Source organism: Gemmatimonas groenlandica (genome assembly GCF_013004105.1).
Lineage (GTDB): Bacteria > Gemmatimonadota > Gemmatimonadetes > Gemmatimonadales > Gemmatimonadaceae > Gemmatimonas > Gemmatimonas groenlandica.
This window is the reverse complement of record NZ_CP053085.1, coordinates 980415-1038085: the sequence shown is the minus strand read 5'-3', so window position 1 is coordinate 1038085 and position 57671 is coordinate 980415. Positions and strand designations below refer to the sequence as shown.

Sequence of the window (57671 nt, the reverse complement as noted above, 5' to 3'; positions counted from 1 at the left end):
CTGCTCTTCGTCGATCTCGACGGCTTCAAGGCCATTAACGACACGATGGGTCATGCCAAGGGCGACGCGCTGCTGAAAGCCGTGTCGGCCCGCCTCCTGGCCTGTGTCCGCCGATCCGATGCCGTGGCACGATTGGGCGGCGACGAGTTCGTCATTCTCTTGCCGGACGTGACAAGCCGTCGTGACGTCTCGCACGTGAAGGACACGATCCTCGAATCGTTGCAGGCCGCCGTCAATCTCAGCGGCGCCGAGCCCATGATCATCGAGGCCAGCATCGGGAGCGCCATGTCCCCCCTCGACGGTGTCACGGCCAAGGACCTTCTGGACGCGGCGGACTCGGACATGTACCGCGAGAAATACGAGCGTCGCCGCGGTCGCATGATGACGCCGATGGCCGGCATGGCCGCGGTTGGAAGCGATGACGAGGACGGGTTGGAGAAGGCGGACTCCGTGTCGCACCGCCGGGAGTCCCGCCTCCGCGCCGCGTTGGCGCAAGGCGAGTTCGAAGTGTTTTACCAACCGATTCTGGACGTCGTCGCCGACCGCATCGTCGCGGCAGAAGCGTTGCTTCGTTGGCGCGACCCCGATCGTGGTCTGCTGTCTCCGTCGGGGTTCATGGCTCTGGCCGAGGACACTGGACTGATCGTGCCGATTGGCGAGCAGGTGTTACGCGATGCGTGCACCGCCATCGTGGCCTGGCGGCGGGATCATGATGTCGGCGCGCTGCGCGTATCGGTGAATCTTTCGGCGGTGCAGCTTCGCGAGCACGGCTTTGAGCAGCGCGTCGCCGCCATTCTCGAAGAAACGGGTTGCCCTCCTGAGGCCCTGACGCTCGAGGTCACCGAGAACAGCACAATGGTCGACGGCGAGATGATCATGGAGACGCTACGCGCGCTCAAAGGGCTTGGGCTGCGCCTCGTAGTCGACGACTTCGGCGTCGGGCACGCGTCGCTCACCTTCCTGCGGGAGGCGCCCGTGGACGGCATCAAGATCGACCGACGGTTCGTGTCGCAGTTGCTGGTGGATCAGCGTGATCAGGCGATCGTGTCCTCGATGGTGCGACTGGCGCGTGGTCTCGGACTCGATGTCGTCGCCGAAGGCGTCGAGAATGCTGAGCAATCGCAGCGACTCGCGCGTCTCCAATGCTTCGAGCAGCAAGGACGACACTTCGGCGAAGCGCTTCCGGCGTTCGAGCTCGAGTCTTTACTCGCTTCGCGCTCACGCGCCACGCTGAACAGCCTGCGCGCCTGGCGGGTGCGCCGTCCGGAGGCATTGGGAGCGTAGCGGAAACGGCGCGACCGTCTGAGAGATCCAGCGGCGGTCGCGCGGCGTAGCGGAAGAACTCCGATCTCCGACGTCGCTCGTGCGCGTGCGGACCGATCGTCCCGTTCACCCGAGCCGAATTCGGCGAGGAACTCCCGCGATGCCGCGTATCACTCTGCAGTCTTTCTTCGTTCGCCCGCTCCTGGCGTTGGGCGTGGCTGCCCTCTCCGCCTGTCAGGGCGATGTGGGTCCGACCGGACCCGCCGGGGCGCAAGGTCCGAACGGCCCTGCGGGTCCGACTGGCCCAACCGGTCCGACGGGCCCCACGGGTCCGACCGGTCCCACCGGCTCGGCGAACGGGCGAACCATCTACGCGGTGGACGGCAACAACTCCTTGATCACGTTCGGCGCCATTCGTCCGGACGTCGTGCTGCGGCGTGTGACCGTGTCGGGGCTGCAGGCTGGTGAGACACTGCAGGGTATCGATTTCGGGCCGGTGGACGGACGCCTCTATGCACTCGGATCGACCAGCCGTTTGTACACCCTCGACACGCTCACGGGCGCGGCGACGTTGGTCGGCACGACCGCCTTCACGCCCTTGTTGGCCGGGACGAACTTCGGTTTCGACTTCAATCCGGTGCCCAATCGCATTCGTGTGCACGGCAACACCAATCAGAACCTGCGCCTGGTTCCTCAGCTGAATGGTGCCACCGACGGAACGGTAGCCGCGGTAGACGGCGCGCTGACGTACGCGATCGGTGATGCTGGCATGCTGCAGATTCCGTCGATCGGCGGCACGGCGTATACGAACAGCGTGAGCGGCGCGACCTCGACGGTGTTGTATGCGATTGACTTCGCGCGCGATGTGCTGGTGACGCTGGCCAACCCGAATGACGGTATCATGACGACGGTCGGCACACTCGGCGTGAACACGACCGGTGACGTGGGCTTCGACATCGCCGGCAACAATGGCACTGCCTACGTCACGCTGACGGTCGGTGGCGGATTCAGCGGTTCTACGCTGTACTCGATAAACCTCGCCAACGGCGCGCTGTTCCCCGTGGGCGGCATAGCCAATGCGGCACCGCTGCGCGGTATCGCGATCGCACCGTAAGACCGCCCGGAGATCCTGTCCGGAGGTACGAGTATGCCCCCGCGTCGCACGAGCATCGTGCGGCGCGGGGATTCTCGTATATTGGCGAGAGCACGGCGACCCCGCCGCCAGTTTGAATGCCTCTCCTGCCACCACGATCATGACCACTCGAGCGCGCTCTGCCCTGCTACTCGCTCTCGCGCTGGCCGCGTGCAGTAGCCACACCAACTCACCGACCGCGCCGTCGGGGCTCGATGGCATCACGGCGACGCAAGGCAAAGCCAAGGTCGATCCAGGCTACACGGCGTATGTCTCGGGAAGCACGACCGACGTGCAGACCACACCAGCTGGTGGCGCGCTGCTCGCGGGCGGTGGCACGGACAGCGACGCTGGCATGCAGTGGCTGCTGGCGCAGGGCGGCGCGCGGAGCGCTGGGAAATACGGCGACGTCGTGGTACTGCGGACGAGCGGTACGAATGGGTATAACCGGTACCTGGTGAACTTCGGGGCGAACTCGGTCACGAGTATTGTGATCTCCACCGTGGCCGGCGCGAACAGTGACTACGTCAGAGACGCGATCGCGAAGGCCGAAGTCGTGTTCATCGCCGGCGGCGATCAATCCACGTACGTCAATCTGTGGACGGGAACCGCACTGCAGTCGGCGGTGAACGCACGGGTAGCAGCGGGCTATCCGATTGGCGGCACCAGTGCGGGACTCGCTGTACTGAGTCCCTTCGTGTATGCGGCGTTCAACGTGTCGTCGACCTCGGCCATTGTGCTCGCGAATCCGTACGACGCCTCGGTGACGATTACGAATGCGTTATTCAACGTGCCGGTGCTGCAGAACCTCATTACGGACTCGCATTTTGTCACGCGTGATCGCATGGGCCGTCTCGTGACATTCCTCGCGCGCCTGCAGCAGGACGGTCGTTCCTCGGCGCCGCGCGGCATCGGCGTTGACGAGCAGTCGGCGATCGGCGTATCGGCGACTGGCGCGGCGACCGCCTTCGGGGCGGGCAATGGCGCATACCTCCTGAGCGTTCCGAGCAATACGACGCGCGTGTGCTCCGCCAACACGCCACTCACCTTCACGCCGGTGACGACCGTTCGCGTGCCGGTCGGTGCCCAGTTCAATCTGACGGCGTGGACGACGTCGTCGGTGTCGTACGTGCTGAGTGCAAACGCCGGCGTCCTGTCATCGAGTGTCGGCACGATTTATTGAGCGGATTGTTCTCGAGTATTCACGACAAAGCGGGGGCGACCATTCCTGGTCGCCCCCGCTTTGTTTACCACGCAAGTTGCTTCAGAGTGGAGCGTATCGGGATCGAACCGATGACCTCACGCTTGCAAAGCGCGCGCTCTCCCAGCTGAGCTAACGCCCCGAAGCCACACCAACACCACAAGGATAATCGATTGACCGCCCGGAGCAAATCTCTTCGGAGCGAAAAACGAAAGCGGGCGCTCACCAGTGGGTGCGCGCCCGCTTCTTTCCTGCGTGATCCCAAGCAACCTCGCGACGACTACTCGTGCGCGGGGAGCGGCTCCATGGTGCGGGCATCGACCGGGACCTGCACTTCGTCCTTGGCCGGCGTCGTCATCATGAACACACGCATGACGGGGAACGCGTCCATGAATGAGAAGTAGCAGAACGCCCACAGACCGAGGAATCCGACCGTGGTGCCGATTTCCTGGAGTCCAAACGGCAGGCTCGTGGCCTCACCGTAGATCGACGGATAGATCTCGATGTAGCGATGGAGATAGATGCCGAGGAGGCTGCACACCGCGAAGAGCACGAACGTGGGCAGGTACACCTTGGCGGCCTTCGAGATGAGGCCGAAGAACGGCAGCACGAAGACCAGCACCGGCACCATCAAGGTGACCGTCTTCCACACGCCCGACAAACGCAGGCGATAGAAGTGCGTTTCTTCGGGCATGTTGCCGTACCAGATCACCAGGTACTGGCTGAAGCTGATGTAGCCGAAGAACGCGGTGAACGCGAAGCCGAGCTTACCAAGGTCCCAGAAGTGATCGATGGTCACGAGGTCGTCCGCCTGCAGGTGCTTCCGCCACCACATGGCGAGGAGCGACAGCGACATGATCATGTTGAGCCACGCGCCCATGAACACGATCCAAGCGTACATCGTCTGCTGGAAGTGCAGCGAGATGCTCATGGAGTAGTCCCACGCCATGAAACACCAGCCGACCACGAACGAGATGCACACCGCGACGCCGAGCTTGCCCTGCAGCGAGTGCTGCGTGTGCAGCTCACGGCGTTCATCGCCGAATCCGGCGCGCATCTTGGCGCGCAGACCGGCCGCCCACTTGGCGCCGTACTCCGGTAGGACGGCGACGTCCATCCGAATGGAGTGGTACACGAACAGCAACTGCAGCACCATCATGGCGCCGAAGAAGAAGATGCCACGCAGCACGAACCAACCCGGCTGCAGGTAGCGCGCCTTCTCTGCGACCGAAATCGTTTCGCGACCAGCCCACGTGAAGATGTGCTCGCGTCCCGGGAAGAGAATGAGCAGCAGGATCACGAACGCCACCGGCAGGAACGCCACGTAGCCTTCCGCGAAGCGCACGACCGGACGTGACCAACGCGCCGTCACGATACGCTGCACAGCAGCGAATGCCGCACCGGCCGATGAGATCGTGGCGAAGAACAGCCAGTTGAAATGCAGCGCCTGCCACGCGCGATCCGCGTTGCTGAACAGGCCGAAGACGAACACCGCGATGCCGACCACGGCCGCGCCCAGCGCGGCCGTCTTGATTCCGCCCGGTACCGGCTTGGCGGCCAGACGCTTCGCGAATTCTGCGCGCGCCGGGTAGTGGTAATGCTGGCTCACTAGTGCTTCTCCTGGCTCGCGGCCGGCGTACCGGCCTTGGACGTCTCACCCGCAGGAGCTTTTTCCGAGTGCGGAGCGCCATGCAGCTTGCGCATGGTGTCGTTATCGTTGTTGCCCTTGTAAGTGGCCGAGTTGATGCCGGACGAACCGGGCGTCGGCTGCTGCGTGGGGTGTAGGTACCGCGAGGGGACGTTCGGCGCCGTGAGCGACGGTCCTGGCACGGTGGTGCCGTTCTGACCAGGGTAGCCGACCAGCGTGGTATCCGCTTTGATCGTCGTTTTTCCCTGGAGCGCCCGCACGTAATTGATCACGTCCCAACGATCCGGCTCTTCGATACGGTTGTAGCTGCCCATCAGGCCACGGCCGTTGCGAAGCATGCCATAGATGTAGCCGTCGGTACGCCCAAGGGCCGACTCTGTGAGCAGGCTCGGCGCAAATCCATATGCCGGATTGACCTTCTTGAGACCGCCGTTCGCGTTGCCCGCCAATCCGTGGCACACCGAGCAGTTGATTTGATAGTTCTTCCGTCCATTCTCCAACGACGCTTCCGTGACGGGATGCGGATTGGGAATAGCCGAGAACGAGTCGATCACCGGCGGCAGCGGCGCGTACGAGATCTGATAACCGGCGACGGCAGTTCCCTGCACGGGCACGCTGAACTGCGGGTTGCCGCGCGGCGGCACGAGCGAGTCGGCGTCGTTCTGCGACAGCGGCTCCCACGGCTCGATGCGGGGCTGATTCTTGAAGTCGGTGAACCACGTGCACGCCCCGAACGCAAAGGGGAGCACGACGGCGACCGCGAGGCGCGACGAACGCGCGACGACAGAAGTCATGAAGGACGTAGGCTCAGGCTTCACGCCGCACCTCCACTGCACCGTGCTGGCGCAGCAGTTCTTCCGCTTGTCCCGCCTTATTGGCGTCGCAAGCGATGAAGATGCCGAAGTACCCACCCGAGAAGCGGGTGTCGTAGCCCGACGTGGTGCTAAGGCGCGGGATGCGCGAATTGATGAACATGCCGGCAACCGTGGAGAGCGCGCCGACGAGCACCATCACTTCGAATCCGATGATGGTATACGGGATCCACGAGGCGATCGCCTTACCACCGACCACAAGCGGCCAGTAGGTAGACGACCAGATGGCCACCCAGTAGCCGAAGCTGACGCCGAGGAGGCCGCCGATCAGGGTGAACCGGCGAACGACGCTTTGCGGGGCGTCGATCGCGTGCTCGAGTTCATGGCGAATGGTCGGCGAGTAGACTGTGACCTCGCCAAGCTTCTTCTTCTTGAGATCTTCGATGGCCGCAACCGTCGTGTCGATCTCATGGAATGCTCCGACGACACCTTGCATCAGTGATGCCCTCCGCCATTGCCGTGCTTGACGCGCGGCGCGACGATTTCCTTCAGCTCGGCGATGGCCATCACGGGCAGCTGCTTCACGAACAGCAGGAACCACATGAAGAACCAGCCAAACGAGCCCACGAGGAATGCCATGTCGACCCAGCTGGGCGCATAACTGCCCCACTGCCAGGGTTCGAACTCATGGGAGAGCGACGGCACCACGATGACGAAGCGCTCGAACCACATGCCGAGGTTGATGAAGAGCGACAGCACGAACAACCACGTCGGGTTGCGGCGAAGCTTCTGCGACCAGAGGGACATCGGGAGGGACATGTTGCAGAGCAACATGATCCACGCCGCCCACCACCACTGACCGAACACGCGGTTCCAGAAGAACTCCTGCTCAGCGCGGACGCCGCTGTACCACGCAATGAAGAACTCGATCATGTAGGCACACCCGACGACCATCGACGTGAAGAGCACGACCTTGGCCGTGGCGTCGAGGTGGTTGAGCGTGATGTAGTGCTCGAGCTTGAACCACTTCCGCATCGGGATCGCGATCGTCCACACCATCGCGAAACCGGAGAAGATGGCGCCGGCCACGAAGTACGGCGGGAAGATCGAGGCGTGCCAACCCGGGGTGAGCGCCATGGCAAAGTCGAAGGAAACGACCGAGTGCACGGAGAGCACGAGCGGGGTGCTGAAGGCGGCGAGGAAGAGATATGCCTTCGCGAAGTGACGCCATTCACGGTCGCTGTTCCGCCAGCCAAGCGAGAGGATCGCGAGGATCCGCTTGCGCATCGGGTTGGTTTCCTTGTCGCGGAGCACCGCGATGTCGGGGATCAGACCGATGTAGAGGAACGTGGTCGAGATGGTGAGGTACGTCGAGATGGCAAAGACGTCCCACACCAGCGGCGACTTGAAGTTCGGGAACAACAGACGCCAGTTCGGATACGGCAGCAACCAGAAGAACTTCCACGGGCGCCCGATGTGAATGATCGGGAACAGACCGGCGGTCATCACTGCGAACACCGTCATCGCTTCAGCGGCGCGGTAAATCGAAGTTCGGAAGCCGGCGCGGAAGAGGAACAGAATGGCCGAGATGAGCGTACCGGCGTGACCGATACCGACCCAGAAAACGAACGTGATGATGAAGTTACCCCACATCACCGGCGGTTCGTATCCGGCCTGGCCGAGGCCCCAGTAGATCTGATAGATCCACGCTGAGGCACCGATCAGCATCGCCAACACGGCGACGCTGAGGCCCATGAACCACTTCTTCGTAAAGCCAAGCGTCGCGATGATATCGCGATCGACTTGCTCATAATCCTTGACGGCGGGGAGCTGAACGTCGGCCGACGGAATGTTCGGCCCACGAATGCCCTCACGCACCGGATATCCTACGGATGCCATGTGCGATGCCCTCAGGCCTGCGCCGGGGAAGCCGGCGCCGGATAGTTGACCTTCTTGAGATAGACCACGGCGGTGTACGTATTCAGCTCTTCGAACACGTGGTAGGCGCGACGGTCATAGGCGAGCTTCGCTACGGTCCAGTTTTCGTCGGCCGCGTCGCCGAAGATGATGGCGCGCGACGGACACGCCTGCGAGCAGGCCGTCGTAAACTCGTCGGGCTTGACCTCACGGCCTTCTGCCTTGGCGCGGTGCTCGGCCTCACGGATGCGCTGCACGCAAAACGTGCACTTTTCCATGACGCCCTTGCCACGCACGGTGACGTCGGGATTGAGGGCCCAGTGCATCGGTTCCGGCCAAGCGTACTGCTTGCGATTCACTTCTCCGTAGCCGAACCAATTGAAGTAGCGGACCTTGTACGGGCAGTTGTTGCTGCAGTAGCGGGTACCGACGCAACGGTTGTATACCTGCACGTTCAGGCCGTCGGGCGAGTGATACGTGGCGTACACGGGGCACACCGGCTCGCACGGCGCGTTGCCGCAGTGCTGACACATCATCGGTACGAAGCGCGTGTCGAAGTCGGGCGAGAACTCGTTTTCCGTGTTCTCGTTGCCTTCGTAGTAACGCTCGAGGCGAATCCAGGCCATTTCACGGCCCTTGATGATGTTCGCACCCGGACGCTCATCCCACACCGTCGGGCTGAGTGCACGACCCTGATAGGGCGCGCCGACCGTCGGAATGTTGTTCTCGCTGTAGCAGGCGGTCACGCACGCCGAGCAACCGGTGCAACGCGCGAGATCGATGGTCATCGCCCAACGGCGCTTCTCCATCTTCTGCACGTGATCGGGGGCATACATCCCGAGGTCCTTCGCGTTCGGGTTGGCGAGCTCACCCTGCGCGTCGGCAGCGATCGGCGACTTGAGCCCGGCCTTGAAGTCCTGCGACGGCAGGCCCGGGATCGCGTGCTCCTCGTGTTCACCGTCTTCGGCTTCCTGACCCAGAAGGGCCGCCAGAGTCATGGCCTGACCGATGCCACGGCCGTGCTGACGGGCGGAGCCTTCAGTGGTGACCAGCTGCGACGTTTCCGCCAGCACGGTGACTTTGCCCTTGGTGCCCGAGAGCGCGAGGGTACCGGACGCATCCCAGCCACTCTTCACCAGATCGTACGCGTTTACGCCGACGTTTTGCGCGAAACGACCGTACGCGGTGTGGCCGAGGCCGAGCGAGATAGCGACCGTATCAGGACGCACACCCATGTAGCGGTAGGCCGGCGCGGTGATCTTGCCGGCAGACGTTTCGACGGTGAGATGCTGTCCTTCCACCAGACCGAGCTTCTTGAACGTGGTGGGGTGCACTTCAACCCACGACTGCCACGCGATCTTGGTGACAGGATCGGGGAGTTCCTGCAGCCACGGCTTGTTCGCACCTCGGCCATCGCCCAGCGTGGGCGACGGGAACACGTGCACGAAGTAGTCACCGGCGCCGGCATCGACCGGCGTAGCGGTGGCGGTCAGCGTGCGTGTGGCGGTGGCGATCAGTGGCGAACCGCTGATGGTGGCCTTTGTGAGCGCGGTGGTGAACGCCGAGGCGCCCCCGGGGAACTGACCGATGAACCAGCCGCGGTAATCCGCGGCCGTGTACTTGGCGGCCAGCGCCTGATCCTTCTTGGCGAGCGCGATGAGCACGTCGGCGGTGGCCTTCGTGTCGAACACCGGTTCGAGCGTGGGCTGCTGCAAGCCGATCTGGCCTTGCATGGTGACCGCGTCGCCCCAGCTCTCGAGCCAGTGATTGTCGGGCAGAATCAGATCGCAGAGCTGCGCCGTTTCGTCAGGGACCGACGAGAACGACACCTTGAACGGCACCTTGGCGAAGGCAGCGGCGAAGCCAGCGGACTTGGGCATGGTGTACGCCGGGTTGGCACCGCGCACGAAGGCGAGAGGCACAGTCCCAGCAGCCATCTTGGCCACCGCGCCCGCGAGATCGGCGTACGAGGCGAGGCCGTTGTACCCGGCATGGCCGGCGGCCGGCTTGATCGTGACGCCGACCGCACCGGCCTTCTTGTTGATCTCGGCCACCATGACACCGCAGTCAACGGCATTCGCGGTGGTGACGCCGGAGATCGCCATGACGCCGCTACCAGCGGTGGCGATGGCCTTGGCGAGCGCTTCGAGCGTCGCGACGGGCACCCCCGACGCGTCGGACGCGGCCGCCATCGCGGCCGAACCCGTAAGGGCGGCACAGATGTCCATCTCGCTGCCCGGCTTCGCGGCGATCCACTGGTCGGCGTTCAAACCGGTGAGCGAGCGGCGGGCGCCGACATAGACGAGACGCGGCGCACCTTCCAGTTTGGCGCGCGCATCGGCCCACTCGAGCTGCTGCGGCACGCTGTGCCCCCAGCCGTCGAGGAAGTCGGCGCCGAAACTGATCACCAGCTTCGCGGCATTGAAGTCGAGGGCCGGCCAGGAGGCGCCATACGCCTTCTGGTTGGAGGCGATCGTCGCTATGGGCGCCGCCGAGTCGACGCTCAGATGCGTCGGCATGCCCTGCGCCGAGAGCCACTGATCGAGGAAGCCCGGGAAGGTGCCCGACTCATGCTGGTTCACGAACACGACGTTAGACGCCTGCGTACGGCTCTTGACCTCGCCGATCTTCTGGGCGAGCAGCTCGTACGCCTTGTCCCACGTGGTGGCCTTGAGGGCATTGCCTTCGCGAACCATCGGCGTGCGATAGCGATCGGGATTGTACAACCCCTGCACCGCCGAGAGACCGACGGAGCAGATCGCGCCGCGGCTCATGGGGTGGTCGGGATTGCCATCCAGCTTGATGGGGCGGCCGTCGCGGACTTCGGCCATCACACCGCAGGCAGTAGCGCACTCGCGGCAGGTGGTCGCGTAATACTGCGACACACCCGGCACGGTGTTGTCAGGTGACGCAACGTACGGAATGAGCTTCCCCACTTTTTCGGAGGAGCAGCCCACTACCGCGGTCGTCGCACCCGTGGCGCCAAGGATCTTGAGGAATTCTCGGCGCTTGACGCCGGTCCCCGCTTCAGTGCTCATGCAGTCACTCCGCTCCGGGCGGCTGCACAGGGCATGCGGCGCGCACACTACGCGCCGTGGCCCCGTGGTCGAGGGTCAGATGACGATCAGTAGTGGCAGGTCGCACAATCGTAGCGCGCCTTCTTGGGCGGCGCTGCGAGCAGCTCGGGCGTCACCGGCATTCCGGCCAGGCGAGCACCTTCGGCAGGCTTGTAGCCCTGCACGTGACAGTTGATGCACCAGCCCATGTTGAGCGAGTTCACCTGCTGCACGGGTACGTAGTTGGTGTCCGGTCCCTGAGCACCCTGCTTCTGGATCTGGCCATGGCAGGTTTGGCAGGTCACACCAGCGTTGACGTGACGCATGTGCGGGAACTGCACATAGTCAGGCACTTTGTGCACGCGGTTCCAGGGGATCGGCTGACCCTTCTGGTAGTACGCGGCGATCTTCTTGATCTCGGGCGCCTGTGGCTTCACGATCAAGTGACAGCCCATGCACGTCGAGACCGCGGCGTTGCCCGGATCGGGCGACTTGTTTGCAGCGCTGTGGCAGTACAAGCAGTTCATACCTGCTTTCGCCACGTGCGGCGCATGAACGAACTTGACGGGTTGTTCGACGCGCAGGCCCTGCGACGACGACGCGCCGCTGTAGGCCGACAGCAGCGTGGCCGCTGCCGCAAGCGCGAGAAACGCAGGAATCACCGTCCACTTCTTCTTGACCGTCATCGACTTTTGGGCCGGGAAGGCGTTGGATGCGGAAGACACGCGTCACGCACGACCCCAACAGCGGTGTCGCCCCGATTTTCCGGTGACGAACCGTAGCCGTAGTCATGCGTGTAAGTCTGTGTCAACCCGATTTTTGCAAGCGGGAAGTATGCCCGTCACCGTATTTGTACGCAAGTGTTCGCATACTATAACGCGACGGTTTGCTGGAACTTTCCGCTTGCACCATCAACGATTTGTTCGCAACGTGGTTCCCGCGCCGTTTTGAGGCTCGAGTCTGGACTGAGCGACCCGCTGCGCAGCCTCCAAAATTGCGCGGCCATCAGCGAAAATCGCCTCGGAAAGCGGGGACGGACCGTGACGCGGCAACAGGTCGATCAGCGCGCGTGATTGCTGCGTCAGGCGCAAGGGCCACCAGCTGCTCCAAGCGAGTCGCTGGGCGCCGATGGTCGCCACCACGTGCGCGAAGTGATCTTCCGGCGGCCCCCAGACCCATCCGAAGTCGTAGAACACGCGCTGCTGCTCAGCGGGGGTAAGCCCCCAGTGGGTTTCTTCGATGAGGTCGCGACCGGCACCGGCGACCACGAGTTGGCAGCGGGATCCGCTCAGCCGTGCGATCGCCCGGAGGGTCGCCGCCGGGACGTCTCCAGCCGAGTCCATCGGATGACGCTGGCGCAGATCCTCGAAACGGACCGTGACGTGCAGGGCCACCCCGGCCTCCCCGCAGGCCAAGGCCAGCTCCGCCATCGCCGGATGACCCGGCCCGAGACCCCACTGGGCCGGATACACCCGCACCGCCGGCGCTCCCGCATTCACCGCGTCACGCAGCATCGCCGTCCATCCGGGCCAATCTGGGCGCACGATCGGTGTCGGATGCAAGACTCCGGCGTACGGCTTCAAGGCAGCGTACAGCGCGCGATTGGACGGCACGGGATCGCGGAAGAACGCACCGGGCAGATGCCCGACCCACGCTCCGGCGAAGCCTTCGCGGTCGAGGACGCGCACCAGCACCTCCGGGTCCGGATGCGGCACATCGCGGAACGGATACCCGCCGATCCAGCTGGTCACGTCGATCGGCCGGAGATCCGGGAGAGAAGCGGTCGTCATCGGGTTGCTCCCGGCGTTGCGCCGCCACGTGACAGCGCCTCGGTGAAGACGCCCTCGGGAAAAATTCGCACGGCGTTTCGCCAGCACATGTCCGCCACATCATCCTCCGACGCGCCGGTATACGGCAACGCGCGCAACTTCGTGAGCCCGGTACACAACGTCAGGTCGGCCGCCCACAGCAATCGACGCGCTCCAACCCAGCGCATGGCCTCGTCGATCATGCCACGATCGATCCCGCTGCCCGACAGATCCATCACGATGTTCTCGACATCGCGTACCGCGGGATTGGTGTGCGCCCAATCGCCGCCCCCGCCGATATGCGCCAACAAAAAGTTTGTTCGCGGATGACGTGCCGCGAGCCTCGCCAACTCGATGCCATCGGACGCGTCCTGATTCGGCCAGTCGCGTCGCCGATGCTGCCAAACGTGTTGTAGCACCGGTACACCGTACTGCGCGGCCGCGGCCGCGATATCATCGAGCAGCACATCATCGGCGCGACGGCCGGCGGCGAGTTTGATGCCGATCGCGCCGCGCTCCATGCCGCGCTCGATCTCTGCGAGCGCATGCGCCGTGAAGTTCGGATTCACGGCGACCCACGCCTTCACGCGCGGCGACTGCTCGTGGGCAAAATCGAGCATCCAGTCGTTGGCGCGTGTCTGGTCGTCGGGCGAGGCGAAGTACGTCGGCGATGTAGCCCCCCATGAACCGAGGACCGAAGCGACGTGGCACACGACGCCGATGCGATCGCCGGCACCGAGCCGGGAGGCATTGTATCGCGCCCAGTCGCCGCGGTTCGTGTACGGCGTGTGAAAGTGGGCATGTACGTCGATCACCGTGGTTGTCATTTCAGTCCTCGACGCGTCGTGGTCCGGGCAGCAGCGCTTGCATAATGGGCGGCATGAGGTCGGCGACCTGCGAGAGCATCGCCTCATCGTGCGCGACCGCGCCGAATTGGTAGGCGCCGCGCTTGAGCAGCAGTCCGTGGCGAGCGGCCACCGCCACGAGTGCGTCGAGCTGATCGGGCACGTCGGCAAGCAACCGCCACATCATCGGCGGGCCGTCGGCTCGCACGCCGACCCAGGGCGATTCGGCCAGCGCCGTACCGATGATCTGCAACAGCATGCCGCCGGCGCTCGTCATGCGATCGGGCACGTCGATGCGCTCGTGCCATTCCAGCACCGCCTTCGCGGCGGCGAGTCCCGTGCTCTCAGTCGCCGCGGTCGACGAGATCCAGCTGCGTTGCGCGACCTCCATCACGCCGGCGCGCCCGACCACGGCCGCCAATGGATAGCCGTTCGCCATCGCCTTGCCGAGCGTCGTGAGATCGGGTGTGACCCCCGTGAGCTCCTGGACGCCGCCGGTGCGCACGCGAAACGCCGTCTTCACCTCGTCGAAGATGAGCACGGCCCCAGTGCGATCGGCGAGTCGCCGAGCCGCTTCGAGCCAGGACACGTGCGCGATGTCATGCACGAGCGGCTCGATGATGATCGCCGCGAGTGGCACCTGGAGTTGCGACGCCGCGTGATCGAGGGCGTCGATGTCGTTGAACGGCACCCACGAGACGTCTTGCTGCACCGACGCGGGCACGCCGGCGGCGTCGCTGCACCAGTCCAGCCATCCGAAGTAGCCACAGGCGAGAATATGCTCGCGACCAGTCAGTGCACGTGCGAGCCGGATGGCGGCGGCATTCGCTTCGGCGCCGGTGCGCAGGAAGCGAACCTGCTCCGCTGACGGAATGACCTGCACGAGCCGTTCGGCCACTTCGACTTCGAGGCGATGCGGGAGCGCGGAGATGTTGCCATTGGACGCGGCGTCGATGACGGCGCGCGTGACGGACGGGTCGGCGTACCCGATGCCAACCGCCCCCAGCGCCATACCGCAGTCGATGAAACGCCGCCCGTCGGGCGACCACAGCGTGCACCCCTCCGCGCGTTCGAAGTGCGTGGGGACCGCCGGGTCGAACGCTCGTGATCCGTAGAGCACCTCCGGACGGCGGCTTCCGGTCGAACTCCCTCCAGGGATCACGTCGGCAGCGCGTGAACGCCACTCGTCGTCCGGCACGCCAGCGAAGGGAATGCCCCGGTTCACGGCTCGGTCCCAGCCTCGTGCTGTGCGTCAGCCGGTGGCGGGTCGAACCGTTCCGCGGCTTGCCGAGCAACGTCACGATTGGCGAGGGCGCGCTCGACGGCGAGCCGTGACTCGCGCTCTACCGTGCGCAACACTTCGATGCTGGCTGTGCGTACGAGCAACAGCTCGCGGGCGTCCGGTTCGGCCCGAAACAGCAGCGCGCGCATCGCGCGCATGATCAGCTCGGGACTGCGCGTCTTGAAGTACGACAGCGCGTCGAGCGCCTTCTCGGCGTCGCGAAACGTGAGTTCGAACTCCGCCATCGTCGGCGCGCCCTTGGCGTGCTTCGGACCGGCGAGCTTCTTCGTGGCGTCGCCGGCGAGCAGATGACACTCGTACAGCGCGAGGAGACAGGCCTGCGCGACGTTGAGGGAGAAGTGCTCCGTGGTCGGGATCGTCGCGACGGCGTGTGCCCGATCGAGGGCGTCGTTGGGAAGCCCATGATCTTCGCGACCGAACATGATGGCGACGCGGCCGTGTTGCGCATGCGCGAGCAGGTCCACGGCGGCGGTGCGCGGTGTGTGTCGCGCCCACTTGGCGGCGCGACGCCGTCCCGAGTAGGCGACCACATAGCGGCAATCGGCGAGTGCGTCGTCGATGGTATCGAAGTGACGGATTCGGGCCACGACATCGCGCGTATCGTGCGCGATCTGCTCGATACGATTGAGGTCGTAGGGGCACGGACGGATCAGGCGCAGATCCACCGCGCCCATGTTCTTCATCGCACGCACCACGGCGCCGATGTTGATAGGATCCTGCGATTCGTACAGGACCACCGTGACGGCGGTCATTACAGATTCGGACATCCGACGGGAATTCGAGGACCGTCGCCCCCGGTGCGGAGGTGACGGAAACTTGCGAGACGACCTGTCCCGCTTGGTCGAAGATAGCGGCTCAGGGGCCGGAGAGTTGAGGCCCGCGTTCAGGACGGAGCCGCAGGCGCAGGGCGTGCGACGGGGACTGCCGATCGCCGCGCAGATACGCGTACGCGGCGGCGGATGGTGGATCGGCACGATTCCCGTTGAGCACGAGCTGACCACGTCGGCGGACACGTTCGGGCGGACGCTCGTTTACCACCAGACCAAACGTGATGGTGCCGTCGGGCGCTACGGGAAGATCGGCGAGACGCCACTCGAAGCGCGCGCGCCATCCTCCGTCGTCGGGAAGCGCCATCCAGGTCGCCTCAGGAAGTGGCCAACTGCCGGGGAGCAGACGCGTCATCAGCACCATGTCGTCGGACGGCGTGCAGAGCGCGGCCTGGGCCCACCCGCCATTCGAGGCGCCCCAGTACCACTGCACGCCATCGGCGTTCACCTGCGCCCGCTCGTTGTCGAGCGGATTGTCGGCGCCGTCGGGGGGCACGACGACACCGGTGTACGCCACGACGTCGACGACCACGCGCGGCCCATCGGCCTCGACCGCCACCGTCGCCGTGGGGCTACCGCTCTCTCGCCAGTCCTGTTCGGTGCGCAGATAGTCGGATTCGGCGAGCACCTCCCGAAGGGGCAGCGCACGAGCGGCAGCTCTCGATGCGGCGGGATCGGGCTCCGCGTCCGCTGTTGCCGTCGGCATGTCAATAAGCCCTTCGAGGTCGACACTGCTCCGCGCATGGCGTGCCAGCAGCTCGATATGCCAGCCATGCGGCGCCGGTCCGTGCACGGCGGTGGTGCCATCGGCGCTGGTCACGCGAGCGAGTGGCGCATCGACATCCATCGCGTTGAGTACGACTCGCTCGACCGCGGGCAACGCGTCCGACGGCTGCCAATACCACACCGAAACCAGTCGACCCGCTGCGCCTTGGAGCTCAAGCACGTGCCGCATGGTCTCCCGGCAACCCGGGGCACCTGGCACACGCGCTTTGATGAGCGTGGCCGGCACGTTCGCTGCGAGTACCAGCCGCGCGCGAGCGCGTTGGCTGGGCACACCCCTGGCGTTGATCGCCACCGCGTCGATCATCGCCGTTCCGTCGACTTCGACCGACTCCACCTGCTGGAGGAAATCGAAACCGTCTTCGAGTCGGCCCGCTCCGGGGCGCGTCGCGGGCGCAAACCCGTCTGGTGTGACAGCGCTCGCGTCACCGCACAGCGACAGTGTGATCGTGATGTCGTCGGTGGCCGCATTCGCGCTCGCGTCAGGCTCCCAGTCGAGGACGTCGATGCAGTAGCCCTCGCACACGACAACGGTACGCGTCGCGTGTATGTCATGCCCGATCATGGCGCGTTTCCGCATCCAGCCCATGCCACCGCGCTCTTCGAACGCCAGCAGGGTCGCCGCTGCAGTCGGCTGCGATGCGCCGTTCACGAGCGGCGCATGATGCGCCAGCGTGCTGCGATACCAATGGAGTGTGCGCTCGACGTAGCTGCCGGTGCCTGGATCCTGCAACCATCGCTCGTCACCCGTCTGCAGCGACACGCCCAATCGATCGGGATGTCCGTGTCCGCTGCCGGAGTGACCGCCCTCGAGTGCGACATACACGCTTCCCTGTTCGCGCCGTAGCACGGCGAGTCCTTGTGACGGCAGTACTGTGCTGGCAGGCGCCCAGCGCCCGGCATCCACCGGCTGCGCCGACGCCATCAGGACCGAACGCCAGGACAGATCCGCGCGCGAGAGCGACGACGGGGCTTCGTTGCGTTCGGCGTCGGCGGTGGAACGCGCACGCGCGGAGGAATGTCGGGCGATCGAACCGTCATAGAGGCGCGACAGCAGTCCGGCGAGTCGAGAATCGGCGCGATGAGCGAAGCCGAGTTCGCACCACTCGGCGAATCGCCACTGGCGAATGGACACGGCGTACTGCGAGTCGCGACGCGACGGGAGTGTTTCGTCGGGAAGCAGCCCGAGAAAGGGCGTGATGAAGCCGGCGGCGTAGCGATCGCCAAGCGACGGGGGAAGTGATAACCCGGCGGCGGTGAGCAGCTGCATGCCGTACCAGAGTCCACGATGCGCAAAGAGGTGGTAGTTCTCCCCCTCGTACCAGGTGCCGTCGGCCAGCAGTCCCCGCTCCACCAACGTGAGCAGTCCTTGGTCGGCGTCGAGGCGACGTTGGAAGGCGCGCTGGTCGTCGAGCACGCGGAAAGCTGACAACACGGCGACTTCATTCCACACTTGCCGGTTGGAGGTGCCCTCGTGATACGAGGCGATGAGCGAGGCACTCGGCGCGATCACGCGGTCTCGCAGTTGCGCACCGACGCGATCGGCTCCCGGTGCCAGCGACACATCGAGCAGGTCGAGGGCGTGACAGAGATTCAACAGCCAGATCGACTCGAGGTACGTGCTGAAGAAGGGGCGCGTGGGTCCGAGCACATTGTCGCGATTCGGCCACTCCTCGTAGCGATCGGCAAACTCCGCGAGGATGCGTACGGCGAGCTCGGCGTGACGGAGGTCGCCACGCAGGGCGTACAGCGTGGCGGCATGCACCGCGCGTTCGGCGGTATAGAGCTGCGCCCCCATCGCCCACCAGTCGTGGTGCTCGACGCCGGTGTAGGCGTGTGCGCATCGCTCGCAATAATGCGCGAGTGGCACCCACGGATCGAACTCGAGGAGCCCGCCGTGGACTGGGCACCGCCCACCGACGCGTGTGAGCCGGGCTTTCCGCCGAGGGATCGGTAGTTCGCGCTGCATGAGCGGCTCGAGCTCCCGCGCGAGGCCGCTGAGGGTGGGGGCAAGCGATGACCCTTCGGCGGTCACGAGCCGTCGGGCGTCGAGATCGAGCGGGAGCAATCGCAGTCGCTTCACGGCGTATCCTCACGCGTCCACCGCGCGACGGACACCAGCTCCCCACGCAGGTCCATTGTCACTCCCTTGAGTCTTCGCGAACGCCCCTGCACTCCACGGGCGTGGAACAGCCACGCGACCGGCATGGTTGCATCGAGTTCCGCCGCTACGGCCTGCCAGGCGGCGGCCGCCGCGGCGGGAGTGGCACCGCGTGCGGCGGCAAGCTTGCTGTCGAGCAGGGCGGTGTGCAGGCCGGTGTAATCGAGGGCACCACCACGCTGCGCCGTGGCGAACATCGCCGATACGTGACCGAGGGCGATGTCACCGGGAATACCGGTGAGCACCACATCGAAGTGCTTGACCGGCGCGCGGACGGTCGCGAGGAACGAGGAGAGTTCCATCACGCGCAGCGTGAGCGCGACGCCACGCGCGGCGAGGTCAGCCTGCACGAGCTGCTCGACCGCCATGTCGCCGCCTCCGACGGTGAGCAGCGTGACTTCGAGCGCCGTACCACGGCGCGTTCGTGCAGCGCCAGCGCGAACGCGCGTCCAGCCGGCGGCATCGAGCAACGAATCAGCCTGTATTGTATCGAGCGCCGGAGCTCCCGCGGTCGAGTAGGGCAAGCCGGGCGGAATCGCGCCGGCGGCGGGCGTGGCAAAGCCCGCGACGGCGGCACGCACAAGACGCACACGATCGATGGAGAGACTCAGGGCGCGCCGCACCCGGGCATCATCAAACGGCGCGCGCGTGGTGTTGAAGGCCAGGACTGTGGAGAAGAGCGATGGTGGCGTCATCAGCAGCAGCGACGGATCGCGCTCCACGAGATGGGCCATGGTCGGTGACACGCCAGCCACATCGAGTTCGCCGCTCACGAGGCCGGCGAATTTCGTGGCCGCTTCGTCGACGACCGCGACGACGATGTGCGGCGTGTGCGGCGGGCCGCCAAGTGCGGCCGGAAACTCCGCGTTGCGCGCGAAGCGCCACTGGCGACCGGCGGTGCGGGACACGAAGCGGAAGGGGCCGTTGCCCACCGGCGCCGTCGAATAGGGGTGCGCGCGCCAGCGGGCCCGCGGCACGCTGTCGAGCAGATGCCGCGGCACGATGGGCAATTCCGCGAGCACGGTGGGCAGGGCGGCGCGCGGGTCACGAAACACGATGCGCACGGTGCTGTCATTCAGCGCCAGCACGCTATCCATCACGGCGACATCTCCCGCACGCGGAGAGCCCAACATGGTGTCGCGTGCGGCCGCCATGGTGAAGGCAACGTCGGCGGCGGTCGTCGGCGTGCCGTCATGCCACTTCAGGCCGACGAAAAGCCTGAACGTGACGGCGCGACGGGAGGGATCCCACTGCCACGCGCGTGCGAGATAGGGCTCGGGTTGTAGGGCGCTATCGAGCTTCACCAGGGTCACGAAGAGCGCGTGACGCTGCAGCTGCCGTGAGAGCGGGTGCACCGTGACCAAAGGATTTCCCGACTCGAGGTCAGCTCCGGACGCCATTACAATCGTGCCGGCGGGTCGAGCAGGGCGACCACACCCCACGGCGCCCAGCATCGACAGCGCGGCGATGCCGGCCACAATCCAAGGCCGCGCGCGGGTTGACGTCCTCGCGCCACGAGGCATCATCCTCACGTGCATCGTCTCTCAACACGCGTGCTCGACGCGTTCCTGCTGCTCTGGCTCGTCTCCACCATCACCTTCGCGCTGATCCATCTGGCACCGGGTGATCCGGCGACGTTGTTGATCTCCCCGACGGCGTCCGCCGAAGAGGCGGCCCGACAGCGGACCGCACTGGGGCTCGATGCCCCACTGGCGTTGCAATATGCGCGGTGGATCGGTGGCGTGCTGCGCGGGGAGCTTGGTGAGAGTCTCGTCCGAGCGGAACCGGTCACGCGCGTCATTGCCGACGCGCTGCCGGTGTCGCTCTTCCTCGGTGGCGTGTCGCTCCTGGCCAGCTTCGTACTCGGCACGATGCTGGGCATGCTGCAGGCGTTGCGCACGTCGCAACGGGCGGACCGCGTGATCACGGCCCTCATGACCACGATTTATGCCGCGCCGAGTTTCTGGCTGGCGCTCGCGATGGTGACGCTGTTCACGTCGGGCGTGGTGTGGCTTGGACTTCCGGCGTCGATGCGATTGCCGGCGTTCGGCATGCAAGACCCGGCGGCGGATCCGGCGGCCTTCGGCTGGGCAGACCGCTGGCGGCACGCCGTGCTTCCGCTGCTCGTGCTGTCGTTGCCTGGCGCGGCCGGCGTGTCGCGTTTCGCACGCCGCGCCTTGTTGGAGGCCGCTGGCGCCCCGCACGTGCAAGCCGCCTACGCGCGCGGGCTGACCCGAGGTGAGGTGGAGCGCGCGCACATATTGCGCAACGCGCTGACGCCGTTGGTGGTGCTCTTCGGACTGACGCTGCCCGGCGTGATCGCCGGCTCGGTGTTCGTGGAGCAGGTCTTCGCGTGGCCCGGTCTGGGGCGCGCCATGCTGTCCGCGATCGCGGCGCGTGACTATCCCGTCGTGCTCGGTCTCACGCTGGTGTACGCCGGCGGCGTCGTGTCGGCCAATCTGCTGGCCGACCTGATCCTTTTGCGGCTCGATCCGCGGCGGCGTACGACGTGACGACCAACCGCATCCGGCGCGAGGCCGCGCCGCGTTGGGCCGCGGGCGTGCTGGTCACCATGACGATCGCGGCGGTGCTGGTGCCGGCGTTTGCGTCTGATGGCGCACGCGACATCGGCGACGTGCTGGCGACGCGTCTGGTTGCGCCGTTTTCGCGGGATGGCCACGGCGTGTGGCATTTCCTGGGTACCGATGCGTTCGGCCGCGACCTCGTGGTGCGTCTCTGGACGGGCGCGCGCATCTCACTGGGCGTTGGCGTCGCCGGCTCGGCCCTCAGCGGCGCACTGGGTATCCTGCTCGGCGCGATTGCGGGGTGGCGCGGCGGGATCGTCGATCGGGCGATCGTCGCGCTCGGTGACGCGTTGCTGGCGATCCCCCGCTTGGTGCTGCTGCTGGTGATCGCGTCGCTGTGGGGGCCGGGACTCGGCGTCGTGATTTCCGTACTTGGACTTACCGGATGGATGTCGGTGATGCGACTGGTGCGGGCAGATGTACAAGGCGTTCGCGTCCTCGCTTTCGTCGAGGGGGCGCAGGCGCTCGGTGTACCATCCTGGCGCGTGCTGCGACGCCACGTGCTGCCGAACGCGTTGAGCAGCGCGCTGGTGGCGATCACCCTCGGCGTTGGCAACGCCATCTTGCTCGAAAGCGGCCTGTCGTTTCTTGGACTGGGGATCCAGCCACCGGCGTCGAGCTGGGGCAACATGATCGCGGGCGGACGGGAGTGGCTCCTCGTCGCACCTTGGATCGCCCTGGTGCCGGGCGTGGCGCTGGTAGCTACGGTGGTGGCGTGTACGGTCGTGGGTGATGCCCTCGGCGACCGCGGCGCACGAGGCAACTTACGCTAGCCGCGCGACCGTGAGGTGCAACGTGACGATCTCGCGTGGCCCAGCCGTGAAGGCGACGCGAGCATCCCGCCGCACGGGTGAATCCAGCGGCGTTTCATCGAGTCGACAACGGGTCACCATCCACGGTCCATCGTGAGGAAGCTGCCAGTGCCCCTGCACCACCGCAGCTGAGAGGTTAACGGCACGCAGGATGATGCCGTCGCCGCGCTGCGCGAGCGTGACGGCGGACGCCTCGAGCGCAGCGCCGTGCAACTGCGGCCCGGCGATCTGCGTCGTCGTCGATGCTGGATCGAGATCGCGCCATGTCTCACCGCAGAGCGGGACAAGCAGCGCGTCGGCGGCGCGACTGACCATCCCGAGTCGATCGGCATCATCGGCATGCAGCATGCAACCCACGCGCGCCCGGAAGCGACCGAGACTCTGTGCGTCCGGCGTAGGCGACGGCCATCCGGCGTGACCGGGACGTTCGGGGAGAGCAGCGCGGGAGAGTTCGCCGATGGCACGCAGCAGCGTGATCGACAGCGCGCCGGGCGATGACTCCGCCTCGGCGAGGCCGTCGGCGAAGAGCGTCACGCAATCGCCGAGCTGTGCTTGTGTGACCCAGCGGTGCATCGGCATGGTCGGCACCACCGCCTCACGCGAGTCGACCGGTGCGCGCGCCACGTGGCGTTCAACGGGACCGAACGCGGCGTCGGCTACCGTAACGGGGTCCGAAAAGCCAGTGCGCCACTTCAGCTGTAGCCGGTGATTGCGCCGACGATTCATTCCGCTCACATCGCAGCGAAGCAGATCGGCGGCCGCGTCGAGTATGAGCGTCGTCTGAACACGAATGTCGCGATCGACGGACTCCCACGTGAGCCGCACCGCAGCGCGTAGCGGACCGCGATGTCGCACGACAGTCTCCACGCAGGTCAAGCGCTCCGGCTCACCGCGCAATGACGGCGTGTAACTGTCCCCGAGATCTGCGAAGCTCTCGATCGACAGCGCGCTCTCGAGACGACGTGCGCCTTGCTCGATATCGACGCGCCCATCGCAGACCGTGACGCGAAGGCGCTCGTTGTCGAGCATGACGGCCGTCGCCGATTCGACGATACGAACAGCGGGCACCGTGTTGGGGAGATCGGTGTCAGCCTCGTCGCCCGGTGCCGACGCGAAGACGCGAAGGCCGAGGGCGGGCACTTCGGGTACCCACGCCACGACGCGGTGCACGCGCACCAAATCGTTGTCGGGATAGTGCTGCGGACTCTCGCGTCGTTGATGCCCCACGCGTGCGTCCAGCGGCTGTACCAACACGCCTGACACCTGCGGGGGCGGTGCATCACTCCGCGCATCGACCGGCGCCGCAAGAGTGCTACCCGGACCGACTGCGACGTCGGCGAGCGTTTCGATGAGACGAAGCTCCGCGATTCCACCGCGTGCCGTCGCCGCGCGGTTGCGCACGACGAGCGCCTGCGGCGTATCGAGACTGATGGGTCGCAACCGCGCTGTCACCACGTCGTGCGGCAACGCGAGGTTGAGCGCGGCGCGGCGCAGCTCCCACGCCTGAGACTGTACACTCTCCTGTCGTGCATCCATCGCGCGGGCCACGTGGTCGATCGAGCAGCCGCAGAGCGTGTCGTGCGGATGCGTTTCCAGCAGTTCCTGCCACGCGATGTTCAGCAGCGCGGGTAGTTGCGCGAGTGTCACCGTGCCATCGGACGCAATCCCGCGCGCACGGGCCGTCGCGTGATGCAACCACGACAAGGCCAGCCACGGCTCGACGTCCCGAAGCAATGCACGCTCCAGAAGCGCGTTGCGGCGCTTCTGCTGGGCGCGTGTGCCGAGCGTTCCTCCCAGCGTCCAGGTGTAGCCGTAGGAATCGCGCAGTTCACCCTGCACCACGGGCAGCGCGACGTCGCGGCACGCGGCGACGAAGCGGTCGGCGAACGCCGTCAGTGACGCCCGCTGCACGACGGCGTCTGCTACGGCCGCGTCGCGGAGGGCAGCCACGGCGTCGATGATATCGGGCTGCAGCGCGTGATGATCGGCGCCGTTCAGGAGCAGCAGCACGCCGGTGCGATTGCGCGCCGTGAGGACGGAGTACATGCGTTGCCAACGCGCTGCGGCGGCATCGGCCTCGACCGGGAGCGCACTGCCGTACTCGTAGCCATCGGGCGGCAGATGATGCGTCGCGACCGACGCGCCGTCGGCGGCGTGCCAGCGAAAGGCGTCGGAGGCGGGATGCGCCGCGCCGCCGGCACCGCGCCAGACGATGGCCGTGCCGAACCCATAGCCGGCCGCGATACTCGGCAGTGCAGCCGGGTGCCCGAACGTGTCGGGGCAGTAGAGAACGGGTGGCGGCGCCGCTCCGAGCCCACGCATGACGCGGTGCCCCGCTTCGAGATTACGGAGGATCGCCTCTCCGGACGGGATCAGGTTGTCGGCCAGCACGTACCATGGCCCCGCCTCGAGCGTGCCAGCCTGCAAACGCGCGCCGATCTCAGCTTCCCGCTCGGGGCGCACCGCCAGATAGTCCAGCAGCGTAATGGCCTGCCCGTCGAGCAGAAACGTCTCGCCGGTGTGCTGGCGCCCGAGTACGGCATCGAGCAGCGCCACGAGACGCTGACGGAAACGCGCCGCCGTATGGTACCACTCCCGGTCCCAATGGGTGTGGGACACCACTGACAGGTGGATCGGGGACACGTTCGGCCGCTCGACGGATATGGAGTGCACGGCGGGAAGCTACGTCGCGTAACGGTTGACCGCAGGGGCACCGCCATCGACCTTTCGGCTTCCGAATGACTTACTCCGTTTTCGTTCTCGTCTGTATCCGGATATCTGCTTGGATCTTCTGACCGAGTTCTACCATAGGCTCCGTGACCTCCCTGCATTGGTGCAGTGGGCCGGGTACGTTGGACTGACGATCATCATCTTCGCGGAGACGGGGCTGTTGGTCGGCTTTTTTCTGCCGGGAGATTCCCTACTGGTCACCGCCGGCCTGCTCGCGGCGGACCCGGCCTTCGGGCTGAATGTGTGGCTGCTGGGGTTGATCCTGACCGTGGCCGCGATCGTGGGTGACACCGTGGGCTATCACGTGGGCAAGGCCACGGGACCGCGTATCTTTACCCGCGAGAATTCGCTCTTTTTCAACAAGAGCCACCTACTCAAGGCGCAGGCGTTCTACGAGAAGCACGGCGGCAAGACGATCATCATCGCGCGCTTCATGCCGATCGTGCGGACGTTCGCGCCGGTGGTCGCCGGCGTCGGCCAGATGCGGTACGCGTCGTTTCTTGCGTACAACGTGGTCGGAGGCGTGCTGTGGATCTGGAGCATGCTCATCACGGGCTACGTACTGGCCAAGACGGTGCCTGGGGTGGCACAGCACGTAGAGAAGGTGATTCTGGTCGTGGTGTTCTTGTCGATCTTGCCTGGCATCATTGCCTGGTGGCGCAATCGCGGGGAAAAGGCGAACGCCTGAGGGTGATTGGCCAGAACTACCGCGTCGTAAACGTTCGCAGTCCATTCGTCCTCACGTCACACTGAAGGAGTCGTTGTCATGGCCCACGTTCTTCCGCCGCTTCCCTACGCGCCCGAGGCGCTCGAGCCGCACATCGATGCGCAGACCATGAACATTCATCATGGCAAGCATCATCAGGCGTACGTCACCAACCTGAATGCCGCGATCGAAAAGGCGCCTGAGCTGGCGTCGTGGTCGATCGACGAGCTGTGTAGCAAGATCAACGAAGTGCCTGAGACCGTTCGCACCGCGGTGCGCAACAACGGTGGCGGCCACTGGAATCACTCGCTGTTCTGGCAGACGATGGCGCCGAATGCCGGTGGGGAGCCCACGGGCGCGCTGGCCGAGGCCATCACGAAAGCCTTCGGTTCATTCGCGACGTTCAAGGAGCAGTTTCAGGCCGCCGGCATTGGCCGCTTTGGCTCGGGCTGGGCGTGGCTGGTGTCCACGAACGGCGCACTCTCGATCATGAGCACGCCGAACCAGGACAACCCGCTCATGGAAGGCAAGCACGCGCTGCTGGGCTGCGACGTGTGGGAGCATGCGTACTACCTGAAGTACCAGAACCGTCGCGCCGATTATCTCGCGGCTTACTGGAATGTGGTGAACTGGGCCGAAGTCTCGAAGCGTCTGGGCTGATCAGGTCGTGACCGCGTCCGCCGCTGTGTTGCGGCGGGCGCTCATGATCAACGTGACGGCGGTGTAGGCGACCACGACGGCGACCAACCATCGCATGGCGGTGAGCGGCAGCGACTTCACGATGTAGGCCGCGACCAGCACGGCGGGAACTCCACCAATGATGTTCCCGACGACCGCTTTCGGGTCAACCTTGCCCAAGCGGATGAACCGCGCGCTGGCAAAGGGCATCAGGAACGCGCACGAACCCATCATGATCGGGAAGGCAGCCGTCGGACTCATGCCGAGCGCGCTGACGAGCAACAGGCACGGTCCGTAGAGGCCGATACCGATGGTCATGAGCACGCCAAGCACGAAGTTGCCGAACAGCGCAATGCCGAGCTTCACGCCGGTGACGCCGATCGCGTCACCGCCGCCCGGGATCGCCCCCGCTGCCTGAGCGAAGGTGAGCGCCGCAGCGGCGGCCAGGCACAGTCCCATGCCCAACTGAATGCGCTGGGTGGGCCACTTGGCGACGAGTCCAGCACCAACCCACGAGCCGAACACGGCGGCGATGATCATGCCCACCAACGTGATCGGTTCGACCTCGACCACCTGCGTGTAGACGAACGCCTGCGCCAGCGTGGCGAGCGTGTGCCCCGCGTTCAGCGTACCCGGAATCAACGCATCCTTCACCCACTTGGTGGCGCGATAGATCGTCGTGGTGGTCGCGAACGATCCGATGCCAAGGGTGTCGAGAAAATCGGTGAACACGCCGGTGAGGATGAACCCGGCGGTCGGACGCACGGAGCCGAGCTTCGGCAAGCCTCGCACGAGGGTGACCACGTGATAAATGGCCACGAGCGCGAGGCCCGCAAGCAAGAGGCGCTTGGCGTCGAAGTTCATGTAGAGCGGAGGGAGGTGAAAAACGATGCCCGAAGGCCGGCTGCGAAGACTACGCGAGCAATGCCGGAATGACCGTCAAGGCCACGCCAAGTCCCCAGGCGACGAGCGCCCCGACGAAGCCAGCACTCCGTTCAACGCGACCGATCACGCTAATACCGACGGCAATGATCACCAGCTGCCAGATGTTGAACACGTCAAGGTTCGCCAGCATGGCCATCAGCGCCGGCGAGGTGCTGACCGGATCGACAAAACGGGCGGCACCCAATGCGGCGTCGGAGAACGAACGAATCGACTGGGGATCGGTGATGGCGCCCTGCACTGCCGTGGCGATGAAGCTGAGCACGCGCGGCACCGACGCCAGCGTCGCAATCAGCATGGCCTGACCGTACGAGAACCTAGCCGACGCGATCTTACCACCGATCCACACCAGCAGGCCAGTGAGCACCGCGCCGAGCGGTATGAGCAGCACACCCGTCGCGATGAACCCATAGCCGGCAAACTTCTGTGCAGCCGCTACCGCTTCGGGCGGCATCGGCTTCCCACGAGCGGCCATCTGCTGCATCTGCACATCGAAGTTCGCGTCGACGTACGGCTGAATCAGTCCCTTGGTGGCGAGCACAATGACCAGCGTGACGGCCGTGAGCACCAGGATGTACATCCCGACTCCCTTCGCTCGCGAGCGATCGAACACTTTGGCGGGCGCCCACAGCACTTCCAGCACGTCCTCGAACACACTGCCCTTGGATGTTGCAGCCGAAACGTCGTTCATCGAGCGGCCTCTCCTTCGAGATAGGTGTATCCCTCAAGCCCAGCGACGTAATCCGCGATGAAGGCATTGGCCTCCTCGCGCGTCAGGGATGTCGCGGAATTCACCTTACGACGGAACGTGGCGAGAAGTTGCGACGCCCCGAACTGCACGTAGTTCAGCACCTCGGTGACCGTATCGCCTTCCACCAGGTCGGTGATCTCGTAGGCGCCCTGATCGTTCAGGCGCACGTGCACGGCGTTGGTATCGCCGAAGAGGTTGTGCAGATCGCCGAGGATCTCCTGATACGCGCCGGTCAGGAAAATGCCGAGGATGTAGTCCTCGCCGTCGCGGAACTCGTGGAGCTCGAGGCTGGGACGACCCTTCTTGTCGCCCACAAAGCGGTCGATCTTGCCGTCGGAGTCGCACGTCACGTCCTGCAGCGTCCCGCGCCGCACGGGCTCCTCGTCGAGCCGGTGAATCGGCATGATCGGGAAGAGCTGATCGATGGCCCAGCTGTCGGGCAACGACTGGAATAGCGAGAAATTGCAGAAGTAGCGGTCAACGAGCGCCGACTCGAGTTCCGGAAGGATATCCGCGTACGTGTCCTGGTCGGCCTTGGCGATGCGATAGATCGCGTTCATGGTACCGAGCCACAGGACTTCGGCCTTGGCCAGTCCACGCAGATTCAGCACGCCGCTGTTGAAGTAGTTGCGGGCACGATCCTTGTCGAAGGACGCGTCGTGGAACACTTCAAGCACCTTGCGTGGCTTGGCGCCACGTTCGGTGAGGGTGCGCCAGTCTTCGTACATCTCATGCAGCAACGAATGTTCTTCGTCGTCGAGCACCGGGATCGGCTGCTCGGCCTGCGACTCGACGTCGATGACCTTCACCAGCAACAGCGCATGGTGCGCGGTCAGCGCACGGCCCGACTCGCTGATGATATGCGGCATCGGCAGTTCGGCATCACGGCAGGCCTCAGCGATCGTGTAGATCACGTCGTTGGCGTACTCCTGCAGTGAGTAGTTGACGCTCGCGTTGTTCGTGGAGTTGGTCCCGTCGTAGTCGATGCCGAGTCCGCCGCCGACGTCGACATGCGTGATGTCCACGCCGATGGCCCGCAGCTCGAGATAGAAGCGCGCCACTTCCTGCAGTCCCGACTTGATGAAGCGGATGTCGGTGATCTGACTGCCGAGATGGAAGTGAATCAGCTTCAAGATGTCGAGCTTGCCGAGGGCCTGCAGCTTGTCGATCAGCTTGATCAGTTCGGCCGAGCTGAGTCCGAACTTGCTCTTTTCGCCACCGCTCTGGGCCCAACGGCCGGCGCCTTCGCTGGCCAGCTTGATGCGCACGCCACAGGTGGGCGTGACGCCGAGTTCTTCGGCCACCTCCAGCAACACATCGAGTTCACTGACCTGCTCGAGCACGATGAACACCTTGTGCCCAAGCTTCTGTCCCATGAGGGCCAGTCGCATGAACTCGTGATCCTTGTACCCGTTACAGACGATGAGATGCTCAGTGCTCTCCGATAGGCCAAGCACGGCCTGCAGTTCGGGCTTGGAGCCGCATTCGAGACCGACGCCATGCGTCTTCCCGAATTTGACGATCTCCTCGACCACGTGGCGCTGCTGATTGACCTTGATCGGATACACGGTGGTGTAGCCACCCGAGTACTCGAACTCCTTCATCGCGCCGTCGAATCGCTCGCTCAGCGTTTCGATGCGCGACTTCAGGATATCAGAGAATCGCAGCAACACCGGCAAGGCGATGCCCTGGCCCTCGAGATCATGCGCGAGGTCGCGCAGATCGGCGGTGAGATCCGGCCGGTCCGGATTCGGACGGACGATGACGCGTCCGCGCTCGTTGATGTCGAAGTAGCCGGCGCCCCAGCCCTCTACGTTGTAGAGAGCGCGCGCCGATTCGATGGACCAGGCAGCCGGAGTCGGCGCCTCGGTGGTGGGCTGAGTACGAGTGGCCATAAGGGTGCAAAGCTAGAGGGTTCGCGGCGGCGGAGGGAGCCGCCGCCGCGAATTCATTCGTCGCCGGCCGCGGCGACCACCCTGGCGAGCGACTAGTTGTCGCCGTCGAGGAGACCGCCGAGCCCGCCGAGGATCGAGCCTTCGCCGACGCGCTTACCGCCGGCACGCGGCGCCGCCGCGATAATGCGGTCCGCCAAGCGAGAGAAGGGCAACGTCTGCAGAATGACGCGACCTGGCCCGGTGAGTTGGACGAAGAACAATCCTTCGCCACCGAACAATGCCGTTTTAATGCCAGGTACGCGCTGGATGTCGTAATCCACCGTCGGCTGGAATGCCACGAGGCAGCCGGTATCCACGCGCAGCTTCTCGCCCGGCGCCAGATCGATCGCGTGCAACGTCCCCGACGCGTGCAGGAAGGCGAGTCCATCGCCCTGCAGCTTCTGGAGGATGAAGCCTTCCCCGCCGAAGAAGCCAGCGCCGATCTTGCGCGTGAACGCGACGGAAATGTCGATGCCGCGCGCGGCGCAGAGGAAGCTGTCCTTTTGCGCGAGGACCGTGCCGCCCCAGTCACGGAGGTTGAGCGGCACGATCTTTCCCGGGAATGGCGCCGCGAACGCCACGTCGGCGCGCCGCGCGCCGCTGTTGCCGAACAACGTCACGAAAAACGAGTCACCGGAGAGCACACGCTTGCCGGCGCCGACCAATTTGTCGAACAGCCCGCCGCCCTTCGAATTGGGATCGAGGGTGGTCGCCATCGTGATGCCCTCGCGCATGAACATCATCCCGCCGGCCTCGGCGAAGACCGCTTCGCCGGGGTCGAGCGTGATGATCACCGCCTGCAGGTCGTCGCCGATGATCTGGTAATCGATTTCGTCCGCTGCCATCACTTTCCTCCGTTGGGGCGAACCGGCGTCGCGCCGCCCGCCGTCGTGTTGGTCATCTTCACCTGATCGCGTCCCTTTTCAAGGAACGGGATTCCGCGCACCATCCACGACGGGGCATCGGCCCCCTGAAGTTTCACGGCGAAGAACTCGATCATCTTCTTATCGATGTCCTTCTGGTTGGCCCGCTTGGTCGGATTGTGCTCATCGCCGTTGTACACGACCATGTACGCCTCCTTCTGCAGGCGACGCATGGCGACGTAGAACTCGATCCCCTGATACCAAGGCACGGAGCCATCGTTGTCGTTGGCCATGAACAGCACCGGCGTGGTCACGCGATCGAGCTTGAACAGCGGCGAGTTCTCCACGAAGCGCTCCGGGTATTGCCAGAGCGACCCACCGATGCGGCTCTGCGTGTGCTCGTACTGAAATGCACGGGCCAGTCCGGACTGCCAGCGGATGCCGCCGTAGGCGCTGGTCATGTTCACCACGGTCGCATTGGGCACGGCAGCGGCGAACATGTTGGTCACCGTGATGAGATACGCCGACTGGTAACCGCCCCACGACTGTCCGGTGATACCAACACGCTTGGGATCGACGAAGCCCTTGGCGATCAGGGCCTGTACACCGGGAATGATCGACTTGGCGGCGCTCGGTCCCGGCTGCCCATCGGTGTAGATGATATCGGGCTGGAACACGATGTACCCGAGGCTGTTGTACACCAACGGATTGACCGTATTCCGTCCCGACGGCGCAACGTAGTTGTGCAACCCGTCGGTGAGCTTCTCGTAGAAATACACGATCATCGGGTACTGCTTCGACGGATCGAAGTTCTCGGGCTTGTGCAGCAGACCACGCAGCGGAATGCCGTCGCCGTTGAGCCACGACACCAACTCCACCGTCCCGCGCGGATATTGCGAGTCCTGCGGATTGGCATTGGAGATCTTCACGGTGCTCGCGATCGTCGTGCCGGTGTAGAGGTCCGGAAAATCGCGATAGGTGCTCTGCGTGAGAAGATACTGCTCGGCGTTCCGCGCCTTCTGCAATCCGTTCAAGTTGCGGTCGGCCATCACGATCTTCTCGGGCTTTCCATCGACGCCGATGCGATCGCGCCAGAAGCCGGAGGCCTTCGTGAGCGAATCGACGGCGCGCAGCAGCATCGGCGTGTTCGTGTCGAGGAACGGATCTTCGCGATCGAGGTCGACGACGCGGAACGTCACGCCGGCACGACGCCCTTCTCCATCGGTAAGGTTCTTGGCGGCTACGACGCCAGCGGGGTCGACTTCCCAGATGTCGAAGCGGTCGTAGACCAGCACGCGCTTGTCGGCGGTGCTCCAACCACCGAGTCCGTAGGGCGGCGGCACATCGGGCGAATCGAATTCTTCGTCCTGGAACTTCACCGGTAGCTTGTCCGTGAGGATGGACTTCTTGCCGGTGGCCACGGCGTAGGACACCCACTGTCCCTTCTCGAACCACGTGACGTAGTTGCCGCCGGGTGAAAGCTGCGCGTTGCCGTCGAGTCCTTTGGCGATGAGCGTGCGCGCGCCCGTGATCGGATCGATCAGATAGGCGTCGCTGGCGCCCTCTCCCCAGAACTGCGGAATCGCGTACTCCACCGCGTTGACGCCGAGCACGCGACGTCCGTCATTGCTCACCGTGACGCGGAGGCTGTCATTGGCGAGCTGCGTCCACTTGCCGCTGGCGATGGTGTAGAGCGCGGTGTACGTGCGGTTGCGATCACGATTCGCCGTGACTCTCTGTTGCGGCTGGATCTGTGTGTCCTTCCAGTGCCACAGGTCGTAGCCAGCCTTGTCGACCAGCGAATCGGCAGGGATCGAGTCCATCGGCACGTTGCCAAGGGAGAAGATCACGCCGTTGCCTTCACGCGTGAAGCTCACGGCGCCACGCTCGGCGATCAGCAGGCCCGCGTGTGCGTCCGAAGCGGCGACGATCTTACGCGCGGCGACCGGCTTGCCCTTCACCGGCATGAGCGAGGCATGATACACCGCCATCTTCGGCTTCGGCGTGGAATCGCCGACATCGGAAATCAGCGCAACCTGTGTGCCCTTCCGGTCGAATGTCATCCCGCGATAGGTGGCCTGCCCCGTGAGGAGCGGCGTCACCGCGCCCGACGCCAGCGCGCGAACGAAGGCACCATTGCCGGCACCGTCGCGCGTGGTCACAGTGTACCCGAGCCACTGCTCATCATCATCGAACGTGAATGCCGTCACGCCTTCGATGCGCTGCTCGGTGCCCGCCGCGAGATCACGCAGCACGAGCGTGACACCGTTCTCCCGACGCGGTGCCACCGGAGCGACGGGCGCGGACGGCGGCGCGCCTGCGCCGTTGCGCGGCGCCGACGTAGTGTCTTCCAACAGATAGGCCAGGAAACGGCCACCGTTACGAGCCAACCGATAGGAACGCACGGCGCCGACACGCGTCAGGGTGCCGTCGGCCAGGTTCATGATGCCGAGCCCGTTCCGCGGCGCCGGCGTCCCGCGGCGGACGCGCGCCCGTTCCACGTCGGCACGCGACGGATAGATCGTGAAGGCGACGAACTTGCCGTCGGCGCTGAACTGCGCGGGCTGGGCCGAGAACTGTGCGGCCGAATCGGCGGCGGGCTGCAGCTGCGGCCGGCCGGTGAATCCGCGCGGTGCACGATACTCGGTGGCGGCAACGGTGGCGCGCACCACGAGTTCGCCTTCGCCCACGACGGGACTGAGCGTATATGCCGCCCACTTGCCGTCGTTCGAGAGCGACGACCCGGAGATGGTACGCCATTCGTCGTAGGTGTCCTGCGTGATCGGCTTCTTGCCAGCCGGGAGGGGCGGCGGCGTCCAGCGCGACACGCTGGTGTACGGATTGGCCGGCACCGGCGCCTGGCCCGAAGTCGCCGACTGCGCTTCGAGTACCGACGCGCCAACGAGGCCGGCGACGATGGCGGTCGCCAAGGCTGCACGCGACGTGCGGTGCGTCGTACCGCGGGACGAATGAATCACTGGCGATCGCATCATCTGGGGGGCGAGACGTGAGACGGGCTGGTCGTTCGGGGCACGGAGCCCCAACTTGGGCCAGCACCTGTTGGGGAAAAGCTTAACGGCGCGGCTCTGACCGCGTGAGGAATTCGATGAGACGGTTGCTCGGCTACTTTGCCCGTGGACTTGTGCTGCTGGCCCCTCTGGTCGTGACGGTCTGGGTCTGCTGGCTGGTGTTCACGAACGTGGACGGCTGGCTTGGCTTGCCCATTCCGGGCGCTGGATTTGTGGCGACGATCGTGCTGATCACCGTGGTCGGGTTCCTCGGGTCCAACCTGCTTACGCGATCGGCCGTGAACCTGCTGGAGGGGCTCATGGGGCGCCTGCCCTTCGTGCGCCTGCTCTACGGGTCAACGAAGGACCTGTTGAACGCGTTCGTGGGCGAGAAGCGCCGCTTCGACAAGCCGGTCTCGCTGGACCTCGCGCCTGATGGCGGTGTGCGGTTAGTAGGATTCGTGACGCAGGAGTCGTTGGCACACCTCGGCATGTCGGAGTACGTGGCCGTGTACTGCCCGCACTCGTACAATTTTTCCGGCCAATTGCATCTCGTGCTGGCGACGCGGGTGCGCGCACTCGACGTGGCGAGCGCCGATGCAATGGCTTTCGTGGTGTCCGGCGGCGTGTCCGGACTCGTCCCCGCGGCCCTTTCCACCGGCGAATACGCCACTGTCCGGACTTCTTGATGCGTCACCGAAATCGCGCAACGCGGGCAACGCTGATGCTCGCGTCGACCCTGAGCGCCCTTACCCTGTCCGCCCACCGGGCGGGTGCACAGCCGGCGTCCGCACCGGCCCCGCCGGCAAGACCGATCCTTCTCGTCCCTGACGGGGTGTTCGATGGCGCGAGCGACGCTGTCCAGCGCGGTTGGGTGGTCCTCGTGCGCGGCGCCCGGATCGCGGCCGTAGGCCCGGCGGCGAGTGTCTCGGTACCGGCCGATGTCGAGCGCATTCCGTTGGCGGGCACCACGCTGATGCCGGGGATGAGCGATCTCCACAGTCATGTCCTGCTCCACCCCTACGACGAAACGCCCTGGAATGATCAGGTGTTGCGGGAGTCGCTGGCCTTGCGCACCGCACGCGCGGTCAATCATCTCAAGGCCACGCTCGACGCGGGCTTCACGGTGCTACGCGATCTCGGCACCGAAGGCGCCGAGTATGCCGATGTGGGACTGAAGGAGGCGGTGGATCAGGGCATCATTCCCGGACCGCGCCTTTTCGTGACGACAAAGGCGATTGTGGCGACGGGCTCGTACGGACCCAAAGGATTCGGCGTCGAGATCGGCGTGCCGCAGGGCGCCGAAGAGGCCGATGGTATCGACGGCGTGACGCGTGTCGTACGCGATCAGATCGGCCACGGTGCGGACTGGATCAAGATCTACGCCGACTATCGGTGGGGACCGCGCGGCGAGGCACGCCCCACGTTCACCAACGAAGAGTGGGCTGCCATCGTGCGCACGTCGATGTCGAGCGGACGTCCGGTCGTGGCGCACGCCAGCACGGTGGAAGGCATGACCCGCGCCATTATGGCGGGCGTGGAAGACATCGAGCACGGCGACATGGCGACTCCCGAAGTGTTCGCACTCATGAAGCAACGCAATGTCGCGTTCTGCCCCACGCTGTCGGCCACGGAAAGCACGACGCGCTATCGCGGGTGGAAGAAGGGCGTGGATCCGGATCCCGCCGGCATCGTACAGAAGAAGGCGATGTTCAAAGCCGCCCTGGCGTCGGGCGTAACGATCTGCAACGGCAGTGACGTCGGCGTCTTCTCGCATGGCACGAACGCGCTCGAGCTCGAGCTCATGGTGGAGTACGGCATGTCTCCGCTGGCCGCGCTCAAGGCCGCGACGAGTGTGAACGCCCGCATTATGCATCGTGAAAACGACTTCGGCCGTGTGGCGCCGGGACTGCTGGCCGACCTCATTGCCGTAACCGGCGACCCCAGCAAGAACATCCAGGCGCTCCGTGCGGTGCAGCTTGTCATGAAGAACGGAGTCGTCGTTCGTCGCTAAGCTTCCCGGGACCGCGCGAACCGCTTTCGTGTTGTCCGCATCCCTTCCCTCCCGCTCGGAGCTCGCTTGTCGTCATCCAACTCCGGCTCGAACGAAGCCTGGGGCAGTCGTATCGGTCTCATTCTCGCCATGGCGGGTAATGCGGTCGGCCTCGGCAACTTCCTGCGCTTTCCGCGTCAGGCTGCCGCCAATGGCGGCGGTTCGTACATGATCGCGTACTTCATCGCGTTGCTGCTGCTTGGCATCCCGCTCATGTGGATCGAGTGGGGCGTTGGGCGGAATGGCGGACGGTACCGCAAGGGTCATCTACCTGGCATGTTCGCCGCGCTGTGGAAACATCCAGCGGCAAAGTACGTGGGCGTCGTGGGCATGGTCGTGCCGCTCGGCGTCATGATCTATTACACGTACATCGAAAGTTGGACACTGGCGTTCGCCATCTTCTCGGCAACGAAAGACTATTGGGGGATCACTTCGCAGGAAGGCATGATCGGCTACCTGCGCTCGTTCCAAGGGCTTACGCCGGCGGGCGGCACGGAGTATCACGCGTCGTATACGCCGTACGCGTTTTTCGCGTTCACGATGCTGATCAACATCTACGTCCTGTCGAAGGGCATCTCGGGCGGGATCGAGAAGCTGGCTAAGATCGGCATGCCGATATTGTTTCTGTTTGCGATCGTGTTGGCGGGCGTGGTGTTGACGTTGCCGGCGCAGCCCGGAGTCGGTGCCACACCGGCGCAAGGCCTCGAGTTCATCTATGCGCCGGACTTCTCGCGCCTCGGTTCGCCGGGCATCTGGCTGGCCGCCGCGGGACAGATTTTCTTCACCCTGTCAGTGGGTATGGGTTCGCTGCAGGCGTACGCGTCGTATCTCTCGACCAAGGATGACATCGCGCTGAACGGTATTGCGACTGCGGCAACGAATGAGACGGCAGAAGTCGTGCTGGGCGGTTCGATCGCGATTCCCGCGGCCGTGACGTTCTTCGGTGTGGCGGGTGCGATGCAGATCGCGCAGGGCGGTTCGTTCGACCTCGGCTTCGCCACGATGCCGGTGGTGTTTCAGCAGATCGACAAGACACTCCCGATCGGCAATCTGCTCGGCGTGATGTGGTTCGGACTGCTGTTCTTCGCCGGCATCACGTCGTCGGTGTCGATGCTGACACCAATCACGGCCTTCTTCCGCGAAGAGTTCGGCATCGCGCGCGAGAAGGTGGCATGGACCCTTGGTGCCATTTGCTTCTGCATCGGTATGCTGCACGTGCACTGGCTCGGGCACGGCTTCCTGGACGAGTGGGACTACTGGGTCGGTACGTTCGGCTTGGTGCTTGTGGCCATCACCGAAGTCATCATCTTCGTGTGGATATTCAAGCCCGAAAACGCGTGGAAATCGATCCACATGGGCGCGGATATCAACATCCCGAAGATCTTCAAGTTCATCATGACCTACGTGACGCCGATTTACCTGCTCGTCATTCTTACGTGGTGGGGGAAGGACGAGGCGCTGCCGATCTTGTTGAACCAGCGCTCGGCGGGTAGTTCGAGCCCGGTCTCGGACGTCGACATGCCGTACATCACGATCTCGCGTGGCATCCTGGTGCTCTTCGTGATCGTCTTCCTGTTCTTCATCCGCACGGCGTGGAAGAAGAACGGCTACGACGACCGCAAGGGCTTCGTCGAGATCGACACCAACCGAGCGGAGTCCTGATGTCTGTTGGAGCCATTGCCTTTATGGCGGTCAGCTGGACCTTCGTGCTCGGCCTGACGGCCTGGTCGTTCGCGAAGTTGTTGACGGACCAGAAGCACTTCGATCCGGATGGCATCGGACCCGAATCCCCGCCTGAGCCGCCGCACGCTAAGAAGCGAGGATAGGCGGCACCAGCTGTTTGTTGGCACGAGATCGGGTCGGAGCGCGTTGTTCAGCGTGCTCCGACCCGACTCTTTTCCCAGCCACCTCGCCGAGCGGATTACCGACCACTCGGCTCCCTCTGCCTCCGCCTCCAGCGGTCGCTTCGTGATCTACTGGATGCGCACGGCCGTGCGCGCCCACGAGAACCCGGCGCTGGATGTCGCGCTGGCCGCCGGCCAACAACTCGGCGTGCCGGTCTTCGTGTATCACGCGCTCTCGGAGAAGTATCCTTACGCGTCGGACCGACACCATACGTTCATTCTCGAAGGTGCGCGTGACGTCGAGGCGGAGTGTGCGGCACGCGATATCGGCTACGCCTTTCACCTGGAACGCCCCGGACATCGGGGGCCGGCCCTCCGCACATTGGCCGCTCGCGCTGCGCTGGTGGTGACGGAGACGTTGCCGGTGGCTCCCTTGGACTGGCTCACCGATGCGCTCGCCGAGGCCACGACGTGTCCGGTGTGGAGCGTAGATACGGCCTGCGTGGTACCAATGCCGCTCGTGGGCAAAGCGCACACGCGCGCGTTTGCGTTTCGCGACGCGACCGCGGCACTGCGCACGGCACGGGTATCCGCCGACTGGACCGATGTGACTCCGCACACGCCCGCGTTCGTACCGGACGACCTGCCCTTCGAGCCACTCCGATTGGCCGACGCCGACATCGCCGCCATGGTTGCGCACTGCGAGATCGACCACGGCATCGGGCCGGTGCCGCATACGGCGGGTGGCACCGAGGCCGGCTACGCGCGCTGGCGTGAGTTCGTGCGCACGGGTCGTCTCGACCGCTACGCGGCCAAGCGCAACGACGCCAGCATCGACGGCGTGAGTCGCATGTCGGCGTACTTCCACTACGGCATGGTGTCCACGTTCCGCATCGTGCGGGAGTGTGCCGCGCGTGGGGGGCAAGGAGCCGACAAGTACCTCGATGAGCTGCTCGTGTGGCGCGAACTCGCCTACGCCTTCTGCTATTGGCACGATGCACCGGATACGCTCGACGCCGTTCCCGCCTGGGCGCGGGAGACGCTGGCACGACACGAGCCGGACACCCGCACGCGGCACTCGTGGGAGACGCTTGCGCGCAGCTGCACAGGCGACGAGTTGTGGGACACGGCACAGCAATCGCTACGCGTCCACGGCGAGTTGCACAACAACGTGCGTATGACGTGGGGCAAGGCGATTCCGATGTGGTCGTCAAATGCGTCGGAGTCGCTGGAACGCCTGATCGATCTGAACCATCGCTATGCGCTGGACGGGCGCGATCCTGCCAGTTACGGCGGACTGCTCTGGTGCCTTGGACAATTCGACCGACCGTTCTCGCCTGAAGTCGCGGTGCTTGGCACGGTTCGACCGCGGCGATCGGACGAGCACCAGCAGCGCATGAGCTTTCCGGCGTATCGTGCACACGTGAGCCGGTCGGCTGGCCTGTCACCACGCGTCACGGTGATCGGCGCGGGCATCTCCGGGCTCGCTTGTGCGCGCACGTTGCATGATCACGGCATCGCCGTGACCGTGCTGGATAAGAGTCGGGGCGTGGGCGGGCGGATGAGTACGCGGCGCGAAGGAACTTGGCAGTTCGACCACGGTGCGCCATCCATCCGACTCGACGATTCTCGACTGTTGCGCTTCGTGGAGTCATGGATCGAGGACGACGTGCTGCGTGAGGTCGCTGCGGGAGCGCTGGTCGGGGTGCGCGGAATGAATGCGTTGGCCAAGCATCTGGCGCGCGATCTGCACGTCCGTACCGGCGTGCACGTGGCGTCGATGTCCCGTGCGGGCTCAGGATGGGCCATCGCCGACCGCGAAGGGGGCCAGCACGACGCTGACATCGTCTTGGTGGCGACGCCGGCACCGCAAGCGGCCGCACTGCTGAGTACCGTCGAGCACGCGAACGGAGCCATGGGGGCACTCGCCGCGTCTCTCGCCAGCGTGAGCATGCTCCCCTGCTGGAGCACCATGGTGGTATTCGATGGGCCACCGCCCACGATCGTGAGCGAAGCACTCGTGGGTGGCGAACTGCGCACGGACTCGCCCGTCGTGCACCGCGCGTGGCGTCAGTCGTCGCGTCCAGGGCGAAGCAGCGACGAAGCCTGGGTAGTGCACAGCGAAGGCAACTGGAGTGCCGAGAACGTGGAGGCCGAACCGGCGGTTGTCGCGACACTCGTCGCGGACGCGTTACTCGCGCAATTGCAGATTGCGGGGACCGTACGTCATGCCGCGGCGCACCGCTGGCGCTACGCGCGCGTACAAACCGGACTCGACGACCTCTGTCTGTTCGACGCCGCGAACGGCATCGGCGCGTGCGGGGATTGGGGCGCCGCCGGCGCCACAACACGCTCTCACCCGTCGGTGGAGCGCGCGTGGCTAAGCGGAATTGCGCTGGCGGGGCGTGTGCTCGGTCGCGCTACTTCGCGATCCCGTCCGGTGCCTTGAACAGCGTCGGATCCGGGGGCGTGAAGGACACTTCGGTGGTGGTGAGAATCACGTCGCCCTGAGGCGTGGACTGCACGACCTTGGTCGGAATCTGCTTGCCTTCGAACGCCTTGTAGTCGCGGAACATCGACTTCTGCTCACCCATAGGCGTCTTCGTGACCGCACCGCGGCGAAGACCGGTCGCCACCTCGAAATACTCGGTGCGCTCTTCGCCCAGTTTCGACGTGATCGAAAGCTTGTAGCATTCGACGCCGTCGAACACTTCCTTGGCGTCGACCGACGCTTTCGCGAAACGGCTGACATCAAGGAACGCCGCCCCCACCTGAATGGACTCGCCGAGTGACTTCTCCTGTTCGGCGGGCATACGCTGCGCCTGGCCCATGGGCTGCACCGCCCAGCCGATGGTGCCGTCGAAGCCCTGATCGACCTTGGCCATACCGAGATCGATGATCATGCGCATCTTGTTGGGCGCACCACTGTACCGTTCGTAGGTGCCGGAGATGCCGGCGAACGTGATGTCGGCCGTGCCCTTGTCGCTACGGCCCTGCACCTTCGTCCATGCCTCGCGACCACCGACGGCCGTCGCGAACTTGTCGAACACCTGCTGAACCGTAGGCAGCTGCGCCTCGGCGCGCGCGGACACCGCGCTGAGGACCAGTGCCGCCACGCCGATGTGTCGTGCGAATCGCATTGAAGCTCCGAGAGTGAAGGTCATGTCTCGGATACGACTATCAGCTACAAAAGTTTCGTGGAGCCAGCCTGATCAGACAGGCACCACCCCACGAAACGGAGCATCGGCACCAGCCCGCAATGCGGCGATTCGCTCCTCAGCAAAGGCCACAAGTTCTGCCATCGTTTCGGCATCGAATACGAGCTTCACGCCGGCCGCGGCGTAGAGCTCGGGCAGTGGTCGCGTGCCGCCGAGCTTGAGGAAACGCTTGTACGCCGCCACGGCATCACCGGCGTCGGCCACGGCGTTGCGGAACACCTGAAGCGCACCGAGCTGGGCCAGCCCGTACTCGATGTAGTAGAACGGCAGCTCGAAGATGTGGAGCTGACGATACCAACGACCCACACGTTCACGCTCCAGGCCAGACCACTCCACCCCCGATTCGAACTCCTTGCGGATCTCTAGCCACTTCGCGTCGCGCGCGTCGCGGTCGGCACCCGCCGGGTCGGTGTAGATCCACGCCTGAAAGGCGTCGACGCTCGCGATGTGTACCAGACTTCCCAGCACATCTTCGAGATGCTCCAGCCACGCCACTCGCGCCTGATCTGGCGTGTAGTACCCATCGGGTGCCACGAAGTAGGGCATGGCCAGCAGCTCCATACTCATCGACGCGAGCTCGGCGGCCTCGTGTCCAGTACGCCGCTGCCACGTGAACGGCAACGAGTGCGTGGCGAAGTCGTGGAAGCAATGTCCGGCTTCATGCACGAGCGTCTGGACGTCGTCGGGCACGCCAACGGCATTCATGAAGATGAAGGGGCGACCGCGGAACGAGAGATCGGTGCAGTAGCCACCCGGTGCTTTGCCGGGCCGACTCTCAAGATCGAGGAGTTGCTCATCGGCCATGATCCGGAACTGGGTCCCGAGTTCGGGATCGACGCGATGAAAAATAGTCTTGGCTCGATCGATGAACGTTTCGACGTCACCGAATGGCTTGAGCGGCTCGTCGGCATTGAGGTCGACGGTGACATCCCACGGCCGTAGCACGTCGACGCCGAGCGATGCGCGACGATGTTCCATCAGGCGCGCGACGGCCGGTGTGACGGTCTTCTTCACCGCGTCGTGGAAGCGAGCGGTGTCTTCGGGCGTGTAGTCAAAGCGATGCTTGGCAGCGAAGCAGTATCGCTGATAGTCGGCGAATCCGGCCTCTTTGGCGACGGCATCGCGCAGCACATACATGTTGTCGAACAGATCGGCGAATTCGTCGCGCTTGACCATGTACGCCTCAGCGCCGAGGCGAAACGCTCGTTCACGCTCCTCGCGATCGGCCGACTTGAGAAATGGCTGCAGCTGCGGAATCGTTTTCGGCGTGCCGTCCCAGTCGACGCTCAAGCCTCCAGTGATCTTTTGGTAGCCAGCGGACAGTTCCTCGATCTGCGAGAACCGCGCGACATTGGCTTCGCGGAAAATCTCGATGTCCGTGCGGAAGCGCCGAATCGTGGTTGCCAAATCGTCTCGCGACCAACCGAGATCGAGCAGCCGCTTGGCGAGGCGCACCCCCTGCTCTTCCAGCTTCGGGAAGATCTCCATGGAGAACCGCAGATACGCCGTCTCGGCGGCGGTGTCGGCGGTGTTCCCCGTATACGCAATCATCGCGAGCGTGCCGGCCTCGCCAACCAGCGTATCGAGGCGCGACCACGTGCTCAGCCACGACTCGACGACGGGCGTCGTTGCGTCGACGTGGATCGTGGCCAGCTGCTCGTAATACGGCAGGATGTCGTCCCACGCAGCGTCGCGGAAAGCCTCCGGAGAGGCCGGGAGTTCGATCATGATGTTGGAGTTGGGTCGCATGAACTACACACTACGTCATGGCGTTTCCACCGCGTCAGCGGAGCGCGTCGAAGTGCGCGCTCCTGCGTGACGACGCAGCGTTATTCGCCGTATGGAATCCAGATGTTCTTGACCTGCACGGCACGCCGCAGGAACTCACGTCCTTCGCCCACCCGCGGATCGAGCCATTCGCGCCCGTCCCATTCGGTCCAGGTGCGTTTCAGATTGGCGGCCGACGCCTTTTCCACAGCGGTCGCACCGGCCCGTGATCCAACGTACCACAGCGCATCCACATCGTCATGCTCTGCCAGCACTTTGGCAAGCGCGTCGCGCGGACCGGTGACGATATTGACCACGCCAGCGGGCACATCCGAGGTTTCGAGCACGCTGTAAAAATCGGTCGCGGAGAGCGGGTACCGCTCGGACGGTACTACGACCACGCGATTGCCGGTAGCGAGCAGCGGGGCGATCAGCGACACGAGACCGAGCAACGGATATGGGTCGGGACAGGCCACGCCGACGACGCCGATTGGTTCGTGCATCGCTAACGCTACGCCGCGCAGTGGCACGTCATGCACCGCGCCATCGTGCTTGTCGGCCCATGCACCGTACGTGAACAACCGGGAGATCGACGCCTCGACCTCGCGAGTTGCGTCCAAGTGGGACGCGCCCGTCATCGCCGAGAGCCGTGCGGCGAATTCGAGTTCGCGGGCCGACAAGTTTTCTGCGATGTAGAACAGAATCTGCGACCGCTGGTGCCCGGACAGCTTGGACCATCCGGCGCCGGCGTGCGCCGCCTCGACTGCATTGCGCACATCCTTGCGATTGCCGTCGCCGACCTCGCCAACCACGCGACCGTGGGCGCCGAGCACTCGACGCGAGTAGCCCGAATCGCTTCGCGCCTGCTTGCCGCCAATGAACAGCTTCGGCGTCCGATCCATCGCGGGTAGTGTTGATGTCGTCAGCGCAGTGTCAGCGGCATTGTCGCTCGCGGCGTGCACCACCGGCTCGGCGCCGGCATCGACCGGCGACGGTGCGGGCTCGTGCGAGCGTACCGGCTTCAGATACTCGCCGAGTCCCTCGCGTCCACCTTCGCGACCAAACCCAGACTCGCGATACCCGCCGAAGCCGGCCCCTGCGTCGAACAGATTGGTGCTGTTGATCCACACCACGCCAGACTTGAGCTTCGGTGCAATGTCGAGCGCGAGGTTGATATTCTCACTCCAAACGCTTGCGGCGAGACCGAACGGCGTGTTGTTCGCCAGCGCGACGGCTTCTTCTGGCGTACGAAACGTCATGCTGACCAGCACCGGGCCAAAGATCTCGACCTGCGCGATGGTCGCCGACGGCGCGACGTTCGTAAACAGCGTGGGCGGATGGAACGAGCCCTCGGCGGGCGTGGCCCACGAGGGCTGCCAGCAGGTGGCGCCTTCTTCGACACCTTGCGCGCACAATTGCTTGATGCGCGCGAGCTGCACGGGGGCGACGATCGCGCCCATGTCGACGGTCTTGTCGAGCGGCGATCCGATTCGGAGGCGTTCCATACGATCGCGCAGCTTCGCGATGAGCTGATCGGCCACGCCCTCCTGCACGAGCAGGCGCGATCCGGCGCAGCACACCTGGCCCTGATTGAACCAGATCGCATCGACCACCCCTTCGACGACACTATCCAGGTCGGCGTCTTCAAACACGACGAACGGGCTCTTCCCACCCAATTCAAGGGAAAGGCCCTTGCCGGAGCCGGCCGTGGCCACGCGAATGGCGCGACCGACCTCGGTGCTGCCCGTGAAGGCGATCTTGTCGACATCGGGATGATCGACAATCGCCGCACCGGTACGGCCGTCACCAGTGACCAGATTGAAAACGCCCGGAGGCAAGCCGATTTCCTGCATCAGCTCCGCGAAGCGCAACGCGGTGAGCGGCGTGAACTCGGCGGGTTTGAGCACGACGGTGTTTCCCGCCGCGAGCGCCGGCGCGACTTTCCACGCCAGCATCAGCAGCGGGAAATTCCAAGGGATCACCTGTCCCACGACGCCGTACGCGTGCTGGCCGGGGAACTCCGCGGACAGCAATTGCGCCCAACCGGCGTGGTAGGAGAAGTGCCGCGCGACGAGCGGGATGTCGATGTCACGCGTTTCGCGAATCGGCTTCCCGTTGTCGATCGACTCCAGCACCGCGAAGTGCCGCGCATGCTTCTGAATACCGCGGGCGATGGCATACATCCACCGGGCGCGGGCGTGGTCGTCGAGCGCCTGCCACGCCGGCAACGCCGCACGCGCGGCCGCCACGGCGGCATCGACATCCTGCGCACTCCCTTGCGCGACGTGGGCGAGGAGGGCGCCGGTGGACGGGTCGTGTACTTCGAACGACTGGTCCGCAACCGGGTGGGTGAAGGCCCCGCCGATGTAGTGTCCAAAGCGGTTGCTGTGACCCGCCAGCCACGCTCGCACGATCGCGTCGCCTTCAGGCGCAGGACCGTAGCTCATCGCATCGAAGATCTCGCGGACGGTGCCGCCCGTCGGTGTCGTTGTGGTAGCCATGCGGATCACACCATGGGTTGGCGATAAGCCGCAGCGTAGCGGCCCGTCACGAAATGCTCGAGCTGTCGCTCGACGTCGGTGAGCAGGCCGCTCGCACCGAAGCGAAACAGATGCGGTCGCAGCCAGCGATCACCGAGTTCCTCCTTCATGAGGATCAGCCAGTCCAGCGCCTGCTTCGCCGTACGGATACCGCCGGCGGGCTTGAACCCTACCTCAAAGCCAGTACGCGATCCGAAGTCGCGGATCATGCGTGTCATTACCAGCCCAACAGGCAGCGTGGCGTTGCTGGTTTCCTTGCCGGTGCTGGTCTTGATGAAGTCGGAGCCGGCCATCATCGCGACCTGACTAGCCCGGGCGACGTTGGTGAGCGTGGCAAGTTCACCGACGCCGAGAATCGTCTTCAGGTGCGCTTCACCACAGGCGTCGCGGAAGGCGCGCACTTCGTCGTAGAGCGCCTGCCAATTGCCGGTCAGCACGTGGGCGCGTGTTATAACGATGTCGATTTCCGTCGCCCCGGCCGCCACCGACGCATGGATCTCGGCGAGTCGCTGTTCGAACGGCGAGAGGCCGGCCGGAAAGCCCGTGGAGACGGCTGCCACGGGGACGCCCGAGCCTTTCAGGGCCTCAGCGGCGGTGGCGACGTATTGGTGATACACGCAGACCGCACCGACCGTCAGTCCGAGGTCGCGCACACCGAGCGCATCAACGATATCGCCACGCAACGGATGGCGCGCCTTCGCGCAGAGCCGCTGCACATTGCCGGGCGTGTCATCGCCAGCGAGCGTGGTCAGGTCCATGCAGGTGATGGCGCGCAACAGCCAGGCGGCCTGCCACTCCTTCTTGACCGTGCGCCGGCCACCCAGCGAGGCGACGCGGCGTTCGACGGCGCTGCGATTGACCTTCGTCGCCCGAACGAGCGCGAGGTCGAGCGCCGTGCCCGGATTGCGCGCGGGCGGGATATCAGGACCCAGTCCGGTGGGCCAGCGGACCCCGTCTGGCAACTCGGAGTCGGTCGACCGAAGCGGTCGTGGAGCGTGCAGGGGAGTGACGGTCATGGGATCACCAATCTAGGTGACGGGAGGGTCCGGCGCTCGACCGCGCCACGGAAAAAGTCGTGCTCAACTCGGTGGGACGACCGGCCGATACTGGTAGCCGGAGAGGAGTACCCCGACCGACGAGACCATGCGTTCCGCCCGACCCACATATCTGCTTGCCGTACTGTTTACGGCCGTCCCGACGCTCCTGGCGTTCCCCGGTTGCACGAAGACCGTGGAGGCACCGGCTGCGGCGCAGCTGACGATCGTGCAGGGACACCTGCAGACGGCTGCCGCGGGGACCTTGCTTCCCACGCCCGTCGTGCTGCGGGTCATCGGCACCGATGGCGCCCCCATGGGAAAGATCCCGGTGAGCTTTAATGTGCTCGCGGGCGGCGGCTCGGTCGATCCGGGCACGGTCGTCAGCGACGCCAACGGCGAAGTGAAGGCGCGCTGGACCCTTGGCCCAGGCGCGCAGGTTCAGACCATGACCGGTACAGCCCCCGGTCTGGATCCGGTAACGTTGAGCGCCAACGGCATCCTGCCAAGCGATCTGGTGATTGCGCAGGGCAACAATCAGACCGGCAAGGCGAGTGCCGCGCTGACCGTCCAGATCGTGTTGCGGGTAACGGGCGGATTCAACGTCCCGATTCCCGGCCAAACGGTCGGTCTCTCCATCACGAGCGGCGGCGGCAGCATTTCGCCCCAGTCGGCGGTCACCAACGCGCTCGGTGAGGTCACGGTACGCTGGACCCTCGGCCCTCAGGCCGGACAGCAGACCGCAACGGCAACGGCGGGCACACTCGGCCCGATCGCGATCGCTGCTATCGCGAACTGAGCGGACGGTGGTCGAGCGCTGATCGTCCAGTTGATGGGTTCTCGCAGGGTCTCGCGTCGTCGATTCGCCAATTCGTGCGAACCGACGACGTTCTTGCGTCGTTGACGGGGTACGACCTGCCGGCGCGCAGCATTACCCTCAACGAACCCATGCCGAACCTATCGAGTCCGAGCGAATTCGCGGGCAAGACCGTCGTCGTGACCGGCGCCAGCGATGGCATCGGCAAAGCGGCCGTGCGCGCGTATGTGGCCGCCGGCGCATCGGTGGTGATGATCGGGCGCAACGAGGCAAAAACGGCAGCCGCGGCGCGTTCGATCATGAGCGAGGTTGGCGCGGTGTCCGGCACTGCCGGTGACCAGCGAGCGATCACCTGGGAAATCGCCGACCTGTCGCGTCAGGAGGCGGTCCACGACGTGGCCGACCGTTTGCTGGCCCGCTTGCCCCGCATTGACGTCCTGGCCAACAATGCCGGCGCCATGTTTCTGGATCGGGAGGTGACACCCGACGGCTTCGAGCGAACCTTTGCGCTGAACCACCTGAGCTACTTCACCCTGACGCTGAGGCTCCTGGCGCCCTTGGTGGCGGCGTCGCGACCCGGCGCGCCAGCGCGCGTCTTGAGCGTGTCCAGTCGAGCGCACGAGAACGCGAATCCGTCGCTCGACGATCTGCAGTTGGAGCGCCGCTTCGGCGGATGGAAGCAGTATGCCAATTCAAAGCTCTACAACATCTGGTTCACACGCGCGCTTGCACGGCGTTGCGATCCCTCACGCGTCGTGACGCACGCGCTGCATCCCGGCGTCGTCAGCACCCGGTTTGCCACAAACAACGGGCGGATGGGGCGCCTACTCCGCCGTGTCATGGACGTGGTATCAGTCACGCCGTCTCAGGGGGCCGACACGCTGGTGTGGCTTTCCTCGGCGCCGGAGGCACTTGAGGGGTCGGGCGACTATTGGGTGAAGCGACGCCGTGTGAGTCCCTCTCGCACCGCGCGCGACGACGCCCGCGCCGAGCAGCTCTGGACGACGACGTCGCGCCTGACCGGGCTCGATGCCGACCAGATCATCCGTAACACGATGGCGCATGCCGTGGCGTGACCTGCCGCGGCTGGTCGTCATTCTCTGGCGATTGGTGCCGCTCGTCGTGTCGTTTTTTCGCGACCGTCGCCGCTGGGTTCGTTGGGGAGGACCCGTGGCTCGCACGCCGGCGTTCCACGAACGCCGCGCCCGCCGTATGGTGCACGAGATTGCAGTGCTCGGTCCGGCGTTCGTCAAACTCGCGCAGATTTTTGCGACTCGAGCCGACCTCGTGCCGGAGCCGTATCTCGCCGCCCTCGGCACATTGACCGATCGCGTACCGCCGGTACCGTGGACGCAGATCCGTGCGGCGCTGCAGCACGCGTGGCAGGCCGATCCCGACCGCATCGTCGACCATCTCGACCCGGAGCCGCTAGCGGCCGGTTCGCTGGGACAGGTGCACCGCGCGCGCTATCAGGGGCGCGATGTCGTGGTGAAGGTGCTCCGCCCCAACGTGGAAGCGGTCGTCGTGCGCGACGTCCGCTTGGCGCGGGCGATCGTGAACGCCGTCTATGCGCGCTTTCCACACCACCATGTGCTCGGCTTTCGCGTGGTGCTCGACGAGTTCGATCTGCACGTACGCGAGGAGATGGACTTCGAACGCGAAGCGATGCAGTGCATGCGCATGCGCGAGCGCTTTTCGGATGAGCCTCGCCTGCGTATTCCGCGGGTGGAAACAGCGCTCACTCGACGCGACGTGCTCGTGCTCGAGTTCATGGAGGGCACGCGCATCGATGCGCTGGATGCGCAGATCGCGCGAGGGCTGGTGTCACCCACCGCCCTCGTAGAGACGCTGATCGAGAGCTATGCGCGGATGATGCTGCGCGACGGCGTGTTTCACGCCGATCCACATCCCGGTAACCTGTTGGTCGACGCGCAGGGACGCATCGTGCTGCTCGATTTCGGCATGGTGATCGACGTGGGCGTGCCGGTGCGCAAGGCGCTCTTCGACACGATCATCGCAGCCATTCGCCGCGATCCCGACGCCACCACGGATGGCTTCTTCGCCCTCGGGATGGTCGCGCCGGGCACCGAGCGCGAAACGATGCGCGAATTGGTTCGGGTACTCCTCGATATCGCCTATCAGGACGGCGCGATGGAAGATCGCGCCCGCGCCATCGCCGACCGCGTCATGCGCGAGCTGTTCAACTGGCCGATCGTGCTGCCCGGCGAGTTGGTGTACTTCGCGCGAACGGCAGCGCTGATCGAGGGCGTGGGGTCGCGATACGATCGCAACTTCAACAGCATCAAAGTCGCGTCACCCGTGGTGCTGAAGCTCCGTCGCGAATTGTTGGCGGTACTCCTCGGCGACAACGGGACACGCGAGCCGATCATCACCATCGCCGCGACGCTCGGCGCCCTGGCCGGCGGTGCCTCTGCCGTTATAGGACGCGCCTGGCGCCGTCTTCAACGCGACAATCCCCCGTCGGTTCGATAACCCGACGGGAGATGCGCTATGTCCGTTGCTACGTGGCGTCGTCCGACGACTATCGCAACCGTTGCGGTGCTTCGACTCAGCTGCGCTTGCGACGGCGCGCGACGACACCCAAAGCCAGCAAGCCGGCCCCCATGAGCGCATACGTCGACGGCTCCGGGACCACGGAGGTGGTGGACGGCGACGCCGTCGTGTACGTGAGGTATTCCTGGCTCGACGCTTCGCCGTTCACGTTGTCGTCGGAGAGCACGAACCAGTTTCGCGTCAGCGTCATGGTGGTCGGCAGCGTGAGCGTATAGAAATCACCGCTGCCGTCGAACGTGCCGCCGAACATGTTCCAGATCGTGCCCTGAATGTTTTCGGCGTTGAACAGACCCGCACCGGAGATTGCCGCGGTGGCGTCGTACTGCTCGATCAGCCAGGCGGCCTTCATGTAATCGGCCTGGCTGTTGCGACGCGTCTTCGAGAAATCACCGTTCCCGATAATGCCGCCGCTGTTGCTCGTGAAGGCCGTCGAGAAGTAGCTGTCGGCACTCGAGTTGGCCCAATTTCGGAAGTCGACGCACCAGATGATGGCGTTGTCGAGCGGCGTCACCCCGCCCACGCCGAATTGCGCATTGAATCCCGTGAGCGTGCCCTGGTACGGCGACACGGCGTAGCCGCCGACGGTGCCGTTGCTCGACAGGTCTCCATTGAAATCAACGGTACCGAGGACGGGAGCCTGTGCGACGAGCGATGCCGGCACAGCCAAGGAAGCAGCAAACAGGAATGAGACCAGCAGCGGAGCGGTACGACGTCGGATAGTCATTGGGCCTTGCGAAAGAGGACGTGAAGCTGGACGTCGTCATGAACAGGCAATCATGATGCCAGATTCGTGTCCCATATCACAACAAACCCAAGGCGAGCCGATCCATTGCAAGTCGCTATACCGCAATAGATTACACAACTAGTGCAAGCAATCCGACGACGCACGCCGATGACGCGGCGTCGCGCCGTCGCCAGACCGCTGCCCCACAATGCAAACTCTCCCGTAAAACGCGAGAGACTAGAAGATCCACTCGCGGAACAGGTCGAAACCGAACTGCAGCCGTGGGAAGCCGTTCGTGCCGAGCTGCGTGCACGGTGCGGAACCGGGATCCATACCGACCTGACCGGAGAGGTTGCGCGTGATGCGGTACTCAGCGGAGAGCCCGATCCAGAGCGAGGAGCGCGTGGACGCGGCACCGCCACGGCAGACCCCCGTGTTCGCACGCAGAAAGGTGCGCTCACCGATCTGTTTACCGGCGCTGATGCTGAGATTGTCGATCAGCGACAAAGCGGAAAGGTCCTGCTGCGACTGACCGCCCGCGGTGCCCACCTGAATCGTGTTGAGGCCGGGGAAGAATTTCTGCAGCGCGCCTTCAACCACGCCGCCGACCGAGGGCAAGAGAACGCCGGTGACGGCCCGCACCGTGCTCTGGCCGGCGCCGTCGAGCGCAAAGGTCGGCGCGCCGAAGATCAAGAGCGAGATAATCTCCGATTCCGGCGCGCTGGCGTACAGCGGGTCGGAGCTCGAGAGCGTGAGCACCGGTACGTCGTAGGTTCCGCCAATGTGGACGCGTACGGGGATCGCACTGCCACCAGAGACGCGCACCGTGTTCGTCGCGCTGATGTCGAGCGTCGGTGCGATGGCGCTGCTGCCGAAAAAGCGGACGCGCCCCGAATCCACCGTGAAACTGCGACTCACCACGCCGAGATCGAGTCGGTACTGCCCACGGTTCGCATTCAGCTCGCCTTCGAGCGCGAGTCGATCGCCGCTCATGGCGATCGAGAGACCGCCGGAGACCTTCACGCGAGACTCCGGCGTTTGCACCCAGACCTCGTTACCAAGGTCGACGCGAGCGTTCTCGACGTTCAGGAAGGTTCCAAGGGCGGCCAGCGACTGCGCAGCCGTTTCTGCAACGGGCACTTCTTCCGCGCCGAGCAACTCGCGCGCGGCTTCGGAGGAAAGATCGAGCGCGTTTCGGGCGCCGAGCGGATCGAACACGAGGTTGGCGCGCGGTACGAAGATCGCGCCGCTGAGTGTCGGACGCTTGAGCGGTCCGACCAGCGTCAGGTTGCCACTGACATCGAGGTCGGTACCATCGCGTTGCCGCGAGAGGATGACGTTGTTGGCCGACACTTTCAGCGCCACGGTGGACGGTTCGCCAGCACGAAAACGCAGTGTGCCGGACGCGCCAATGGTGTCGAGCGTGCCGCCGCTCCGGATACGCAGCGTCTCGAGAATCAGCGAGTCTTCGGCCGCACGCAGCACGATACGTCCGTCGGCGGGCTCGATATTGAGATCGCGAAAGAACGCGCCGACGCCATCAGCCGTCATGACGCCGCGCGCCACCGGGCGATCCATGTTGCCGCTCAGTGCGAGCTGCCCTGTCACCCTCCCGCGCAGCCGTTGCACGCCGTCGACCGTGAGCGGGAGTCCATCCAAGCGCAACGAGTCCGCCGTGATCTTGGCATCGACTTGATCCGACAGCAGGCGTTTCTCGACCGAGGCGATGGCGAGATCGATGGGCACCCGAGCTTCGGCGCGCAATGCTCCGCCGAGCGAATCGGCGAGGACGGCGGAGGCCAGGAGCGAGCGGTCGGCGTAGCGACCGGTGGAATTGATCGAGGGGAGGCGGAAACCCTGGATCCCGAGCGAGTCGCCGCGCAGGGTCCACGACAGCAGCGGCAGTGGACGCGTACCGGAGAGCTCCGCCGTTCCGCTCAGTGTCCCCGCGAACGTAGGCGTGCCCGCGAGAAGCGCGGCAATCTCACCAACCGGGAACTGCTCGAGTCGGACCGAGCCGGAGATGTTGCTATTCTTCGGCACATCCGCGGCAGCGGTGAGCACGCCGGTCGAGTTCGAGCGTAGCTCGAGCGGGAAGAGGCGAAAACCGGACGAGTCCTGCTGGAGCGTAATCGGCTTCGCGCTGCGCCACACGACATCAGCATACGACAGACGGAGCGAATCGAGGGCGACGGCGAATTGCGACGGCGATCGCGTGTACACCCCGCGCGCCAGTAGATGCGCCTCGGTCTGCGAGCTGACATCGAGGACCAGCAGGCCGCTGTCCGCGTTCGCCTGTGCGACGCGAAATCCGACGGTCTGCAAACGAATGGCGCCGAGACCGTCGATATCGTCCGCGGTGGCGGCGCCTTCGAACGCGGGCCGTGTGAATACGTGATCGGCTTTGGCAGAACCGAAGACACGTCCGACGCGGATCGCGCCGACCTGCATGGCGCGCGCGCCGATCGCAGCGGTGGCGCCGGCATCCGTCAAGCTGCCGAAGAGGTAACCGGAGAGGGAGAGGTCACCTTCGAGCGTATCGGCGGCGAGTTTGCGCAGCGACGTGGCGGTGCTGCTATCGACGGACTGCATCATGGCGGCGAGCCGACCCAGCTGCGCGCGCACGGCGCCCAACGAGTCGGCGCGCGCCGACAGCGTGAGCGTATCCGCCTGCATCGAATCGCGCGCCAAGGCGCCGCGCGCGTCGAACGTGACGCCACCGATATGGGCCGTGGCAGAATCGACCATCAGACGCTCGGCCCCGAGCGATACGCTGCCGAGCAGATCGAACGCGGGGCGATCATCGGCCGCGGTCTGCCTCCAGTCGGCCACCACACTGCCCGAGATCCGTGAGAGACTCAGGCTGTCGGTGGCGGGCGCACCACCCGCCGTGCGCGGTCCTCGAGCCGACAGGGCGACCGTACCGTCGATCGCGGTGGAAGGCACGGCAGCACGGCCCATCCAGGCGCGCAGATCGAATTGATTGAGCGCACCGTTGGCAGTGAGCTCCCAGGTGGAGGGTGTGAGCGCGGCCGTGCCTTGCATGCTCACCGCGCTCCCGTCCGCATTCGTGCCGTTGGCGGCCACCGCTCCGGTGCCGTCGGACGCGCGAAGTGCCGCCGTCCAGCGCATCGCATCGGTGCGGCCGTCGAGCGTGACCCGCCCGGAGATCGCGCCGCGAAGGGGCAGCGTCGTGTCGATGCGCGCCAGCGCACGCATCGAGAGCGGATCGAGCTGCAGTGCGGCATTCACCAATGGCGCCTTCGCATTGGCGCCGCCGTATCGCGCACGAAGATCACCACGCAGGGTCGAGACGTTCCCCACCGCGTCGGTCCACGTAAGTCCGACGTTGGTGAGATCGACCGCGTCGAGGTCGGCCGAGCGAATCACCCCACGCGCAGTGAGCACACCATCGATGGCGGGCATCTCAGGAATGAGCGCCGGCGACAGTGCACGAATCGACCGCAAATCCACCCGCGCCTCATCGAGCGTCATTCCCCATGCGCGTGGACGTTCCCCGATCGCCACCGTGCCGCGGACGATCGCGCTGGAGACGGCACCGCCCGGCACGAGCGCGTCGGCGAATCGCGCGTCCAGCAGATCCATCTTGAAGGCCGTGAGCGGCCCGCCATCGCGTGCCACGAGCTTACCCGTGAACGTGCCGCGAATCTCCGGTGGCAGTGCCTCGTAGCTGATGCGACGCAGCAGATCGCTCTGCAACGGCACGAAGGCGAGGTCAACCCGCTGCAGCAGCATTTGCGCCGGCTTCAGCACGATGTCGATGCCGCCGGTGATACGCGACATGCCACTCTTCACATCCAGCGCGGATAACGCGAACTCCACATCGTCGGGATTCGGCAGCGTGCGCATGCGCACCGTCGCCGATCCCCGTCCGTCCGAGGGCAGCACGTCCCAGATCCACTGGAGGTCCGTGAGAGCTGCCGTGGTCTTGATGACCACGTCGTAGCGAAGCGGACCCGGATTATGCCAATCGATGGTACCGATGGCGCTGCCGGTCGATGCCGGCAATCGCACATCGCCCAAGTTGAGCTGCAGTGAATCGCCGGTCCAGCGAATGCCGCCGGCGGCCTGCGCGATGCGAATCGGTGGATCGGAAATGACGCCGCTCAGGGTATCGATCCGCATCGACGCTGGTCGCTTCTCCACATCGACGATGATCGCATCGCGCGCGCGCACCCGTTCGAGCACCACGAGCCGACGCTCGAAGTACGTCCCCTTGGCCGTGCGCACGATATCGTGCAGGCTGTCTTTGACGGCGATGACGCTGTCGCGCGCCGCGCCCGTGAAGACCGGATGCGGTGCCCACGGTGAAATCGTGGCGATGCGCCCGCCATCGACGATCAAGGAGTCCACGCGGATGTCGTCGCCGAAGCCGGGGGTGGCGCGCGGCGTCTTCTTGACGGTGTCACCCGAAATGATGTACGCAATATTCCACGGCCCCTTCTCGTCGCGCTTGAGATCGAGACGGAGGCCGCGCACTGCCAAGCTCTGAATGTGAATCGCCTTGTCGAGCAGGTCGGTGACCGCGATCGTGCCTTCCAGATGCTGCGCGGTTACCACGGGCACACCGGCGGTATCGACCAGAGACACGTTGTCGGCGACGATATGCGTGGGGCTGATCGATCGCAGGATGCCCACGCGCAGCGTTCCGCGTCCGCCGAACAGTCCATTGACGCTCGAGATCATCGTGCTGAGCAGCCACCGACGGCCGCTTTCGGTATTCACCGCGACGAAGTAGGTGATCCCCAATCCGCCGATCGTGCCGAGCAGCATGCCGGCCGCCCACCAGAAGCGCCGCTGGCGCGACGACATGGACGGCGCCTTCTCGGTCGCGTCGTTGAAGTCAGACGCCGCCATCAGAACGCCTGTCCGAGGCCGAAGTGGAACGTCAGGCGCGACAGCACGCCGCGGCCAGTGGGCGGACGATACGTACTCGGACAGTCGAAAATGTCAATCGCGCGGGAATCGCTGATATCACGCGGGCTCGCACAGAGGATCTCGCCCGTCGTTCCCTTGTTATCGCCCGACGTGAAGAACAACGCGCGCCCCGCGCGTGGCTCGTACGGCTGATAGCCGACGTCTACGCGGAAGGGGCCCAGCGGCGTCACGATGCGAAGACCGAGACCGGGCGTGGCGCGCAGGTTGCCCCACCGGAAACCCTCGGACTGCGTCTCCCAGACATTGCCGGCATCGACGAAGGCCGCGAACTGCAGCTGTTCGGCAATGAAGCGGAAGCCGCGACGCCACTCGAGATTGGCGACGACCATCGCCGTACCGCCGCGGGGCACGGCGCGATCATAGCGGGCGCCGTCTTTCACGACGACCACCCGCTCGCCATTCGCGCCCACGGTGTCGATCACGTTCGCTCCCGAGACCACGTACACCAGTGGACCGAGCAGATTCTGCTGGTAGCCGCGCACCGAATTCTGTCCGCCCGCGAAGATGCGCTCCTGCTGCGGGATGAGCGGTGACCCATCGACCAACTCGGCGCCAGGCGCGAAGGCGCGCGACATCTGGATCCGCGTCCCGATCACGCCGCCGGCGAAGCGGAAGTACGTGGAGGCTTCACCCGTGCCGCGATAGAAGGTGAGCGCTTTGACGAGTTGCGAGTAGGTTTGACCAGCGCGTACATCGCCGCGCACGCGCCAACCGCGCGAGGGATTGACCGGGTCGTTGGTCCGATCGTGTGAGGCGCTCGTGCTGACGATCCCCACGCTGCGCCCGAAGAGCGACAGCGCAAAATCTTCCGGGCGGCACTGTCCGAAGCGCGCGCAGGAGACGGCGGGGTCGGTGATCGTCTTGCCGTTCTCGTACTGAAAGCCGGCGGTGCCGGCCGTGCGCGTGGTGAACTGACGCGAGAGTTCGACCAGCGCACCGACGCTCGTTTCACGCAGATACGCGAACGGCTCACCGCGCCGCTCACTGTACACGGTGAGCAGGGGCTGGACGGGCCAGCCGAAGAGGCGCGTGTTCGACAGCGTGGAGCCGACGTAGTAGTTCAGCTTCTCACTGAACGGATCGATGCGCAACGCGCCGGAACAGAGTGCCGGCGCGAAATCCGCCGGCGCCCCCACACCGATCTTGGAGGCGCGCGCGGAGAGTTCCACCCGTCGACCGACGCCGAGGAAGCCGCGATCGGTGATGCGTCCTTGCATACGGATGCAGTCCTGCGTGGCCCAACCGAGTCCGACGCGGGCGGCGCGGGTCCTGGCCTCGGCCACGGCGACGCGCAGATCGAGTACGCTATCACGGCCGGCGGCGAGCGGAGTGAGCGTATCGATCAGGACCAGTCGGAACGCCTCCGAGCGATAGAGATCGCGCTGCGCGTCGAGGATGGCGCTGGCCCGATAGCGATCGCCCGAACGAATCGACACCAGTCGTGCGACATCGGCCGAATCGATGCGCGGGCTGCCGTCGCGCAGCGGCTGTACGTCGATCTGTACCCGACCGATCGACACGACGCGCCCCGGGGAAAAGACCAGCGTGAGCGTCGCGAGTGCGGCGGCAGAATCGATTGAGACGCTGCTCTGGGGGCGTGCGGCGCGCGCGTAGCCCGCGTCTTGAAGCCGCGCGAGCACACGATCGATGGTGGTGTCGACGCGAGTGCGGTCGAAACGCTTGTTCTCCAGCGCACGCAATGGGGTGTCGAAGCCGCGCCTCCCGGCGTCTGGCTCCGGCAGTCCCTGGATCAGCACGGTGTCGAGAACGGCTTCAGGCCCCGGGTTGATCGCGAACAGCAGTCGCACGCCATCGGGGCGACGATCGATCGTGGGGATGACCGACGCCTGAAACCAGCCAACCTGACGGTGCATGACCGCCAGCCGCAGCGCGTCGCGACGGAGCTCGAGCGAGTCGAGGCACGGCGCATCACCGATCCGGAACCAGCGTGTCTTGAGCCCTGGCTCGTGTGTGACGATGCTGGCTGCGAGCGTGATCGCGTCGAAGCGCGGGCTGCCCGCAAACTTCACGGAGCGTACGCGCTGCGTGGCGTCACATCGGGTCATGCGCTGCGCGCTCGCCCGCAGCGGCCAGACGGCCGCGGCGAGAGCGAGAATTACGAAGGAAAGCGAGGAGGTCGGGAATACTTTAGGGCGGCGCATGCGTCTACAGAATGTAATCCGAGGCCTTCTCCCTGCCTCGCGGCTCATCCCCGCGGATCGTCTGGTGTGATGTCGCACCAAACGGCGTGAAGGAAATGGGGAACGTGCTATCCCGGGTGTTCACAGTTCATCAACCGTTCATCACGCCGGGATAGATTCGAAGCACGAGGGTATCCCGTCATCCATTGGAGCGCCTGCATGATCCCGATCACCG

41 protein-coding genes and 1 tRNA gene (2 of these 42 cut by a window edge) are annotated in these 57671 nt (G+C 65.2%); 16 read left to right on the top strand and 26 right to left on the bottom strand.

Going from position 1 to position 57671, the window contains the following annotated elements; translation table 11 throughout:
* The 3 genes from HKW67_RS04235 to HKW67_RS04225 form a co-directional block, all read left to right on the top strand.
* On the top strand, nt 1–1284 hold the 3' portion of the coding sequence (locus tag HKW67_RS04235) for a putative bifunctional diguanylate cyclase/phosphodiesterase (protein WP_171224207.1). The gene continues 555 nt to the left of window position 1, outside the view; the window shows 1284 of its 1839 coding nt (coding positions 556–1839); the start codon falls outside the window, past its left edge; its stop codon occupies nt 1282–1284.
* A 139-nt stretch (nt 1285–1423) separates the two neighbouring features.
* On the top strand, nt 1424–2377 hold the full coding sequence (locus HKW67_RS04230; protein ID WP_171224206.1) for a DUF4394 domain-containing protein: 954 nt from the start codon (nt 1424–1426) through the stop codon (nt 2375–2377).
* Between the two features lie 139 nt (nt 2378–2516).
* A complete protein-coding gene (locus HKW67_RS04225) occupies nt 2517–3578 on the top strand; it encodes a cyanophycinase (protein WP_171224205.1) in 1062 nt (353 codons plus the stop codon).
* An 87-nt stretch (nt 3579–3665) separates the two neighbouring features.
* Here HKW67_RS04225 and HKW67_RS04220 read toward each other — a convergent pair.
* The 13 genes from HKW67_RS04220 to HKW67_RS04160 form a co-directional block, all read right to left on the bottom strand.
* A tRNA-Ala gene (locus HKW67_RS04220) sits at nt 3666–3738 on the bottom strand.
* A 138-nt stretch (nt 3739–3876) separates the two neighbouring features.
* Nucleotides 3877–5205, bottom strand: coding sequence for a hypothetical protein (locus HKW67_RS04215; protein ID WP_171224204.1), 1329 nt, complete (start codon nt 5203–5205; stop codon nt 3877–3879).
* Nucleotides 5205–6038: a c-type cytochrome gene (locus HKW67_RS04210; protein WP_171224203.1), complete on the bottom strand. Its 834-nt coding sequence runs from the start codon at nt 6036–6038 to the stop codon at nt 5205–5207. The genes HKW67_RS04215 and HKW67_RS04210 overlap by 1 nt, the downstream gene beginning before the upstream one ends.
* A gap of 13 nt (nt 6039–6051) precedes the next feature.
* Nucleotides 6052–6552, bottom strand: coding sequence for a DUF3341 domain-containing protein (locus HKW67_RS04205; RefSeq protein ID WP_171224202.1), 501 nt, complete (start codon nt 6550–6552; stop codon nt 6052–6054).
* Nucleotides 6552–7955 (bottom strand): NrfD/PsrC family molybdoenzyme membrane anchor subunit, encoded by a 1404-nt coding sequence (gene nrfD / locus HKW67_RS04200; protein ID WP_171224201.1) that lies wholly within the window; start codon nt 7953–7955, stop codon nt 6552–6554. Before nrfD ends, HKW67_RS04205 begins: the two co-directional genes overlap by 1 nt.
* Nucleotides 7956–7966: 11 nt before the next feature.
* A complete protein-coding gene (locus tag HKW67_RS04195; protein WP_171224200.1) occupies nt 7967–11011 on the bottom strand; it encodes a molybdopterin-dependent oxidoreductase in 3045 nt (1014 codons plus the stop codon).
* A gap of 86 nt (nt 11012–11097) precedes the next feature.
* A complete protein-coding gene (locus HKW67_RS04190) occupies nt 11098–11754 on the bottom strand; it encodes a cytochrome c3 family protein (protein ID WP_171224199.1) in 657 nt (218 codons plus the stop codon).
* Between the two features lie 186 nt (nt 11755–11940).
* A complete protein-coding gene (locus HKW67_RS04185; RefSeq protein WP_171224198.1) occupies nt 11941–12819 on the bottom strand; it encodes an amidohydrolase family protein in 879 nt (292 codons plus the stop codon).
* Nucleotides 12816–13664, bottom strand: coding sequence for an amidohydrolase family protein (locus tag HKW67_RS04180; RefSeq protein ID WP_171224197.1), 849 nt, complete (start codon nt 13662–13664; stop codon nt 12816–12818). Before HKW67_RS04180 ends, HKW67_RS04185 begins: the two co-directional genes overlap by 4 nt.
* Before the next feature lies 1 nt (nt 13665).
* Nucleotides 13666–14907, bottom strand: a complete 1242-nt coding sequence (locus tag HKW67_RS04175; protein WP_171224196.1) for an aminotransferase class III-fold pyridoxal phosphate-dependent enzyme — start codon at nt 14905–14907, stop codon at nt 13666–13668.
* Nucleotides 14904–15752, bottom strand: coding sequence for an RNA methyltransferase (locus tag HKW67_RS04170; protein ID WP_171224195.1), 849 nt, complete (start codon nt 15750–15752; stop codon nt 14904–14906). The genes HKW67_RS04175 and HKW67_RS04170 overlap by 4 nt, the downstream gene beginning before the upstream one ends.
* A gap of 88 nt (nt 15753–15840) precedes the next feature.
* On the bottom strand, nt 15841–18678 hold the full coding sequence (locus HKW67_RS04165) for a heparinase II/III domain-containing protein (RefSeq protein ID WP_171224194.1): 2838 nt from the start codon (nt 18676–18678) through the stop codon (nt 15841–15843).
* On the bottom strand, nt 18675–20156 hold the full coding sequence (locus HKW67_RS04160) for a peptide ABC transporter substrate-binding protein (RefSeq protein WP_171224193.1): 1482 nt from the start codon (nt 20154–20156) through the stop codon (nt 18675–18677). The genes HKW67_RS04165 and HKW67_RS04160 overlap by 4 nt, the downstream gene beginning before the upstream one ends.
* 132 nt (nt 20157–20288) lie before the next feature.
* Between HKW67_RS04160 and HKW67_RS04155 the strand changes: the two genes are divergently transcribed.
* Together HKW67_RS04155 and HKW67_RS04150 are read left to right on the top strand one after the other, a co-directional pair.
* On the top strand, nt 20289–21269 hold the full coding sequence (locus HKW67_RS04155) for an ABC transporter permease (RefSeq protein WP_171224192.1): 981 nt from the start codon (nt 20289–20291) through the stop codon (nt 21267–21269).
* Nucleotides 21266–22114: an ABC transporter permease gene (locus HKW67_RS04150; RefSeq protein WP_171224191.1), complete on the top strand. Its 849-nt coding sequence runs from the start codon at nt 21266–21268 to the stop codon at nt 22112–22114. The genes HKW67_RS04155 and HKW67_RS04150 overlap by 4 nt, the downstream gene beginning before the upstream one ends.
* Here the strand turns inward: HKW67_RS04150 and HKW67_RS04145 are convergent.
* Complete coding sequence (locus HKW67_RS04145; protein WP_171224190.1) at nt 22106–24772, bottom strand: glycoside hydrolase family 38 N-terminal domain-containing protein; 2667 nt, start codon at nt 24770–24772, stop codon at nt 22106–22108. The genes HKW67_RS04150 and HKW67_RS04145 overlap by 9 nt on opposite strands.
* Nucleotides 24773–24935: 163 nt before the next feature.
* On the opposite strand from HKW67_RS04145, the gene HKW67_RS04140 reads away from it, so the two are divergent.
* Together HKW67_RS04140 and HKW67_RS04135 are read left to right on the top strand one after the other, a co-directional pair.
* Nucleotides 24936–25571 carry a VTT domain-containing protein gene (locus tag HKW67_RS04140; RefSeq protein ID WP_171224189.1) on the top strand — a complete coding sequence of 212 codons (636 nt, stop codon included), beginning with the start codon at nt 24936–24938 and terminating at the stop codon, nt 25569–25571.
* 78 nt (nt 25572–25649) lie between these two features.
* Complete coding sequence (locus HKW67_RS04135) at nt 25650–26249, top strand: superoxide dismutase (RefSeq protein WP_171224188.1); 600 nt, start codon at nt 25650–25652, stop codon at nt 26247–26249.
* Here HKW67_RS04135 and HKW67_RS04130 read toward each other — a convergent pair whose 3' ends face one another.
* From HKW67_RS04130 to HKW67_RS04110, 5 genes are all read right to left on the bottom strand, one after another.
* Entirely contained in the window at nt 26250–27131 is an 882-nt protein-coding gene (locus HKW67_RS04130) for a sulfite exporter TauE/SafE family protein (protein WP_171224187.1), read from the bottom strand.
* Nucleotides 27132–27180: 49 nt separating this feature from the next.
* Complete coding sequence (locus tag HKW67_RS04125; protein WP_171224186.1) at nt 27181–27900, bottom strand: YIP1 family protein; 720 nt, start codon at nt 27898–27900, stop codon at nt 27181–27183.
* Nucleotides 27897–29855, bottom strand: a complete 1959-nt coding sequence (gene speA, locus HKW67_RS04120) for a biosynthetic arginine decarboxylase (RefSeq protein WP_171224185.1) — start codon at nt 29853–29855, stop codon at nt 27897–27899. Before speA ends, HKW67_RS04125 begins: the two co-directional genes overlap by 4 nt.
* A gap of 92 nt (nt 29856–29947) precedes the next feature.
* The gene (locus HKW67_RS04115; RefSeq protein ID WP_171224184.1) at nt 29948–30739 is read right to left on the bottom strand and encodes a TIGR00266 family protein; all 792 of its coding nucleotides are present in this window, start codon (nt 30737–30739) and stop codon (nt 29948–29950) included.
* Nucleotides 30739–33750, bottom strand: a complete 3012-nt coding sequence (locus HKW67_RS04110) for an alpha/beta hydrolase family protein (protein ID WP_171224183.1) — start codon at nt 33748–33750, stop codon at nt 30739–30741. The genes HKW67_RS04115 and HKW67_RS04110 overlap by 1 nt, the downstream gene beginning before the upstream one ends.
* Nucleotides 33751–33863: 113 nt before the next feature.
* Here HKW67_RS04110 and HKW67_RS04105 point away from each other — a divergent pair, with 113 nt between their 5' ends.
* The 5 genes from HKW67_RS04105 (at nt 33864) to HKW67_RS04085 (ending at nt 40111) form a co-directional block, all read left to right on the top strand.
* Entirely contained in the window at nt 33864–34454 is a 591-nt protein-coding gene (locus HKW67_RS04105; protein ID WP_171224182.1) for a DUF502 domain-containing protein, read from the top strand.
* A 35-nt stretch (nt 34455–34489) separates the two neighbouring features.
* The gene (locus HKW67_RS04100; protein ID WP_171224181.1) at nt 34490–35779 is read left to right on the top strand and encodes a metal-dependent hydrolase family protein; all 1290 of its coding nucleotides are present in this window, start codon (nt 34490–34492) and stop codon (nt 35777–35779) included.
* Between the two features lie 66 nt (nt 35780–35845).
* Nucleotides 35846–37480: a sodium-dependent transporter gene (locus HKW67_RS04095; protein WP_171224180.1), complete on the top strand. Its 1635-nt coding sequence runs from the start codon at nt 35846–35848 to the stop codon at nt 37478–37480.
* On the top strand, nt 37480–37644 hold the full coding sequence (locus HKW67_RS04090; RefSeq protein WP_171224179.1) for a hypothetical protein: 165 nt from the start codon (nt 37480–37482) through the stop codon (nt 37642–37644). The genes HKW67_RS04095 and HKW67_RS04090 overlap by 1 nt, the downstream gene beginning before the upstream one ends.
* Nucleotides 37645–37696: 52 nt before the next feature.
* A complete protein-coding gene (locus HKW67_RS04085; RefSeq protein WP_171224178.1) occupies nt 37697–40111 on the top strand; it encodes an FAD-dependent oxidoreductase in 2415 nt (804 codons plus the stop codon).
* Here the strand turns inward: HKW67_RS04085 and HKW67_RS04080 are convergent.
* The 4 genes from HKW67_RS04080 to deoC all read right to left on the bottom strand — a co-directional run bounded on the left by HKW67_RS04080 (nt 40083) and on the right by deoC (nt 46203).
* A complete protein-coding gene (locus HKW67_RS04080; RefSeq protein WP_171224177.1) occupies nt 40083–40802 on the bottom strand; it encodes a hypothetical protein in 720 nt (239 codons plus the stop codon). The two genes, HKW67_RS04085 and HKW67_RS04080, sit on opposite strands and share 29 nt — an antisense overlap.
* Before the next feature lie 72 nt (nt 40803–40874).
* On the bottom strand, nt 40875–42629 hold the full coding sequence (locus HKW67_RS04075; protein ID WP_171224176.1) for a M3 family oligoendopeptidase: 1755 nt from the start codon (nt 42627–42629) through the stop codon (nt 40875–40877).
* Nucleotides 42630–42709: 80 nt separating this feature from the next.
* A complete protein-coding gene (locus HKW67_RS04070) occupies nt 42710–45148 on the bottom strand; it encodes an aldehyde dehydrogenase family protein (RefSeq protein ID WP_206044599.1) in 2439 nt (812 codons plus the stop codon).
* A gap of 5 nt (nt 45149–45153) precedes the next feature.
* Nucleotides 45154–46203: a deoxyribose-phosphate aldolase gene (gene deoC, locus HKW67_RS04065; RefSeq protein WP_171224175.1), complete on the bottom strand. Its 1050-nt coding sequence runs from the start codon at nt 46201–46203 to the stop codon at nt 45154–45156.
* 127 nt (nt 46204–46330) lie between these two features.
* On the opposite strand from deoC, the gene HKW67_RS04060 reads away from it, so the two are divergent.
* The 3 genes from HKW67_RS04060 to HKW67_RS04050 all read left to right on the top strand — a co-directional run bounded on the left by HKW67_RS04060 (nt 46331) and on the right by HKW67_RS04050 (nt 49531).
* Nucleotides 46331–47020: an Ig-like domain-containing protein gene (locus HKW67_RS04060; protein WP_171224174.1), complete on the top strand. Its 690-nt coding sequence runs from the start codon at nt 46331–46333 to the stop codon at nt 47018–47020.
* Nucleotides 47021–47094: 74 nt separating this feature from the next.
* Nucleotides 47095–48114: an SDR family NAD(P)-dependent oxidoreductase gene (locus HKW67_RS04055; protein WP_206044598.1), complete on the top strand. Its 1020-nt coding sequence runs from the start codon at nt 47095–47097 to the stop codon at nt 48112–48114.
* Nucleotides 48101–49531, top strand: a complete 1431-nt coding sequence (locus HKW67_RS04050) for an ABC1 kinase family protein (protein ID WP_171224173.1) — start codon at nt 48101–48103, stop codon at nt 49529–49531. The genes HKW67_RS04055 and HKW67_RS04050 overlap by 14 nt, the downstream gene beginning before the upstream one ends.
* A gap of 76 nt (nt 49532–49607) precedes the next feature.
* Here the strand turns inward: HKW67_RS04050 and HKW67_RS04045 are convergent, their stop codons facing one another.
* The 3 genes from HKW67_RS04045 to HKW67_RS04035 all read right to left on the bottom strand — a co-directional run bounded on the left by HKW67_RS04045 (nt 49608) and on the right by HKW67_RS04035 (nt 57361).
* On the bottom strand, nt 49608–50336 hold the full coding sequence (locus HKW67_RS04045) for a PEP-CTERM sorting domain-containing protein (RefSeq protein ID WP_171224172.1): 729 nt from the start codon (nt 50334–50336) through the stop codon (nt 49608–49610).
* Between the two features lie 237 nt (nt 50337–50573).
* Nucleotides 50574–55214 carry a translocation/assembly module TamB domain-containing protein gene (locus HKW67_RS04040; protein WP_171224171.1) on the bottom strand — a complete coding sequence of 1547 codons (4641 nt, stop codon included), beginning with the start codon at nt 55212–55214 and terminating at the stop codon, nt 50574–50576.
* Nucleotides 55214–57361 carry a BamA/OMP85 family outer membrane protein gene (locus tag HKW67_RS04035; protein WP_171224170.1) on the bottom strand — a complete coding sequence of 716 codons (2148 nt, stop codon included), beginning with the start codon at nt 57359–57361 and terminating at the stop codon, nt 55214–55216. Before HKW67_RS04035 ends, HKW67_RS04040 begins: the two co-directional genes overlap by 1 nt.
* Nucleotides 57362–57655: 294 nt before the next feature.
* On the opposite strand from HKW67_RS04035, the gene HKW67_RS04030 reads away from it, so the two are divergent.
* A protein-coding gene (locus HKW67_RS04030) for a hypothetical protein (RefSeq protein WP_171224169.1) crosses the window boundary here: on the top strand, nt 57656–57671 show its 5' end (the start). The gene runs 599 nt beyond the window's last position; the window shows 16 of its 615 coding nt (coding positions 1–16); the start codon lies at nt 57656–57658; its stop codon lies off the right edge, out of view.

Bases quoted from the DNA above. Each gene is read 5' to 3' on its own strand.
- nrfD (WP_171224201.1), bottom strand. From the start codon at position 7,955: ATGGCATCCGTAGGATATCCGGTGCGTGAGGGCATTCGTGGGCCGAAC.
- HKW67_RS04035 (WP_171224170.1), bottom strand. From the start codon at position 57,361: ATGACCCGATGTGACGCCACGCAGCGCGTACGCTCCGTGAAGTTTGCG.
- HKW67_RS04230 (WP_171224206.1), top strand. From the start codon at position 1,424: ATGCCGCGTATCACTCTGCAGTCTTTCTTCGTTCGCCCGCTCCTGGCG.
- HKW67_RS04070 (WP_206044599.1), bottom strand. From the start codon at position 45,148: ATGGCTACCACAACGACACCGACGGGCGGCACCGTCCGCGAGATCTTC.
- HKW67_RS04130 (WP_171224187.1), bottom strand. From the start codon at position 27,131: ATGAACTTCGACGCCAAGCGCCTCTTGCTTGCGGGCCTCGCGCTCGTG.
- HKW67_RS04080 (WP_171224177.1), bottom strand. From the start codon at position 40,802: ATGCGATTCGCACGACACATCGGCGTGGCGGCACTGGTCCTCAGCGCG.
- HKW67_RS04050 (WP_171224173.1), top strand. From the start codon at position 48,101: ATGCCGTGGCGTGACCTGCCGCGGCTGGTCGTCATTCTCTGGCGATTG.
- HKW67_RS04210 (WP_171224203.1), bottom strand. From the start codon at position 6,038: ATGACTTCTGTCGTCGCGCGTTCGTCGCGCCTCGCGGTCGCCGTCGTG.
- HKW67_RS04090 (WP_171224179.1), top strand. From the start codon at position 37,480: ATGTCTGTTGGAGCCATTGCCTTTATGGCGGTCAGCTGGACCTTCGTG.
- HKW67_RS04125 (WP_171224186.1), bottom strand. From the start codon at position 27,900: ATGAACGACGTTTCGGCTGCAACATCCAAGGGCAGTGTGTTCGAGGAC.
- HKW67_RS04170 (WP_171224195.1), bottom strand. From the start codon at position 15,752: ATGTCCGAATCTGTAATGACCGCCGTCACGGTGGTCCTGTACGAATCG.
- HKW67_RS04185 (WP_171224198.1), bottom strand. From the start codon at position 12,819: ATGACGACCGCTTCTCTCCCGGATCTCCGGCCGATCGACGTGACCAGC.
- HKW67_RS04100 (WP_171224181.1), top strand. From the start codon at position 34,490: ATGCTCGCGTCGACCCTGAGCGCCCTTACCCTGTCCGCCCACCGGGCG.
- HKW67_RS04180 (WP_171224197.1), bottom strand. From the start codon at position 13,664: ATGACAACCACGGTGATCGACGTACATGCCCACTTTCACACGCCGTAC.
- HKW67_RS04105 (WP_171224182.1), top strand. From the start codon at position 33,864: ATGAGACGGTTGCTCGGCTACTTTGCCCGTGGACTTGTGCTGCTGGCC.
- HKW67_RS04045 (WP_171224172.1), bottom strand. From the start codon at position 50,336: ATGACTATCCGACGTCGTACCGCTCCGCTGCTGGTCTCATTCCTGTTT.
- HKW67_RS04115 (WP_171224184.1), bottom strand. From the start codon at position 30,739: ATGGCAGCGGACGAAATCGATTACCAGATCATCGGCGACGACCTGCAG.
- HKW67_RS04075 (WP_171224176.1), bottom strand. From the start codon at position 42,629: ATGCGACCCAACTCCAACATCATGATCGAACTCCCGGCCTCTCCGGAG.
- HKW67_RS04160 (WP_171224193.1), bottom strand. From the start codon at position 20,156: ATGGCGTCCGGAGCTGACCTCGAGTCGGGAAATCCTTTGGTCACGGTG.
- HKW67_RS04110 (WP_171224183.1), bottom strand. From the start codon at position 33,750: ATGATGCGATCGCCAGTGATTCATTCGTCCCGCGGTACGACGCACCGC.
- HKW67_RS04060 (WP_171224174.1), top strand. From the start codon at position 46,331: ATGCGTTCCGCCCGACCCACATATCTGCTTGCCGTACTGTTTACGGCC.
- HKW67_RS04225 (WP_171224205.1), top strand. From the start codon at position 2,517: ATGACCACTCGAGCGCGCTCTGCCCTGCTACTCGCTCTCGCGCTGGCC.
- speA (WP_171224185.1), bottom strand. From the start codon at position 29,855: ATGGCCACTCGTACTCAGCCCACCACCGAGGCGCCGACTCCGGCTGCC.
- HKW67_RS04205 (WP_171224202.1), bottom strand. From the start codon at position 6,552: ATGCAAGGTGTCGTCGGAGCATTCCATGAGATCGACACGACGGTTGCG.
- HKW67_RS04195 (WP_171224200.1), bottom strand. From the start codon at position 11,011: ATGAGCACTGAAGCGGGGACCGGCGTCAAGCGCCGAGAATTCCTCAAG.
- HKW67_RS04135 (WP_171224188.1), top strand. From the start codon at position 25,650: ATGGCCCACGTTCTTCCGCCGCTTCCCTACGCGCCCGAGGCGCTCGAG.
- deoC (WP_171224175.1), bottom strand. From the start codon at position 46,203: ATGACCGTCACTCCCCTGCACGCTCCACGACCGCTTCGGTCGACCGAC.
- HKW67_RS04040 (WP_171224171.1), bottom strand. From the start codon at position 55,214: ATGGCGGCGTCTGACTTCAACGACGCGACCGAGAAGGCGCCGTCCATG.